Raw genomic sequence first — 55,510 nt, 5'->3', positions numbered from 1 at the left:
GCCGTCGCCGAGCGAATACGCCATGAGAAACGGCGTACCGGCCGAATCGGCGGAGGGCTCGCTGGCCCACGGAATCACCGTGAGAGTTCCCAGCGGAGAGGCGCTGCGCGCCGAGGAAACGACGTTGGAAGTGGTCATGAATCGGATGCTAGTGCTCCAACCACCCTTTCCCCGCCCCGTTTTCACTCGAACGGCCGACATTCACGCCGCTGGCATTTCCGGCGCAACGAACCCGGGTTTTCATCGTTGTGCCCTGAGGGCTCCCCCGACCCCGAGGAGATCACCCATGATCGTCCCGCGCCGCGTCGCACTGCGGTCCCTCTTCGCGCTGGCCGTCACCGCTTTCACGGGGGCCGCCCTCGGCCGCGTCACGAGCCGCCCACCCTCCGGAGCACCCGCGGAGAACGCGCGCGACCCGCACGCCTTCGACGAGATGTACGGGGGCCGCCGCATCCTCGGCTTCTCCGGCCCCGAGGGCGATCCGGTGGCCCTCGTCGACGGCCGGCCGCTGCATCTGATGCGCTGCGCCGACGGCGGTTACGTCACCCCCATCGACCACTACGAGTCCTGCCCGACGCCGCTGGCGGCCGTCCGCGCGGCCGTGGACGAGCTGGGCACCGCCCGGCTCTCCCCGCTCGCCGCCGCCCATGGCGTCCACACCGACCCGACGGGAGGGAGCCCGCGTGGTGTACACGCGTAAGAACCAGCGCGACCTGACCGGCGCCGAGCGCCGGAAGTTCGTCGCCGCCGTCCTGGAGCTCAAGCGCACGGGCGCGTACGACCGCTTCGTCCGCACCCATATCGACCACTACTCGGCCGACGGGGAGGGCCGGCTCCGGGTCGCCCACATGACACCCAGCTTCCTGCCCTGGCACCGCAAGTTCCTGCTGGAGTTCGAGACGGCCCTGCGCCGGATCGACCCGACGGTCTCCGTCCCGTACTGGGACTGGACCCGCGACAACAGCCCGGCGTCCTCTCTCTGGGGCGAGGACTTCCTGGGCGGCAACGGCCGCCGGACGGACCTCCAGGTGATGACCGGCCCCTTCGCGCACTCCGCCGGACGCTGGGCCATCACCCAGTCGATGACCGAGGAACGTTTCCTGACCAGGGACTTCGGCCGCCCCCGCGACCCGATCACCCTGCCCACGCAGGCCCAGCTCGACGAGGTGATGCGGGAGCGGGTGTACGACGTGACGCCCTGGAACTCGACGAGCGCCTCCGGCTTCCGCAACCGCCTGGAGGGCTGGGCGCCGGGCCGGGGCAATGAACGGTTCCGCATCCACAACCGGGTGCACCGCTGGGTCGGCGGTCTGATGCTCGGCGGCGGCTCCGTGAACGACCCGGTGTTCTGGCTGCACCACTCGTTCGTCGACCTCGTCTGGTCGCGCTGGCAGCAGCGCAACCCGGGGGCCGCGTACCTCCCCGCGGAGCCGCCGCCGCTCGGGGACGCGCAGTACCGCAAGGTCGTCGCCCGGCACGAGCCGATGGCGCCCTGGGGTGTGACGCCGACGTCGATGTTCGACCACAGCCGGATCTACCGGTACGTCTGAGGGACCCGCTGGAGGCGCACCGGGCCCCCGTAACGCACGTGTCCCCCCGACCCGGCTGGGTCGGGGGGACACGTGCGTTACGGGGGATCAGCCGCCGTAGCCGCCGTCACCGTTGTCGTGGCCGTCGGCGTTGATGCAGGTGTTGCCGAACGCCGGGTTCAGCAGACCGATGACGTTGACGGTGTTGCCGCAGAGGTTGACCGGGACGTGGACCGGGACCTGGACGACGTTGCCGGAGGCGACACCGGGAGAGTGGGCGGCGACGGCCTCGGCGCCCGAGTCGGCGACGGCCAGGCCGGCTCCGCTGAGGGCAACGGCACCCGTGCCGGCGAGAACAGCGGCAGCCTTCGCGATGCGAGACATCAAGAACTCCTTGGACGTGGAAAGCGACCGCAGGAATCACGGCCGTCATTCCCGTTCAACGCCGCACCACGGGCCGGGTCACGGGCATTGGGCCGAACGGGAAGAAGGAAAACCGAAGAATGGCCCGCGAGCCGAGAACCGTCCGCCGCCGGATACGGCGGGACGGCCTCGGTCCGCGGGCCGCGGCCATGCGACAAGCCTCCTCTTGCAACGAACGAAAGCCCTTACGGTGGCGGGGAAGAATCGTGTCTTCACCCGCCGGGCCGCGGATCGCACAGAAGAACGAAAAAAGGGGGAACAGCCTTTTGCCCCCGCGCCTCGCCGGACCTCCACGGGCCTCGCAGGGCCTCAACGGGTCTCGACGGGGCTCGCAGGGCCTCGACGCGTCAGCGCGCCTCGGGTGCCAGACCGAGCTGGGAGTCCAGCGCGCCGCTCAGCATCGGGGCCAGCAGACCGACCCGGGGCTTCGCGAGGTCCGGAAGGCCCGCGAGACCATTGCCCTCGGGTGCGACCACCGGGTTGCCGACGACGGCGCCCGGGGTGGCCGCCGCCATCTCCGAGTGCGGGGTGGCGAAGAGCGCACGGCCGGGCTCGCTGTCCTTCAGGACCTCGGGCAGCGGGGCTTCCACCACCGTCGCGGGGAGGGTGCCGGTGAGCGGGACGCTGGGCAGCGCCAGGTCGGGCAGCGAGCCGAGGCCCTTCTGGAAGCCGGTGGGTGCGCCGGGCATGGGGACGGGTACGCCGGTGGCCACCGTGGGGGCGTCCATCGGGAGCACCGGGTCGAGCCCCTGGAGGGGGACGATCACCGGCGCCTCGACGGCCGAGGCCGGGGCGGCCAGGGCGGCGGAGGCGATTGCGGTCATGAGGAGTCCCATGCCGGCGTGAGAGCGCAGAGTCATGTTCTGACAACGAGACCTTCGGGCGAACGTCGCCGGAACTCCCCCATGTGCAGCAACGGGCGAGGCCCTCACCGGTGAAGGTGAGGGCCCCGGTTGACGCTCGGCCGGTGGACGGCGTCAGTGGCGGCGGGCGATCCGGCCACCGCGGAGGTACACGACGGTGCCGCCCACGATCAGTGCGGCACTGATCGCGGCCGCGCCCATGAGCGCGGTCTCGCTGCCCGTGTCGGGGAGCTCGGGCGGGGAGGTGGGCGGCCTGGTCGTCGGGTGCGTCGTGGGCTCCTCGCAACCGGGCTCCGGCTCCTCACCCGGCGGGGGCTCCTCGCACTCACCCGGGTGGGTCGGCGGATGCGTCGTCGGCGGGTGGGTCGGGGGGTGCGTGGTGGGAGGCGTCGTCGGGGGATGCGTGGTCGGCGGCGCCGTCGTGGGAGGCGTGGTCGGGGGGTGCGTCGTCGGCGGCGTCGTGGGAGGCGTCGTCGGCGGGTGGGTCGGGGGATGCGTGGTGGGAGGCGTCGTCGGCGGGTGGGTCGGCGGATGCGTCGTCGGCGGCGTGGTGGGGGGATGCGTCGTCGGCGGCGTGGTCGGCGGATGCGTGGGCGGGTGCGTGGGCGGGTGCGTCGTCGGCGGCGTCGTGGGAGGCGTCGTCGGCGGGTGCGTGGGCGGGTGGGTCGGCGGGTGCGTGGGCGGGTGCGTCGGCGGGTGCGTCGGCGGGTGCGTCGGCGGGTGCGTGGGTTCACCCGGATGAGTCGGCTCGCCGGGGTGCGTAGGTTCACCCGGCTCGTCGCCGTAGCCGCCGGGATCCTCCGACTGGTCGCAGAGGTCACCGACGGCCGCGGCGACGAGATCGCCGAGTTCCGTGCTCTTTCCGCAGACGTCCGCAGGGAGCGGGGCCTGGACATGACCGGCATTGCCGGGGCCCGGACCGTCGCCCGTACCGGCGTGGGAGTTCGCGGCCAGGGCGAATCCGCCGCTCAGCGACAGGATGCCGGTCGCTGCCGCCGCGGTGAGTACTTTCCTGCTGATGATGGACCGCATACCGCTCTTCCTCTGGAGAAAGGGAGAGGCCGGCGAGGATCCCCCCTCGCTCCGACCGGCCTGATCCACGCCGACGTTCGCGTGGGACTGGCCAGAGGGTATGGGTCGGCGAACCCCGTGCAACGGGGGCCACACGGCAGCTGATCAGAAAATCATTCGATCAGCCGACCGTGGGGAACGACGGCACCGAGGCCGCCGCAAGTGCCCGGAAAGGCAGGCTTGCTGATATGACGTCAGTCGAGTGACGCGCCAGGTCACCCACCGACCGGCAGGCCACCGGGGACCGGCAGGCCACCGAGGAGCGGAGCGCCCTTGGTGGTGTCGTTCAGCTGGGTGGCGGTGTCCGTGACGGTCTTGACCGGGGAGCCGTCCGTGGTGCTGCTGAGGACGTCCGACTTCAGCCCATTGGCGGCGATCGCTTCGAGGCCACCGTTCAGGCTGGTGGGGGTCAGCGCCTCCGTGGCCATGGCGGGCGCGGCAGCGCCGAGGGCCATCAGCGAACCGGCGACAACCGCGGCGACCTTGGTGGGCTTCATGGAGTGAATCCTTCCTCTGTACCTTCAAGTCACTTACCGCACAGGCGTCTTGGCCGAATCCCGCGCGCTTTGTTCTGCTTCTGTAACGAACGGCGTGCCGCACGGAAACTCCGGAAGGAAGGATTTCTCGACACTGCACCCGATCGATGCGGACCGGTGCTATTTGCCGATCGGGCACCGCCGCGGCCGGGCCGCACCCCGCCGCACACGCCTGTGCCGGCCCGGCGGGACGCCGGGCCGGCACGAGGGCCTGCGGGTGACTACCGGACCGGCAGCGGGGGCGTGACCGGGAGCTCGGGCACGTCGGCCGGCGGGTCGACGGGCAGCTCGGTCGGGTCCACCGGCAGCTCGGGCGCGGTGACCGGGAGCGTGGGCAGCGTGGGCAGTCCGGCCAGGTCGGGAGCGGGCAGGCCGCTGCCGAGGACCGTGGCGACGGCCAGGTTGACCAGCGAGGTCAGGGTCGCCGTGACCTGCGGTACGACTCCGGTGGCGTCGCCGGAGGTGACAGCGGCGAGCAGGGCGGCGACCGCCTTCTCGACCGTGGCGAGGGCGTCGTCGACGACGTCCGCCGGAGCGGCCGCCTTTCCGGCCCACGCGGCCTTCGCGTCGGCCGCGACGGGCAGGGTCACGGGCGGATTCACCGGCAGGGCCGGGGCTTCCACGGGTGGCGTCGCCGGAAGCTCGACGGGGGTCTCCGCGGCAGGCGGCGTGACGGGGAGCTCGGCCGCCGGCGGGGTGGCCGGGAGGTCCGTCGACGGGGGCGTGACCGGGAGGTCGGTCGACGGGGGCGTGACCGGGAGGTCGGTCGAGGGCGGCGTGACCGGCGTGTCCGGCAGCGGGGCCGGCGCGGTGGCCTTGGCCTCCTCGACTGCTGCCGCGATCTTGGCCTTGAGGGTCTCGGCGTCGGCCGCCGGGAGCTGACCGGAGTCGGCCTTGAGCGCGGCCGTGACGAGCTCGGTCACGGGAGTGGTCACCGAGCCGAGGTCTCCGAGCGCCTCGGCCTGGGTCAGCAGGGCGGCGGCACCGGGGAGGGGCGCGCGGGCGGCCCGTTCGGCCGCGGTGGACGGATGGCGTTCGTCGGCCATGGCGGGTCCCGCCGTGCCGAGGGTGATGACGGCGGATATCGCCAGGGCGGTGATGCGGCGTGTAGCCAGGGGACGCATATGTGTTCCTTTTCCTTATGCGTCGGACAACTTCCCTCTCACCGTGCCTGCGGGTATAGCCCTCCGCAACCGCAGAACTACTGAGCGCCACGCCTCCGTTCGAGTGAATCCGCCCCTCGAACATGCCACCCGAAGGGGCGTGCGCCGTTGCACCGACCGGCGCACGAGGATGCCGCCGAACGAGTACCGACCCCATGACGACAAGGAAAAAGCCGGTGCGCCCACCCCGTCGGGAGTGGGCGCACCGGCTTCGGAAGGACCGATCAGGCGTGCCGGATCAGGCGTTGACGCAGGTGTTGCCGAAGGTCGGGTTCAGCGCGCCGATGACGCTGACGGTGTTGCCGCAGAGGTTGACCGGGATGTGCACCGGGACCTGCACGAGGTTGCCGGAGAGGACGCCGGGGGACTTCACGGCCGCGCCCTCGGCGCCGGCGTCGGCGGTGGCGGCACCGGCGGCACCGGCGACCGCGGCGGCGGCACCCACGGTCAGGACAACGGCCTTGGCGATACGGGACATGGGGAAGTGCTCCTCGATCGAAATTCAACGTGGACTGCGCGGACTGTTCGGCCCGGCTCTCTCAACAACGCCTCGGCTTTTCATCGGTTGCTCTCCCGAACGGGTGACGTTCAACCGATCTTTGGGCCATAGGAGGGCCATTGGAGGGACTGGGCGTGGAATGGCGCAACACGCTCAACGAGGAACCTGCCCCGTGGATACGGGAGTTAGCGTTTCCAGGCATCTAATGCTTACTATCGCCCCGCATCGGGGTTATAACGTTCCCGAACGTTGCTTCCGGGCCCGCCGCGCGTTCACCCATTTCGTGCGGACGACACCTTCCCCTCTCCCGGCCTTCGCGGGTCTTCCCCTCCTTCTCTCATCAAAGCGGAGAACCTGTATGCGGAATTCAGCGGTTCTTGCTGTGCGTCGCAGCGTGTTGTGCGCCCTGTCGTGTGCGGCGCTGTCCGCCGCGCTGCCGGCCGCCTCCGCCACGGCCCCCCGGCCCGGGGAGGCGAGCCGCGTCCCGTTCGCCGCGCGCTACCAGGCCGTGCAGCACGGTGGGGTCGTGCGCGCGGCCAACTCCTCGGCGAAGGGCGCGAAGGGCACCGAGTCGGTCAACGACGACGCCACGATCGCCTACGTCGACGTGGACAGCGACCCCAACACGTACAACTCCAGCCGTGCCGAACTCGCCGTTCCCGCGGGCGCCCGGGTCAGCTGGGCCCGCCTCTACTGGGGCGGCAACCTGCGGGTGGGCGAGCAGAAGCCGCCCGAGGACAACGGCCGGGTCCTGATCGCCGAGCCCGGCGGCGCCTACAAGGCGCTGCTCGCGGACACCCTGATCGGCCACCGCACGGCCGGCGGCGCCGACGCCTTCCAGGCCTCCGCCGATGTCACCGAGCTGGTCCGTTCCTCCCGCTCGGGGCAGTGGACGGTCGCTCAGGTCAACGTCGCCATGGGCCGGTCGGCGGTCGGCGGCTGGGGCGGCTGGACGCTCGTCGCCGCGTACGAGAAGGCGTCCGAACCGCTCCGCAGGATCGGTGTCTGGGACGGATTCGAAACGGTCGGACCACGCTCCGGCGAGCTTCGCGTACCGCTCGACGCAAACCGTTACGGCAAGGCCGCGAACGGCAGTCTCGGGGTGATCGCCTATGACGGCGACCGGGGTACTTCCGGTGATTACCTGGCGGTGGAAACGGGTCGCGCGAAGAGCGTCCGGCTCTCCGATTCCGCCAATTCCGCGGACGACGTGATGAACTCCAGCATCACCGAATTCGGCACCGGTCGTACGGTCCGCTCACCCGATGGTACGAACACTCTCGGGTACGACTCCGACGTCTTCGATCTGCGGGGGGCACTGCGCGATGGGGCCGACCGTGTCCACGTCCGGTCGGGGAGCCGGAAGGACACCGTCTGGCTCGGTGCGCTCTTCTTCCAGGCGGACGTCCGGCGCTGACGTGCTGCCTCCACGAGACACGGACCCCGGGTCCGTCACCGTCCTGCACGCGGTCCAGCCCGGTGACGGCGGGGTCGCCCGAGTCGTCATCGACCTCGTCCGCGCCCAGCTGGCCGCCGGCCTGCGGGTCGCGGTCGCCTGCCCACCGGACACCGTCCTCGCCGCCGCCGTGCGCGCCGAGGGGGCCGACACCCATGCCTGGCGGGCCGGCCGGAACCCCGGGCCGCAGCTCGTCCGCGAGACCCGCGGCCTCGCCCGGGTGATCCGTGCCGTCCGCCCCGGACTCGTCCACGCGCACAGCGCGAAGGCCGGGCTGTGCGCCCGACTCGCCCTGCGGGGACGGATTCCGACGGTGTATCAGCCGCACGCCTGGTCCTTCGAGGCGGTCGAGGGAACGACCGCCGCGCTGGCCCGGCGCTGGGAGCGGTTCGGCGCCCGCTGGGCCGACCGGATCCTCTGCGTCAGCGAGGCCGAGCGGCGTACCGGCGAGGCCGCCGGGGTCACGGCGGACTGGTCCGTCGTCCACAACGGTGTGGACGCGGCCCGGTTCGCGACCGGGGGACCGCCCGGCAACCCCGCGCCCACCGTCGTCTGCGTGGGCCGGCTCTGCCGCCAGAAGGGGCAGGACGTGCTGCTCGCCGCCTGGCCCGCCGTCCTCGCGGAGGTGCCCACGGCCCGTCTCGTCCTGGTCGGCGACGGCCCCGACGGCGACCGGCTGCGCGCCGCCGCCGGCCCCTCGGTGCGGTTCACCGGGGCCGTCGACGACACCGTCCCCTGGTACCGGGCCGCCGACGTGGTCGTCCTGCCGTCCCGCTGGGAGGGCATGGCGCTCGCGCCCCTGGAGGCCATGGCCGCCGGCCGGCCGGTCGTCGTCAGCGATGTCGACGGGGCCCGCGAGAGCCTGCCACCCGCCCATGAACCCCTGTGCCTGGTCCCGCCCGAGGACCCGGCCGCGCTCGCCACCGCTCTCGGCCGCCTCCTCGGCAGGCGGGAGCTCCGGCACCGCCTGGGCCGCGAGGCCCACGAGCACGTACTCAGCAGATTCGATGTCCGGCGCACCGGCGCGGCCGTCGCGGATGTCTACCGCGAACTGGCCGGAGTGCGAGGCACCGAGCACAGAGAGCCGATTGCGCAGTGACCACCGAAAGCACCAGCGTCCCTCCCTCACCGGGCCCCTGGCCCACGGCAGGCCGGTCCTTCGGCCTCGCCTCCCTCGCCCCGCGCCGCGACAGGACCGACCGGCTCGCCCTCCCGTACCGCCCCGCGCGGTCGCGGTCCGGCGTGCTGCCGCTCGTCGCGGTCGACGTCCTGGCCGTCCTGGCCGCCGCCACGCCGCTGAGCACGGCGCATCACGACGCCCGGCTGCTGCTACCGGTCGTGGCGCTCATCCTCGTCCTCAACGGGCACGCCGGGCTCCATCGCCCGGCCCCGCACACCCGGGCCCTCGACGAACTGCCCGCGCTCGCCTCCCGCGCCGGCGTCGCCTGGTGTCTGGCGGCGGCCGCGGTGGCCGCGTACTCCCCGGACCTGGCGATCGGACCGCTGCGGCTCTGCGCCGCGTACGCCACGCACGTCGGCGTCGTGCTCCTGGTCCGCGCGCTGCTGCTCACCCGGCGGCGCCGGATCGCCCGCGCCCATCCCCGGTCGGCGCTGGTCGTCGGCGGGGCGGGGGCCGCGCGCCGGTTCGCCGCCGCGGCCGCCCAGCATCCCGAGTACGGGGTGCGGCCGGTCGGCATCGTCGGCGTGCCCGAGCAGGGCCGTACGCCCCGGCCGGGCGGCGAGACCGGGCTTCCGGTGCTCACCACGACCGAGGAGATCCACCGGGCCGTCATCCAGAACACCGTGCGCGACGCGGTGTTCCTCGACGACGACCCCGGGCTCGTGACCCTGTTCCAGCACTACGGCTGCACGACCTGGCGGGTCGGCGGACGGCACCAGGACGGGCCGATGGGCGCGCACATGTGGGGGTACGCCTGGCAGCGCGTCGCCCCGCCGGTCGAGCGGCGCGCTCTGCCCGCCAAGCGCGCACTCGACATCGCGCTCGCCGCGCCCGCGCTGGCGCTCGCGCTGCCGGTGCTGCTGCTCTGCGCGCTCGCCGTGCGGCTCTCGGACGGTCCCGGGGTGCTGTTCCGGCAGGAGCGGGTGGGCCGGCACGGGCGGCACTTCACGCTGCTCAAGTTCCGTACACTCCGCCCCTCCGACGACACCGAGTCGGCGACCCGCTGGAACGTGGCGGGCGACCGGCGGATGAGCGCGGCCGGGAACTTCCTGCGGAAGAGCTCGCTCGACGAGCTGCCGCAGCTGTGGAACGTGCTGCGCGGCGACATGAGCCTGGTCGGGCCGCGGCCCGAACGCCCGTACTTCGTCACCCAGTTCAGCAAGATCCATGCCGGATACGCGGCCCGGCACCGGATGCCCGTGGGGCTGACCGGTCTGGCTCAGGTGCACGGACTGCGCGGCGACACCTCGATCGAGGACCGCTGCCGCTTCGACAACCACTACATCGACCACTGGTCGCTCTGGCAGGACGTCTGCATCCTGCTGCGCACGGCGGCCGGACTCGTCCGACCCACGGGGAGCTGAGGATGGCCACGGCCGTGACGGTGCCGGCGCTCGCCCCGGACGACGTACGGGACTGGGCGCGCAGGGCCGGGGCGCTCTCCCCGGTCCTCGCCGTGATCGCGCTGCTGCTCGTCCCGGGCGGCGGCGGCGCGCAGGGCGGCACCGGCGGTACGGGGACGGTCGCCGACGCGGCCTCCGGGCTGCTCGTCCTGATCTGTCTCGTCCGGGTGCTGCGCGGCGGCGCCCGGCCGCTGACCCGGACGGCGGCCGTCGTCCTGGGTCTGCCGGTCCTCGGGATCTGTCTCGCGGCGATCACCTCGAACGACCCGGCGGCGAGCCTGCCGGGCGTCGCCCGGTACGTACAGATCTTCGTGCTCGTCCCGGCCGCCGTGCTCCTGATGATCCGTGACCGGCGGGACTTCGCCGTGGTCGCCTGGGGTCTGGTCGGGCTCGCGCTGCTCCAGGGCGCGGTCGGCGTCGCCCAGTACCTGACCGGCACCGGTGCCTCGTACATGGGTGAGGACATCCGGGCCGTCGGCACCTTCGGGCCGACCGATGTGATGGGCATGGCGACCGTCGTGTCGTACGGGCTGGTCGTCGTCACCGGGATCGCGCTCGGCAGCGGCCCCGGCCGGACCCGGACGGCCGCGCTCGTCTGCGCCGGACTGCTGTTCGTGCCGCTGGTGCTGTCGTTCAGCCGGGGCGCGTGGATCGCGACCGTGCTGGCCTGCGGGATCCAGCTGCTGCTGTCGGGGCCCCGGCGGGCCGCGCGCGTGGCGCTCGCCGCCGGCGCGCTCGGGGTGGTCCTGGTCGGCGGGCTCGGCATCGGCTCGGCGATGGTGAAGGAGCGGGTCGCCAGCATCACGCAGGTGGCGGCCGCGCCGGACCAGTCGGTGACGGACCGGTACACGATGTGGGCGGCGGCCGGGCGGATGTGGGCCTCGGAGCCGGTCACCGGCGTCGGTCTCAAGGGCTTCCCGCAGTACCGCGACTCGAACGCCTCCCTCGCCCTGTCCTCCGGCAGCGACACGGCCGGCGCGGGCGCCGCCTTCGCGCGCCAGCCGCTGCTGTCCCCGCACAACATGTACCTCCTGGTCCTCAGCGAGCAGGGCCTGTTCGGGCTGCTCGCCCTCGCGGGCAGCTGGGTGGTGCTGCTCGTCGGCGCGCTGCGGCGGCGCCGCCTCGGCGCGGACTGCGCGCTCGTCGCGACGGGCCTGCTCGGGTGGCAGCTCATCGACTTCTTCTACGCGGACATCGGCGGCCCCTCGACGGTCCTGATGTCGGTCGTGCTGGGCCTCGCGGCCTGGTGGGCCCTCGCGGAGGTCCGGCGTGCGTGACCCGTGGGCCGGGGAACCGGAGCCCACGGACACCCCGCGGGCCGGTGAACCACGCCCCACGGGCGGACCGCCCTGCGGCACCCCGCTGACCGATCCCTGGCCGACCGCGCCTCCGGGCCCCACGGACTCCCCGTGGCCCTCGGAGGCCGTCGTGCTGCCGGGGACGGGAACCGTCCTTCCACCCACCCCCCGCGCCGCCGCCCCCCTCGCCGTTCCTCCCCGCACCCCCTCCCCCCGGCCCACCGGCCGCCGCGCCCACGCGCGCGGCCGGACGGCCAGGACCGGCGCGCCCGAGGGCCGGGGATTCCTCGCGAAGGCCGCCGCCGTGACCGCCGGGCTCACCGCGGTCGGGGCGCTGCTCGGGCTCGTACGGGACCAGATCCTGGCCGGGTACTTCGGGGCCGGCGCCGAGACGGACGCGTTCCTGGTGGCGTGGACGGTGCCGGAGTTCGCCTCGACGCTGCTGATCGAGGACGCCATGGCGCTGATCCTGGTGCCCGCCTTCTCCCGCGCCCTGGCCCGCCGTTCGAGCGGCCTGTTCGGCGATCCCGTGCGCGCCCTCGTGCGCGGCACCCTCCCCCGGCTCACCCTCGCCGCCGGTGTCGTCGCCGCGGTCCTGGTCGCCGCCGCCCCGCTGATCGTCGGCGTGCTCGCGCCCGGACTGCCCGACCCCGGGCTCGCGATCGACTGCACGCGGCTGACCGGGACCTGCGTCCTGACCTTCGCCCTGGTCGGCTACTGCTCGGCGGCGCTCCGCGCGCACGGTTCGTTCCTCCCCCCAGCCACCATCTACGTGGCGTACAACGCCGGCATCATCGGCACCATCCTGCTGCTCCGCGAGCCCTGGGGGGTGCGCTCGGCCGCGGCCGGGGTCGCCGTCGGCGGGCTCCTGATGGTCCTCGTCCAGGCCCCCTCACTCATCCGGGAGCTGCGCGCCCGCCCCGTACCCCTGCGGGAGCCCGAGGCGCTCACGCCGCCCTCCACCGGTGAGGGCCGCATCCTGGTCCTCGGCCTGATCGCGCCCGTCGTCGCGTTCTCGCTGTCCCGCCAGTCCCAGACGCTGATCGAACGCTTCCTCGCCTCACCGCTGCCGGCCGGCGCCATCTCGCATCTGAACTACGCGCAGAAGGTCGCGCAGATGCCGATGATCCTCTCCCTGATGCTGTGCACGGTCAGCTTCCCCGTGGTCGCCCGCGCCCTCGCGGCGGGCGAGACGGAGGCGGCCCGCCGCCGCGTCGAGCGGGACCTGCTGCTCGCCGCCGTCGTCGTCCTCGTCGGCGCCTCGACGGTGATCGCGGCCGCGCCGCGGATCGTCGAGCTGCTCTTCGAGCGCGGCGAGTTCACCCGTACCGACACCGTCGCCACCGCCGCCGTCATGCGGGTCTACGCACTCGGGCTGCTCGGCCAGACGATGGTGGGCGCCCTGGTCCGCTGCTACTTCTCCGCCGCGCGCCCGCTCTGGTACCCGGCCGCCGCGATGGCCGCCGGGCTCGTCACCACCGCCGCCGCCGGTGTCCCCGGCGCCCACTACTGGGGCGCCGTCGGCATCGCCGCCGCCAACGCCCTCGGCATCACCCTGACCGCGGTCCTGCTGCTGCGCGGCGCGCACCGGCAGGCCGTACCGGTCCACGTCGACCGGCTCGGCGAGGGGCTGCTCCGGCTCGCCACCGCGGGCGCGTGGGCCACCGGCGCCGGCTGGCTGTGCTCGCTGGCCATCGGCCCCGCCGCCCTCGCGGTCGCGGTGGCGGGCCTGGTCGTGGCCGGCGTCTTCCTGATCTTCATCGCCTGCGCCTCCAAGGCGCCCGAGATTCCGCCCCTGCCCCGCTCCGCCTCCCGGAGGACCCCCCATGCCCGCCGCCACCGCGCTGAGCCGTCTGCTGCCGAAGCCGCCCCTGTGGATGAAGCCGCCCCCGTGGGTGGCGATGTACCACTCGATCACGGACCCCGCTGACGATCCGTACCGGGTGACCGTCTCCCCCGTGCGCTTCGCCCGGCAGCTGCACTGGCTGGGCGACCGTGGACTGCGCGGGGTGTCGGTCCGGGAGCTGCTCGCCGCCACCGCGGAGGGGCGCGCCAAGGGGCTCGTGGGCCTGACCTTCGACGACGGCTACGCGGACTTCCTCGACTCGGCGCTGCCGCTGCTCCGCCGGCACGGCTTCACCGCGACGGTGTACGTCCTGCCGGGGCGGTTCGGCGGCGAGAACACCTGGGACGCGGAGGGTCCGCGCAAGCCGCTGCTCACCGAGGACGGCATCCGGCGGATCGCCGAGTCCGGCATGGAGATCGGCTCGCACGGGCTCACGCACGTCGCGCTCACCGAGGCCGACGACACGGAGCTCGCCGCCCAGACCCGGCAGAGCCGCGCGCTCCTGGAGGAGCTGACCGGCACCACCGTCGAGGGCTTCTGCTACCCGTACGGGAAGGTCGACCCGCGCGTGATCCACGCCGTGCGCAGGGCGGGCTACCGCTACGGGTGCGCGATCGACCCGGGCCCGCACACCGGCACGTACGCCCTGCCCCGGGTCCACATCGGCGAGGACGACACCTCGTGGCGGCTCACCGCCAAGCGCCTCCTGCACCCGCTGCGCCGCCGTCACCCGGCCGACCTGATCCCCGCCCGGTACGGCCCCGCCGTGGTCGGTGCGTCATGAAGGTCCTGCACATCATCACCGGGCTCGGCATCGGCGGCGCCGAGCAGCAGCTGCGGCTCCTGCTCCGCCATCTGCCGGTGCGGAGCGGTGTGGTCACGCTCACCAACCCCGGCGCCGTCGCCGCCGGCATCGAGTCCGACGGCACCCCCGTCACCCATCTGGGCATGGTGGGCAACCGTGACATCGGCGCGCTCCCCCGCCTCGCCCGGATCGTCCGGCAGGGCCGCTACGACCTCGTCCACACCCACCTCTACCGGGCCTGCGTGTACGGCAGGACGGCGGCCCGGCTCGCCGGCGTGCGACGCGTCATCGCCACCGAACACTCCCTCGGCGAGACCCAGATCGAAGGCCGGCCGCTGTCGGCGGGCACCCGCGCGCTGTACCTCGCGTCCGAGCGGCTCGGCACCTCCACGGTCGCCGTCTCCCCCAGCGTCGCCCGCCGGCTCGCCGACTGGGGGGTGCCGCCGGACCGCATCCGGATCGTCCCCAACGGCATCGAGACCGACCGCTTCGCCTTCGACGCCCGCGCCCGCCGCCACGCCCGAGACGTCCTCGGGCTCCCCGAGGACGCCTATGTCGTCGGCGGGGTGGGGCGGCTCACGCCCGGGAAGCGGTTCGAGCGGCTCGTCCGGGCCGTGGCGTCGATCCCGGACGTCCGGCTGCTCCTCGTCGGCGAGGGCGAGCAGCGCGCGGAACTCCTCCGGGTGGCCCGCGAGTGCGGCGCCGCAGACCGGGTCCTGCTCGCCGGGGCCTGCGAGGACCCGCCGAGCACCGACCGGCCCGGGCCCTCGCTGCCCGGACTCCTCGCCGCCATGGACGTCTTCGTGTCCACCTCTCCCGACGAGACCTTCGGGCTCGCCGTCGTCGAGGCCCTCGCCTCCGGACTGCCCGTCCTGTACGTGGCCTGCCCGGCCGTCGAGGACCTGGCATCGCAGGCGGCACCGGGCGCCCGCCGGATCGGCGAGTCCGTCCCCGAACTGACCTCCGCCCTGCGCGGCATCCGCGACGCCCGGCCGGCCCGTTTCCCGCTGCCGGCCGCCGCCCGCCGCTACGACATCGCGCACAGCGCACAGCAGTTGATGTCCCTCTACGACCAGGCCGTCCACGGCACCCCCTCCCCCGCGAAGTGAGAGAGCCCGTCCCATGAACACCACCCCACGCCGCACCTTCCTCCCCGCCGGTCTGCGCACACCGGGCCGCTGGGCGGTCCTGCCCGCCGCCGTCCTCGCCGGAGCCGTCCTCGGCGGCGGTTACGGAGCCCTCAAGACCCCGCAGTACGCGGCGACGAGCTACGTCATCGTCGTACCGGCCGAGAAGTCCGACCCGGCCGCCGCGCTCGGCTTCGCCCAGGCCTACGGGCGGGTCGCCACCGACATCGCGGTGACCGGCGACGCCCAGGTGTGGGCGGGGGTCAGCGCCGACACCCTGCGCAGGAGCGTGCAGGCCGCGACCTCCCCGGACGCGCCGATGATCTCCATCACCGCCAAGGCCGAGAAGCCGGCGAAGGCCGTCTCCATGGCCGACGGCGTGGCCCGCGCGCTCGTCCTCAACAGCACCCACGTCGCGGGCAGCACGGGCGTGAAGGTCGTGCAGTTCTCCCGAGCGACCAAGCCGGTCGCACCCGTCTCGCCCTCCGCGCCGCTCTCCGCGCTCGTCGGCGGCTGTGCGGGCGGGCTCCTCGGCGGCCTCGCCCTCCTGGTCCGGCCGAAGCGCGCCGCCGCGCGCGGCGAGGCCCGGCACTCCCGGCAGGCGGCGGCCACGTCCGCAGCCGTGCCCGCTCCGGCCGCAGCCGCGCACCAGCCGGAGGCGGTGTGAGTCCGAGAGCGACGGGCGCCGGACCGGCCCTGCGGACGGAGGTCTGCCGTGACGAGGAGGGCTTCGGGCGGCTGGCGGCCGAGTGGACGGCGCTGTACGGACGCTGTTCCACCGCCACCCCCTTCCAGTCCCACGCCTGGCTGCACTCCTGGTGGCTCTCGTACGGCAGGCCCGGTGCGCTGCGGCTGGTGCTCGTACGGCGGGAGGACGGAGAGCTCGTCGCCGCCGCGCCCCTGATGCGCGCCCGGGGCCCGCTGCCCGTCCTCACCCAGCTCGGCGGCTCGATCACCGACTTCACGGACGTGCTCCTCGACGACGGCTGCCCCGAGGCGGCGCCCGCGCTGGCCGGGGCGCTCGCCCGGACCGCCCGGGGCGCGGTGATCGACCTGCGGGAGGTACGGCCGGGGGCGGCCAGCGAACGGGTCCTCGTCCACTGGCGGGGTCCACGCCGGCGAATGCCCGACTCGCTGTGCCTGGAGCTGCCCGCCGTCCCCATGGAGGGGCTCCTCGCCCGCATCCCGTCCGGGAAGGCCCAGCGGGTCCGCGCCAAGCTGCGCAAGCTCGACGCCCTCGGCATCGACACGCACGTGGTCACCGGGTCCGAGGTGCCCGCCGCCCTCGACCGGCTCCTGAGGCTCCATCAGCTCCAGTGGCAGGGGCGGGGCGTCACCGCCGAGCACACCAGCGAGCGGTTCGCCCAGCACCTCACCCGGGCCGTGCGGCCGATGGTGGAGCGCGGGGACGCGATGGTGACCGAGTTCCGGCTGGCCGGGGACGTGGTGGCCGCCGACCTGACCCTGATGTCGCCGCGGCTCGCCGGCGGCTATCTGTACGGCGCCGACCCGGCCCTGCGGGCCCGCAAGGTCGACGTCGCGACGATGCTGCTCCGGCACGGCGCCGGGGAGACGAGCGCGGGCGGCCGGGCCACGCTGAGCATGCTGCGGGGCACCGAGGCGTACAAGCACCACTGGCGGCCCGAGACCGTCGGCAACCAGCGGCTCATGCTCACCGGACGGGGTACGGCCCCGCTGCTCTGGCTCCGCGCGGCCGCCGCCGGCGCGCGCCGCTGGGCGGCCCGGCAGGCGCGGGAGCGCGCCTGGGTGGGCCGTGCGCTCGGCCGGCTCACCGGACGCACGCCGAACGACGGCGGCGGATGAGCTCCGCCGCCGCCGCGGGGGGGGGTCAGAAGGGCCAGACGCCCTTCAGCGCGTCCTTCCAGTCGAGGTCGACCTCGTCCTTCCAGGAGTCCTTGGGGACACAGACCGGCCCACCGATCCAGCTCTCGACCCATGAACCGAGGTTCACGGTCCAGCAGGCGGGCTTGGGCTCGGGTTGCGGCTCGGGCTTGGGTTCCGGCTTCGGCTCGGGCTTCGGTTCCGGCTTGGGTTCCGGCTTCGGCTCGGGCTTGGGCTCGGGCTTGGGTTCCGGCTTCGGCTCAGGCTTCGGCTCAGGCTTGGGCTCGGGCTTCGGTTCCGGCTTGGGTTCCGGCTTCGGCTCGGGCTTCGGTTCCGGCTTCGGCTCAGGCTTGGGTTCCGGCTTCGGCTCAGGCTTCGGTTCCGGCTTCGGCTCGGGCTTCGGTTCCGGCTTCGGTTCCGGCTTCGGCTCGGGCTTCGGTTCCGGCTTCGGCTCGGGCTTCGGCTCGGGAATCGTCGGGTCCACGGGGTCCGTGGGACCCGTGGGATCGGTCGGGCCCGTGGGATCGGTCGGCTCCACGGGGTCCGTCGGGTCCACGGGGTCCGTCGGCCACGTCGGGTCCACCGGATCCGTCGGGTCCACCGGGTCCGTGGGATCCGTCGGCTGGGTCGGGAGTTCCGGCTCGGTGCCGTACATCATCTGACGGAACATCTGCGACGACCGCGGATTGTCGTCGCACTGCCAGACGCCGTGCGGGCAGTAATCGGTGATCGTGTGATACAGCGGCTTGTGCTGCTTCATCCAGTCCAGCATGCGCCGCATGTATTCGGGGTTGTCGCCGTTGCGGAAGAGCCCCCATTCGGGATAGGAGATCTGCTTTCCGTGCTCGGCGGCGAAGTCGATCTGCTTCTGCAGTCCGTACGGTTCGCTGACGTGCTGCTCGAAACTCGAACCCGGAGGCTGGTCGTACGAATCCATCCCGATGATGTCGACGACGTCGTCGCCCGGGTAGCACTCGGTCCACGGAACGGCGTCACGGCCGCGGCTCGGGTTGAAGTCGAAGCGGAACTCCTGGCCGGGGACGGAACGCATCGCGGTGACGATCCGGTTCCAGTACTTCTTCCACGCGGTCGGGTCGGGCGCACAGCGGTGGGTGTACGTCGTCCCGTTCATCTCCCAGCCGAGGACGACGACCGTGTCGGCCGCCCGCAGCCGGACGAGCCGCTCGGCGAGGGCCGTGAAGTGGTGGTCGTAGTAGCCGGCGGCGCCGAGCTGGAGCTGGCGGCGGACCTCGGCGTCGGAGACGCCGGCCTCGTTGCGCTCCAGCATGGGGACGTTGAGGACGAACAGGCGGTCTGCCTTCTCGTTGCGCCAGTCCGCCCAGGCGTCGAGGAAGCCGGGCGGACCCTCGATGTTCTTCCAGAGGTCGCCGGGGAGGTAGGTGTGGCCGACGCGGAGTTCGCGTCCGCCGAGCCACTGCTCCAGCTGCTCGATGCGGGCGACCCCGAGCGCGCCCGAGTCGAGGAAGGCTCCCATGGCGCTGGAGAGAGTCGGTCCGGGGTCTTTCGTCGTTACTGGTTCGGAGGCGTGCGCGGGGGACGAGAGCACGACTGAGCCAGAGGCGAGGAGACCGGCGGTGAACACCCCCAGCCACACTCTCGATGATCGCCGATGTGTAGCCGCCATGGCCGCTCCTTCGCGTCGTACGCGTTTTGATGATCCGTCAATCCGATACTCCGAAAGTATTCCTAATGAGCCGACCGTGAACTCGGCTTCCCTCTGATCAGTAGTCCATTAGAGGATTTCATCGCCCAGTTGGGGCACCCGAGATGAAGGGCATGCCGTGCTGCGCCGTCAGAGTTTCGACACCAGCGTTCCCGCCGTCCTCGTACGGCTCGACCGGAATCCCTTCCATCACGGCACGCTCGGCGCCGCTCGTTCGCTCGGCAGAGCGGGAATTCCGGTCCACGCGGTCATCGAATCCCGTACCAGTCCTGTCGCCCGTTCCCGTTATCTCCGGTCTGCCCGCGCGAGTCCCGGGGAGACCTCCGACGCCGAGCTGGCGGCGCTCCTCCACCGGTACGCGGACGAGATCGAGGACGAGGCGGGCACGGCTCCCGACGGTTCGTCAACTTCCCTCCTCGTGCTCCCCCTGGACGACGTGAGCGCCCTCGGCCTGGCGCGCCGCCGTGCCGAGCTCTCACCGCGCTTCCTGCTCCCCGAGCAGACCGAGGAGCAGCTGCTGCGGGTCGCGGACAAGGCGGCGCTCGCCGAGACCTGTGCGTCCCTGGGCCTGCCCCATCCCCGTACCGAACTCCCCACCGGTTCCGACGAGGCCGCCGCGATGGCCTGGTCCCTCGGCCTGCCGGTGGTCGCCAAGTGGAGCCGTCCCTGGCTGCTTCCGGCCGGCTGCGGGCTGCGCAGCACCTCGATCGTGCGGTCCCTCGCCGAGGTGCGGGAGCTGTACGCCCGGACCCCGGAGGCCGGCAGCCGGCTGCTGCTCCAGGAACTCCTCCCGGCGGGCCGTGACCTGGACTGGTTCTTCCACGGGTACGTGGACGCGTACGGCGGCTGTACGACGGGGGCCACGGGCCGCAAGGAACGGTCCTGGCCGGACGGGGCCGGGCTCACCGCCGTGGGCCGCTGGACGGCGAACCCGGCCGTGGAGCGCACGGCCCGCGAGCTGTTCGACGCGCTCGGCTACCGGGGCGTGTGCGACCTGGACTTCCGGATGAACCGGTCGACGGGCGCGTACCACCTGCTCGACTTCAACCCCCGGCCCGGCGCGCAGTTCCGGCTGTTCGCCGACGCGGACGGTCTGGACGTGGTCCGGGCGCTCCATCTGGACCTCACCGGGCGTCCCGTACCCCCGCTCTCGGCCGCGTACGGCCGCCGGTTCGTGGTCGAGAACTACGCGGCGCTGTCGCTCCTCGCCTCCCCGCGCCGCCGTCCCGCCGCCGGGGCCGGAGCCGGGCCGGAGGACGTGTCACGGCGGACCGAGTACGCCTGGTGCGCGGCGGACGATCCGGCACCGGCGTTCGCGATGGGCCTCGCCTGGTTCGGCCACCTGCTGCGCAGGGCGGTGGCCTCGGCGCGCCGGTTCCTCCGGTCCCGGCGGGCGCGTCCGCCGCTGCCCCCGGCGGCTCCGCCGGCCCGCAGCTCCTCCCACCAGCTCACCCCACGATGAAGGCGGAAGGCACGATGTCGAAGTCGATGTACGACCTGGTGGTCGTCGGGGCCGGACCGTACGGTCTGTCCGTGGCCGCGCACGCGGCCGCCCACGGGCTCCACCTGCGGACCTTCGGCCGCTCGATGGAGTCCTGGCACACGATGCCCTCGGGCATGTTCCTGAAGTCTGAGCCCTGGGCCTCCCATCTGTCCGACCCGGAGCGGGCGTACGGGCTCGACGCCTACGCCGCCACGCGGGGTGTGCGCGCCACGCACGGGGTGCCGCTGCCGGTGGACTTCTTCGCCGCGTACGGCGACTGGTTCGCCCGGCGGGCGGTGCCCGCGCTCGACGAGCGGCTGATCGACTCGGTCGCGCCCGGCGCGGACGGCTTCGAGCTGCGTACCGAGGACGGCGAGGCGCTGCGGGCCAGGACGGTGGCGCTGGCGGTCGGCGTCCTGCCGTTCATGGAGATCCCGGGGCCGCTGCGGGGCCTGCCCCGGCGGTACGTCACCCACTCCAGCCACCACGGCGAGCTGGACCGCCTCGCCGGCCGGGACGTGACCGTCGTGGGAGCCGGGCAGGCCGCCCTGGAGACGGCCGCGCTCCTCGTCGAGGGCGGCGCCGCGACCGTACGGATCCTCGCCCGCGCGGACCGGCTGAACTGGAACACCCTGCCCCCGGCCCTCGACCGGGGCCTGTGGCCGCGCGTGCGCGCGCCGCACACGGGGCTCGGCTGCGGCTGGCGGAACAAGCTGTACGCGGACACGCCGGGGGTCTTCCGGCGGCTGCCGGCCGCGACCCGCGAGCGGATCTTCGACTCGGCGCTCGGCCCGGCGGGGGCCTGGTGGCTGCGCGAGCGGTTCGCGGCGGTCGGGGACGTACGCCTGGGGCAGCGGATCACCGCGGCGGCCGTGACGGGCGACGAGCGGCTGCGGCTCGACGTGACCGGGGCGGAGGGGACGGCGGTCCTGGAGACCGACCATGTCGTCGCGGCCACCGGGTTCACCCCGAGCCTGGACCGGGCGGGCGTGCTCTCCCCGGAGCTGCGCGGCGCGCTGCGGACGGTCGGCGCGTGCGGCGCCCCCGAGGTCGGTGGCCTCTTCGAGTCCTCATGGCCGGGTCTGTTCCTCTCCGGGCTGATCACCGCTCCTTCGTACGGTCCCTCGATGCGGTTCGTCTTCGGTGCGGAGTACACGGCGGGGCGTCTGGTGCGCGGGGTGCGGCAGCGGCTGCGGGCGGGTGCCCGGGGCGGGGCGGTGGGCCGGCCGCGTACGGGCGGGAAGGCGCCGGTCTCGGCATGAGGGAGGGCCGGCCCCGGGGAGCGGGCGCTCTCCGGGGGCCGGCCCCTGTGCCTGCGTGGCGCTGAGGACTCAGACGTTGGCGCAGGTGTTGAACGCGGCCGGGTTGAACAGGCCGATGACGTTCACGCTGTTGCCGCAGACGTTGATCGGCGCGTGGATCGGGATCTGGACGACGTTGCCGGAGAGGACGCCCGGCGAACCGACCGCGACACCCTCGGCGCCCGCGTCGGCGAAGGCGGGGGTCGCCGCACCCATGGCCATGATGATTCCGGCGACGACGGCAGCAGCCTTCTTACAGTTCATTTTCGTCTGCATCCTTTCGGTGGCGGAACAGTTTCACGCAACACAACGAACATGCCGCACAAAGGAAACCGCGAAAACGACGACTTTCGTTCTTTCACTCCATTGCGCGCACAGACGGGGCCGGAGGGAACGCGATCGTTCCCTCCGGCCCTGTCGTGCGCGAGACGGATCAGCCGTTGTAGGCGCCGTTCCCGGAGAGGACCGGGATGTCCTCCAGGATGTGCGACAGCGGCTCGTCACCCTTGGCCTGGGTGGAGTTCTCCGTGCACTGCTGGTTCTGCGGGGAGGAGAGGACGTTGATGTCCTGGACCGCGACCGGGACGAGGACGCCGACGACCGAGCCGACGTTGCCCTTGACCGGGGCGCCGAGGCAGAGCTTGTTCAGCGAGCCCTGGACGGCCGAGAACTGGGGGCTCATGTCGCCCACGGTCTTGGAGTTGCCGAACGACTGGCTCGCGGCGTTGCCGCTGAGCGAGGTGGTGCCGCCGTCGTCGGCGATGGCGAGCGCCGGGGAGGCCGCCGCAGCAGAAGCGCCGACAACAGAGGCCGTCACAGCCGCAGCCGTCATAATCTTCTTGATCACGGTGATTCCGTTCCTGTTCCCACCAATCGACGTGATTGATGCGACGGGATCAACTGCGCGCGGGGGCTGAGGTTCCGACGCTTCACCCGTTCGACTGACACCTCGTTTGGCGCTGTCGAGTGCGCTCCGCCAAGGGAGTGACACAGCGGAACCCTTGCGTCCACAGCCAGTTGATCAGGCCGCTCCCTGCACGGAGCCGGTTCTAGAAGGGAACTCCCGTGATCAAGAAGGTTATGGCCACTGCGGCCGCAGCCGTCTCCATCGTCGGCGCCACCGCCGCCGTCGCCTCTCCCGCGCTCGCCATCGCCAACGACGGAGGCACCACGTCGCTCAGCGGCAACGGCGCCCACCAGGAGTACGGCAACTCCGCCACGTACGGCCACATGAGCCCCCAGTTCGCGCTGGTTCAGGGCTCCCTGAACAAGCCGTGCATCGGCCTGCCGGCCAAGGTCAACGCCGGTTCGCTCATCGGGGCCATCCCGATCGCGGTCCAGGACATCAACGTCCTGTCCTCCCCGCAGAACCAGCAGTGCACCGAGAACTCCACCCAGGCCAAGGGCGACGAGGCACTGTCGCACATCCTGGACGACATCCCGGTCCTGTCGGGCAACGGCGTCGGCAACAACTGACGTTCCGCCTTCGCGCGACGACGTTCACACGTCAGGGGCCGCCCTCCGGGGCGGCCCCTTTCGCGTCTGCCTCGTCGCCGCAGGTGCCCTCGCTACCAGGTCGGCCAGACCGGGGTCGCCATCAGTCGTTCCCACTCGCGGTCGGGCATCCCCGGTACCGTCCGACCCGCCTGCACCCACTGGGTGACGAGTGAGGAATAGAGGGGGAACGGTGTGCGGTCGGGTGGGGGTGGGTCGCTCACATATCGGCTCTTCGGAATGAAGGCCATCCGTTCCCATTTCCCGGGATCCGGCGCCATCTTCGCTCCTTCCGCTGCGATTCCCGCATCATTCCACAGGCGCCGCAGGAGAGTGATTCGTCCTGTTCATGTCGCGTCGCGTATCTGTGTGCGAGAGTGATCGAATTACCGTGCGGGCATGAAATTCCCGCGATCACGGCGCCCCCGACGTCCGCTGCTCGTCGCGGCGGCGCTCGCCGCCCTCGCCGCCCTCGCTCCCGGCGCCCTCGCCGCCGCCCCCACCGATCTCCCCGCCCCCGAACGGGGTCTGAACCTCCTCGTGGTCGGAATCGACAGCCGCAAGGGTGTCACCGCGGAGGAGAAGGAACGTTTCCGGCTCGGCGGGAAGGAGTGCGACTGCACGGACGTGATGATGCTCGTGCACGTCTCGGCCGAGAACGACCGGGTCGACGTGGTGAGCCTGCCCCGCGACTCGCTCACCTCCTTCCCCGACCAGCATCGCGACCGGCGCACCGGAAAGCTGCACGCCGCCCACCAGGCGAAGATCAACGGCGCCTGGGCGGAGGGTGGCCCCGCCTTCGCGACGGAGATCGTCGAGTCGATGACGGGGCTGCCCGTCCACCGGTACCTGGAGATCGACTTCCGGCGCTTCATGGACACCGTGGACCGCGTCGACGGCGGCGTCCCCATCTGTACGGAGAAGCCCCTCAAGGACCCGTCCACCGGCATCGACCTGCAGCCCGGGACCAAGCCCGTCGGCGGCGGCGAGGCTCTCCAGTACGTGCGGTCGCGGAAGGCCGACGGCCAGATGGACTTCGGCCGCATCCAGAAGCAGCAGAAGTTCGTGGTGAACACCCTGGAGCGGCTCCGCGAGGGCATCCTCGACGACCCCGACCGGCTGAGGGACTTCGCGGAGACCCTGCGCGGGACGGGCGCGACGGCACGGGGGATCACCGCGGCCGAGCTGGTCAGGCTCGCCTGGCGGCTGCGGGACCTGCCCCCGGACCGTACGGAGTTCGCCACCGTGCCCGTACGCGGCTTCAACCCGGAGATCGCCGGCGTCGGGTCCACCCTCGGCTGGGACGAGGCAGGGGCGGCGGAGGTCTTCCGGCGGCTGCGCGAGGACCGGCCGCTGCCGGCGGCGGACGAGGTCGCGCCCAGCCAGATCTCCGTCGCCACCTACCGGCCGGCGCCCGGGGCTTCGCTCATCTGCCCGTAGTCCGTCCGGTGGACTTCGCGGAACCTCCGCACCGCTGACCAGTTGATCAGCACGGCTCGGCACTCAGCGAGCCACGATCCGAAAGGCCTGAACAATGAAGAAGCTGTTGGCTACGGCTGCTGTGGCCGCGTCGGTGCTCGGCGCGACGGCGGCGGGTGCCGGACAGGCGCTCGCCATCGCCGACGACGGTGGCACCACGTCGCTCAGCGGCAACGGCGCCCACCAGGAGTTCGGCAACTCCGCCACGCACGGCAACATGAGCCCGCAGTTCGCGCTCGTTCAGGGCTCCCTGAACAAGCCGTGCGTCGGCCTGCCGGCCAAGGTCAACGCCGGTTCGCTCATCGGCCTCATCCCGATCGCGGTCCAGGACGTCAACGTCCTGTCCTCCCCGCAGAACCAGCAGTGCACGGAGAACTCCACCCAGGCCAAGGGTGACGAGCCGCTGTCGCACATCCTCAGCGACATCCCCGTGCTGTCCGGCAACGGCGCCGGCAACAGCTGAGCGACGACGCCCGGCACGGCGCGGCCCCGCCGCCCCTCCTCGGAGGGGTCGCGGGGCCGTCCCCGTTCCGGAGGCCTCAGAACTTCCGGCGCAGTGCGTCCGGGTCGGTCACCGGCGCGTCACAGGTGAAGTGACGGCACACGTACGCGGCGGGACCACCGGACACCAGCGGACGGTCCCTCAGCAGCGGGAACTCCTCGCTGTCGGGGGCGCCGAAGGCGAGCACCGCGCCGGGGGCGGTCGCCAGGAGCGCGGTACGGCGCAGCTCCTGGAAGGCCTCGTCGCCGGGGGCGCCCACCACGGCGATCTCCCGGGGCCCGTCGAGGAGGGCCTCGGAGACGGCCAGGCCCCAGCCGATGAAGCGGGGCGCGCGCGGGCCGAGGGCCTTGACGACGCCGAGGGCGCCCTCGGCGGCGGCGCGGTGGGCGTCCGAGCCGGTGTGCGCGGCGTACGAGAGCAGCGCGCCGGCCGCGGCCGTCCAGCCCGACGGGGTGGCGTTGTCCGTGGGGTCCTGCGGGCGGCGGATCAGCGCCTCGGCGTCGTGGGCCGTGTCGTAGAGGGCGCCGCCCTCGGCGGTGAAGCGGTCGATGACGAGGTCCAGGAGGAAGCCGGCGAAGTCGAGCCAGGCGCCCTCGCCGGTGACGGCGGCGAGGGCGAGGAAGCCCTCGGCGACGTCGGCGTAGTCCTCCAGGACACCGTCGTTGGTGCCGGCCCGGCCGTCCTTGGAGGTACGGGTGAGGCGGGCGGACTCGTCCATGTGGACCCGGACGAGGAGGTCGGCGGCCTCGGTGGCGCGCTCGACGAGGTCGGGGCGGTCGAAGAGGGCGCCGGTCTCGGCGAGGGCGGCGATCGCGAGACCGTTCCAGGCGGCGACGACCTTGTCGTCGCGGCCCGGACGCTCGCGCTCCTCGCGGGCGGCGAGGAGCCGGGCGGCGATCGAGGCGATCCGGCCGGCGTCGGCGGTTCCGGCCTCCCGCGGAAGCTGGAGGACGGAGCTGCCGTGCTCGAAGGTGCCGTCCTCGGTGACGCCGTAGTGGGCGGCGGCGAGGGCGGCGTCCTCCGCGCCGAGGACCTCGGTGAGCTGCGCCGGGGTCCACACGTAGTAGGCGCCCTCGACGTGCCTGCCCGTTCCGTCGTCGCTGTCCGCGTCGAGCGCCGAGGCGAAACCGCCCTCGGGGGTGCGCAGTTCGCGGACCAGGAAGTCGGCGGTCTCCAGGGCGACCCGGCGGGCCAGGTCGCTGCCGGTGGCCTTCCACAGGTGGGCGTAGGCCCGGCAGAGCAGGGCGTTGTCGTACAGCATCTTCTCGAAGTGGGGCACGACCCAGGCCCGGTCGACGGCGTAGCGGGCGAAGCCGCCGCCGAGCTGGTCGTAGATGCCGCCGCGGGCCATCGCCTCGCAGGTGTCGGCGGCCATCTGGAGGGCGCCCTCGGAGCCCGTACGGGCGTGGTGGCGGAGCAGGAACTCCAGGGTCATGGACGGCGGGAACTTGGGGGCGCCGCCGAAGCCGCCGTGGGTCGCGTCGTACTCGCGGGTGAGTCCGAGGAGGGCCTGGGCGAGTTCCTCCTCGCCGGGGACGCCGTCGCCGCCGTACGCCAGGGAGCGGCCCGCGAGGTCCTTCACGATGCGCTCCGCGACCTCGCCGACCTCGTCGCGCCGGTCGGACCAGGCGCCCTTGACGCCCTCCAGGACCTCCGGGAAGGAGGGCATGCCGTGGCGGGGCTCGGGCGGGAAGTACGTACCGAAGTAGAAGGGGGCCGCGTCCGGGGTGAGGAAGACAGTCATGGGCCAGCCGCCCTGGCCGGTCGCGGCCTGGACGGCCTCCATGTAGACGGCGTCGACGTCGGGGCGCTCCTCGCGATCGACCTTGACGGCGACGAAGTTCTCGTTGACCAGGGCCGCGGTGGCATCGTCCTCGAAGGACTCGTGCGCCATGACATGGCACCAGTGGCAGGAGCTGTATCCGACGCTGAGCAGCACGGGGACGTCGCGGCGCCGGGCCTCGTCGAAGGCCTCGGCCGACCACGGCCACCAGTCGACCGGGTTGTCGGCGTGTTGAAGGAGGTACGGGGAGGTCTCATGGGCCAGTCGGTTCGCCATGGTGTCCATCCTGCCCTGCCGTCCCGGAGTCGCGCGGGACCCCTGCCCCCGGCGGACCGGGGGCCACTCCCGCGGGGCTCCGCTACACCCTGCCGAGGCGGGCGACGAGGGGCCGGAGGGACCAGCCTGTGCGACGCAGGCCCGCCCAGACGCAGCAGGCGGCCGCACCCAGGGCGATCAGGGCCGCGCCGGACGCGGACGGCATCCCGTTCATCACGAGGACGCCGGCCAGGACGACGACGAGTCCGTCGAACTGCCAGACGAAGACGCGGACGGCGGAGAGGTCGCCCAGCGGCGTGATGAGGGGAAGCAGCAGTTCTACGGGCAGGTTCATCTTCATCTCGCGCAGGAACCTGGCGCCCAGCACGAGCACCACCGACCCCGCCGTGAGCAGCACCGCGTCGGACGGTCCGCCGCCCTGGAGCGGCCACCGGGCCAGGACGGTGACGGCGCTCGCGAGCCCCACCGGGACCACCACGGCGACGACCGGCCAGGCCAGGGTGCGGGCGAGCAGGCCACCCCACCACTCGCCGAGAAGCGGGGCCAGGGTCAGCTCGTCGCGCAGTCCGCGCCAGCTCTCGCCGGTCCACCCGGACCCCAGGTACACGCCGACCGCGCCGGTCATCCAGGACAGGGTCGCGAGCCGGGCGTCCGGCTCGGCGACGCCGAGCGTCAGCAGGGCGCCGCCGGCCGGCAGGAACACCGCGGCCGCGAGCGCGCGGCCCCGGGTGCGGACCGCGCGGACAGCCCCCTGGGCGAGGTGGCCGCGCAGCCGCCCGTCGGGGCGCGTGAGGGCGGACGTGAGCCCGCGCGGCTGCGGTCGGTACAGGTCGAGCGCGTGGTGGAGCGTGCCGGTCCAGGCGAAGGTCTGGGCCTCGGCGGCACGTGCCGACTCACGGGCGAGCCGGGCGAGGTCGACCGTACGGACGGACCGGAAGGCGGACCGGCCGAGCAGGGCGGCCGCGGCCGCGAGGACACCGGTGACGAGCCACGGGCCGCTGCCGCCCAGGAGGGCGGACCGGCCGAGCAGGGCGGTGGCGGCCGCCACGACGGCCACGGCGGCGGCGAGCAGGACGTTCTCGCGCACCGTCCGGACCTGGCCCCACAGCCAGGCCACGGGGGCGACGGCGCCGACGCCCACCGCGACGGCCAGGCTCTGTGGCAGCAGCGCGCTTCCCGGCCGGTCGAACAGGTCGGTCGCGAGGAACGTCGCCGTGCAGACCGCCAGGAGCGTGCCGAGTCCCGCGTACCCGAGCCGGCGGCGGGCGATCGTGCCGAGGTAGTGCGTCGGGGACAGGTCCGTCGACATGAACACGTGCAGCAGGAACGGCTTGAGCACCAGCGGGCCCCAGAACCGGCCGGTGAGCTGGGCGCCCCAGAACACCGCCGCCGCGACCAGGCACGCCACGGGCGTCGCCGCTCCGGCGGACGGCAGGGAGACGAGCGCCTCCGTGGTTCTCACCAGGTAGACGACGGGCGCCACGTAGACGGCGCCGAGGATGACGCTGAGGTAGACGGTGTACGCCCAGTCCTGCACCGTGGCGCGGTCGCCGCGGTGGGCGTACCGGTGCCGTACGGCGTGGACGCGGTCCCTGGGGTCGGCCTCGACCGCGGTGATGCTGTCCGTGGTCATCCCAGCTCCATGAGGCCGTCGCAGGCGTCCACCATCGCGGCCTCATGGGTGGCGACCAGGAACGACGTGCCCTGCTCCGCGCGCTCGGCGAGCAGGGCGGCGACGAGGCCGACGCGATCGGTGTCGAGATGCCGCTCCGGTTCGTCGAGGAGGATGACGTCGGCGGGGCGGACCAGGGTCAGCGCGAGGTTGAAGAGCTGGAGCTGGCCGGAGGAGAGCTGGGAGGGGAAGCGGGTGCCCAGGGCGGTGAGCCCCAGTCGCCCGATGATCTCGTCGGCGCGTGCGGCGGTCTCCGTGCTGTTGCCGTACCAGGAGGCGGCAACCAGGGTCACCTGCTCGCGGAGCGTCATGTCACGGGCGACGGGGACCGGTTCGACGAGCGAGGCCATCAGGCGCCGGTGCCGGGGCCTGGCCATGTCGACGGTCTCGCCGCGGACGAGGACGGCGCCGTCCGTCAGCCTCCGGCTCCCCAGGAAGGCCCGCAGCAGGGTCGTCTTCCCGGAGCCGTTGCTTCCGGTGAGGCACCAGAACTCGCCGGGCATCACCTCGAACGTCGTCGGCGCGAGGAGGGTGGTCCCGTCCAGGACGACCGTGGCGCCCTCCGCGGCGATCGCCGGCACTTCGCTCACTGCCGCTCCAGAACGACCAGCATCTCCCGCGAGCGCGCGGTGTAGGGCTCTCCCGCGTACGACCCGTCGACGCCCGTCACCTCCAGACCCGCGATCCGCGCCATCAGCCGGATCTCCGCCAGCGTAGCCCAGGTGGCCTGCTCGTGGAACGCGGTGAGGGTCGTCGCGCCCTGGACCAGGAAGATGCTCAGGATCTGCTGGCCGGCGCGGTCCGCGGTCTGGGTCACCGTCACCATCCGGTCCCGGCCCAGCGGGTAGGTGACCGACCGCGCGTCGCCGCCCGCGCGCTGGAACTCGGCGGGGTCGGTGCAGTCCAGGAAGGCCGCGCCGCCCGGCTTCAGGTGCCGGGCGATGCCGCGCAGGAGCGCGATCTTCTCCTCCTGCTCCTGGGCGAGGAAGAAGGTGTTCCGCGACATCGTGACGACGTCGAACATCGAGTCGAACGTGAGGTCGCGGAAATCGCCCTCCACCACCTCGACGTCGCGGTCGAGGCGCTTCTTCTCCAGCATGTCCAGGGACGGCCGTGAGGCGTCGACCGCCACGACCCGCGCGCCGGCCTCGGCGAGCGCGAACGAGGACACGCCCGTGCCACACCCCAGGTCGAGGACGGTCCGCCCGTCCAGGGGACGGTGCGAGGACACCCAGGCGACGAGCCCGGCCCCCGGGGAGAGCATCGACGACACCAGGTCGTACGCCTCGATCGCCGTCTCGTCGTACACGCTCGGGTCACTCACCGGAACGCCCTTCCTTCCGCATCCTGTTGGCCACGGCGAGGGCACCCGGCAGGTTGAACCCCACCTCGGCCGTCTGCCGGTTGCTCGCGCGTACGCCGTTGACCCGCGGCGCGAACTCGACGTTCGGGCGGAGCTTGAGGGTCTGCACGTTGTTCTCGACGATCTCGTTGGACCCCGGGAACGTGTCCGCGATCACGAGGGGCGCGTCGGTCAGCTGGAGCATCATGAGGGCGGGCGAGTCCGCGCGCCCCTGCGCCAGGCGCATCACGGTGTCCAGCGTGGCGGGGAAGACCAGGAAGCACTCGGAGGCGCCGCTCTTCCCCGAGTTGACCTCGGGCGGCACGTCCGGGTCGTCCCAGGAGTCGACCCACACCTTCCCGTTGGCCAGGTGCCGGAGCGCCCGGACCGCCAGGAACCGCGACGCGGCGGGCGTCACCGACACGTTCACGACCAGTTCCGGCTGGAACTCCCGCAGCCAGTGGATCCACCACGGCACGAGCGCCGCGCTGATGGAGCCCGTGACATGGACGTGCAGCTCCGCGCCCTCGAACTTCTCCACGTTCACGCGGCGGCTCCCGCCGGGCGGCGCCCGGTGCCGAGGGGGATCCACTCGGAGGTGAGGATCGGCTTCATCCGCTGGTCCGCGGGCGCGCTGGGAAACACGTTCATCAGCAGGAACTGCAGCGCCCGGGCGTCGTCGGCCACCGCGGCCCGGCTCGCCGCGAGCACCAGGTCGTACGGCAGGCTCTGGGTGACCCACGAGAAGTCGGCCTGGTTCGCGCTCATGATGGAGAGCTGCTGCATGGCGTCGAAGAGCGCCTTGGGCCCGCGGCTCCGCGGGTTGTACAGCACCTGCGTCCACCCGTGCGGTACGACGGGGGTCACGTCGCGCCACGGCGTCGGGCCCTCGTCGGTGGTCTCCCGCACCAGCAGGTGCACGTTCTGCACACCCGGGTTCGGTGCGAAGAACCGCCAGCCGGGAATGGGCCAGCCGCCCGTGAAGGTGCGCATGTCCTGGTTGTACGAGTCGGGGGTGTTCTGCAGCACGGTCGCGACCAGGTGCGCGGCGAGCGCCCCGACCGCGACGGTGGCCGCCCCGCCCTTGATCCGGTCAGTAAGCATCCATGAACCTTCTGATAGCGCCCTCGACCTGTTCGGCGTGCGCCCGGTATCCGATGATCGACCGGTGCGCCGAGCCGCGCACCACCTCGAACTTCGCCCCGAGCTTCTCGGCCAGCACCGCCTGCTGCTCGGCGTACTCGTCGGAGGCGACGACCAGGACCGAGTCGACCGCGCCGAGACGGTCCACGGCGCCCTCGGTGCGGATGCGCCGGTACTCGCGGACCGAGTTGACGATGTTCCTGGGCGAGAACACGAACTGCACGTGGCTGTACTGGACGTCGGGCGTGTAGCCCGCCTGCCGCTCCACCGCGTTGGGAGCCCACTCGTAGATTCCGGTGAGCGCCGCGACGAGCGTGTAGACCTGCGCCTGGAGGAACCGGCCGAGCCGCCTGCGGTCCGTGCGGTCCTCGTCCAGCAGCACCGGGTCGGTGCCGTCGACGACGATCAGCTTGTCGACGCGGCCGGCGAAGGGACCCTCGCCCAGGTAGGAGGCCGCGCTCAGCGATCCGATCGAGTGGGTGGCCACCACGATCCGCCCCTCGGCCCCGACCTCGTCGAGCACGGCGGCGAGCAGGTCGCCGTTGGCCGCGCGGGACGTCGTGAGGCCGTATCCGGAGCGGTGGTAGCGGATGACCGTGTGGTGCTCGGCCAGGCTCTCAGCGACCCACTCCCACGATTCGAAGGACTGTCCGAGGCCGCACTCCAGGACGATCACGCCGCGGGAGGGGGTCCCCTCCGCGGGACGGTCCACCCGGTACTCGACGTCGCCGTCGCCGTGGCGGAGCCGCGCGGCGCCCTTGGGGCCGAGCCGCCGCTGCTCGGCGATCCGGCGCTTCTCGCGCGCGATCAACGCGCTCGTGAGGACGGCGCCGCCGGCGATGCCGAACACGGCCTTCTCGAAGGTCCGGGGTGCGCCTCGGGTGTCCAGGACGTAGCCGACGGCTCCGTGGGAGCCGAAGAACCCCCAGACGAAGCGCGGCAGTTCCATGGCCGTCGCCACGCCGACGTGGAAGGCCTTGACGGCGTGGAGCGCGTACGAGGCCTGCTCGCGCGGCAGCAGGTAGATGAGCGGGAAGGACGTCTCCCACACCACCGTTCCGACGGTCAGGGCCCGGCAGAGTCGCGGGTACTTGCGCAGGATCGCCGCGGCGGGCCCCCGGCCGTACGCCTCCGTCTGCAGGACTTCGAGCAGGGCGTCGCCCTGGACCCAGCTGCTGCCGAAGGCCTTGGAGATTCCCGAGACCGCGTAGCTCAGTCCGGCCTGGAGGTTGACCGCGCGCAGGAAGAGGTCGTCGGAGAGCCGCTGGTCGGGAATCAGCCCCGTGAGGGCCCGGTATTGCGTGATGACCGCCGTCATCTGGTCCGCGCCGTCCCGTCCGTACGGGGTGCGGATCTCGCTCAGCCGGTTGCACGTCCCGATGACCGCCGCGGCGGCGATCTGCGCCTTCCGGTTGCCGCGTGCGAGCGCCAGCCCGGCCGATGCGGCGAGGGTCACTCCCGCGAGCACGCGGGGAGTGCGCGGATGGTCGAGTACGCGGCCTATCCGGTGTCGTAATGTGCCTTGCGGATACTGCTGGGCCGACGCGCCTCTGAGATATCCGTCGTCTTCGAATTCTTCACGGAGAAAAAGGGTCTCCGCGGCCGCCAGGGCCTGCCCGATCGCTATCGGAAGAAATACGCGGTCGGCCGCTTCCTGAGCGCCTTTCGCATTCGAGGCGTACTGCCTCCGCCACTTCCATCTCACCGGATTGTCCGTCTCCCCCGTCGCATACCTGGCCGCCGTCGTGAGTCGTGCGGAACCGCGCGCCGGAGAGGCCCGGTGGTGACGGGCCTCTCCGGCGGCAGGCTCAGTCCCGCGTCAGCAGACCAGGCAGATCGTGCTGCCCTGGACCACGAACTGGGCGACGGTCGGCGTGGCCGGGGTGGCCATGGCCGGCGTCTCGCAGTCCGCGTGGAAGCCCGGGGCCGCCGCGCTGAGAACGGTGTTCGCAAAGTCCTGCGCCGCCAGAGCCTCAGCGGAATTCGTGCTCGTAAGAGTCATCTCAGATCGCACTTCACTAACCCTTCGTCGGTGGTCATGCGAGCGAATGGTCCAGGCGTATCGAACGTTGCCACCCCCGTCGCCCGCTCTGTGTGAACGCGCTGCACAACGTTTGCAACTAGACGTTGCGGACCGACCTTAGGCAGACCTCCAAGAGACCGTCAAGCGCAATTGACGGCCTCTTGCCGCATAACACAGGACCAGGAAAGCAACTGAAGTGACAGCTCTTTTCGGCCATCACTACGGATCCTTTATACGGGGCGACTCGGAAGATTGAGGGCGGTGATTTCGCCGGCCGCGAACGGTGTTTGAGGGCCGCCTCGCGGGGGCGCCCCGCCGCCCGGGGGCCGGGCGCGGAAGCCTCGGGTGCCGGGCCCCACGGAGCCCGGCCCGCTCGGCATCCGGCCAGTTCTCGCCCCACCACACCCCTCACCGTTCGGGATGCCGACCGTCCCGCCGCGGCCGGCCCTCCTTTGTCCGCTCTCGCGCCTTCGCGCCCCGCGCAGCACACTGGACGCGCACGGTCCGGGGTCTGACAGGGCCTCAGGGACGGGATGGGCGGGCACGCGCGGAGGGGGACGCACATGCGGGACAGCCATCGGGCCGAGGCTGAGCGGCTGTGGGAACGGGCGGTGGAGGAGGAGCTGCGGAGCTCCGGGAGCCGGGCGGGCGCGGAGACCCTGCTCGCCCGGGGCCGGGCCGCGCTGGACTCGATGGCGGCGGGTGCGGGCGAGGAGTACGCGGCGTACGTACGGGCCGTGGAGGAGGGGGAGACCGGCGCCCGGACCGCGGCGAACCGCTCCTCCGGCCCGGTGTTCGGCGGTCCCGCGCTCGTCGCCGGAGTCGCGGCCGTCGCCGCGGTCGGCGCGGACCTGGCGCTCGGTACGACGACGGGGACGGCGCTCGGCGCGGGCGCGGTGGTGGCGGTGGCGGGCGCGGCGGCGACGGTGCTGAGGGCGACGGCGGGACGGGCCGGGCAGGCCGTGCCGCCGACGGTGACGGCAGCGGAGCCGGCGCTGCCGGACGGCGCCGTCGAGGCGGCGCGGGTGCGCTGGCTGACGGCCCTGGAGGTACGGGGCATACGCCCGTTCCTGGAGCGGGAGCGGGTGGCGCCGGCCGACGGGAGCGGGGACGTACCTCCGGCGGAGGACCGGACCTCCCGGGACCGGCGGGCGGTGGCGTCGCGGCCCGAGCGGCTGCGCGGGGCCGATCGCAGCGCGGCGGCCCGGCAGCGGGCCGTACTGGAGCGGTCCTTCGGGCATCTGCCCGACCCCGGCGGGGACTTCGCGGGCCGGCGGGAGGAGCTGGCCCGGATCACCCGGTGGGTGCAGACGGGGCGCGCCTCGGCGGAGACCCGGCCGACGGTGGTCCTGCTGCACGGCGAGCCCGGGTCCGGGCGGACGGCTCTCGCGGTACGGGCGGCGCACGCGCTCCGCGACCAGTTCCGCGGGGCGTGCGTGGTGGACCTGCGGGGAGGAGCACGCGATGAGCGGCCCCTCGCGACCCGGGAGGCGCTGCTCCATCTGCTCAACCGGCTGGGCGCCCCGCGCGAGCGGCTCCTCTTCCGGGAGGGCGCCACGGCGGACCAACAGGTGGCGCGGCTGACGGAGTTGTACCAGCGGCAGCTGACCGGGGTGCCGGTGACGGTGATCCTGGACGACGCCGTGGACGCGGCCCAGGTGCGGGCGCTGCTGCCGGAGCGTTCCGAGAGCCTGGTCCTGGTGACCTGCCGGGAGCCGCTGGACCTGGGGGACGTGGCCGCGCACGTCCTGCCGGTGGCGGCGCTCGACGCGGCCGGGGCGGAGGAGCTGTTGCTGGCGGCGGGCGGGGAGCGGGATCCCGGTCCGTACGACGCGGAGGCGCTCGACCGGATCCGGGAGCTGTGCGGCGGTCTTCCGCTGGCGCTGCGGGCGGCGGGGTCCCTGCTGGGCCGGCGGTCCATGGACGATCTCGCGGAGGTGCTCGGCCGACCGGGCTGGGGCGACGCCCCGGTCGAACGCGCTCTGTGGGCACGGTACTTCGTCGATCTCGACGACGAGGCCCGGCGGCTGCTGCGGCGTCTTTCGCTCGCCGGACGTGCCTCCCTCGGCGCCGCGGCCGCCGCCGCGCTGCTCGACGGGAGCGGCGCCGACGGCGCCCGGCTGCTGCGCGAGCTGGCCGGCGCGGGGCTGCTCGCCCCGGTGCGCGGGGAGCGGTACCGGCTGCACGACGCGGTACGCGGCTTCGCGGCGCTCCGGCTCCTCGACGAGGAGGACGCGGCGGAGATCGCGGCGGCCCAGGAGCGGTTGATACGGAACTACGCGGAGCTCGCGGACGCGGTGATCCGGATGGTCGACGGCAAGATGTCGACCCGCGCCAACCGTTTCGACGGGCACGGCTTCGGGTCCCTGGAGGCGGCCCTGAGCTGGCTCGACGAGGAGTCCAGCTTCATCACGGCGGCCCTGCGGCACACGGACGGCGTCGACCAGCAGACCGTGCTCGATCTGCTGGGCGCGCTCTGCGACTACTGCCTGCTGCGCGGCGACCTCTACCGGCTCGGCGAGATCAACGAACTGGCCGAGGCCGTCGGGCAGGGCCAGCTGTCCCGCTCCGTGCAGTGGCGGACCGGCATCGCGGCCCGGCAGCTCGGCGAGCTCGACAAGGCGCGGACGACCCTGACGTCCGTGGTGTCGCTCTACCAGGAGGCCCACCAGGACCCGGGGGCGGCGCTCGCGCTCTGCTCGCTCGGCATCACCCTGCACCACCAGGGCCGGCTCACGGACGCGGCGGCCCGGCTGCGGGAGGCGCTCGCGCTCCAGGAACCGGAGGCGCTCGCCGCCGACCGGGGCTGGACGCTGCACGCGCTCGCGGCCGTGGAGCGGGACCGGGGGAACCTGGCGGAGGCGACGGCACTGCTCGACCGGTCGCTCGCGCTGCACCGGCAGCACGAGTCCCCGCACGGCCAGGCCTGGGCCCACTTCCAGCGGGGCCAGGTGCTGCTGCTGCGGGGGGACGTGCCGGGCGCGGAGGCCGGGCTGCGGGAGGCCCTCGACGGCTACGGGCGGATCCACGACGGTCGCGGCGAGGCCTGGGCGCTGACCCAGCTGGCCAGGGCGCGGCTCGCCGCCGGGGACGCCGAACCGGCCGTCGAGGGGCTGCGCGGGGCGCTCGCCCGGCACCGGGAGCAGGAGGACGCGCGCGGGGAGGCGTGGACGCTGTTCCATCTGGCCCACGCGCTGGAGGAGCGCGGGGACCGGGACGACGCGGTACGGGAGCTGGGCAGGGCGCGGACGATGTTCTCGCGGATGCGGGACGTGTACGGGCTGGCCAGCGCCCGGCATCATTCGGGGCGGGTCACCCGCGACCAGCTCGCGGCCCGCACCGGCGGTCTGCGCAATTCGGGCTTCGCCCGGCAGCTGCTCGTGGACGCGCGGGCGGACTTCCACCGGATCGGGGTGCCGCACGGGGAGGCCTGGACCTCGCTGGAGCTGGCGATCATCGACGCCGGCAACGCCCGGGTGCCGCAGGCGCTGGGGCTGTGCGACGAGGCCCGTGCGCTGTTCGGCACGTACGGCGATCTGCGGGGCGCGGACTGGGCCCGGTTCCTGCGCTGCACGCTGCTCCCGCACGCGGTCCCGGGGAGCCCGGAGCCGGGGACGGTCACGGCGCGCGAGGAGCTCGCGGCGCTGGTCGCGGACCGGCATCCGGCGCGCGACCCGCGGCTCGACGACTGCGCGGAGGCGTACGCGGTGGTCCTGGGCCGGGGCATCCACCCGTCGACGCCCTGGCAGGCCTGGGACCTGGGCATGGTGCCGAACCGGCACGCCCGGGAGGTCCTGGGGGTGCCGGCGGGGTAGCCGGGCCGTTCCAGACGGCACCCCCGGACGCGGTGAAGTACGGGCCCGGCGGCACGACGACGCCCCGGACGCGGCGGCACCGCCCCGGGGCACGACGACGCCCCAGGCCCCGTACCGCTGGGGCACGGGCCCGGGGGCGGGTCGGCTACTTGCCGGCGGGGCCGGCCGAGGAGGCCGGGGTCTCCACGGCGGCCGCCGGGTCGGGGGCCTCCTCGAAGGAGACCTTGCCCATGTGGCGGTTCATCGACTTCATCAGCTGCCAGACCGCGACGGCCAGCAGCGCGAAGACCACGAAGCCGAGGACGCCGGGGGTCACCTTGTTCTCGTCCAGCTCTTCGGCGGCGAAGGGGACAAGCTGGGTCAGTGCCAGGTGTGCGCTCATGTCAGGCATTGTCGCGGATGCCCGCGAAGAGATCTTCCTCGGGGAGGGAGGTGGGCACCAGCGCCTTGCTGAGCTCGTACTCCTCCGTCGGCCAGACCTCCTTCTGGATGTCCATCGGGACCCGGAACCAGCCGCCGTCGGGGTCGATCTGGGTGCGGTGGGCGATCAGGGCCTTGTCGCGGATCTCGAAGAAGTCCGAGCAGGGCACGAAGGTGGTCAGATTCCGCTCCTTGCCCGCGAACTCCTTCCAGCGCTCCAGCCACTCGCCGTACGGGGACTCCAGGCCGCGCGCCAGGAGCGCCTCGTGCAGGGCGACCGTGCGGGGGCGGTTGAAGCCCTGGTTGTAGTAGAGCTTCAGGGGCTGCCACACCGGGCCGAACTCGGCCTCCGGGAACTTCTCGGTGTCGGTCGCACCGTCGAAGGCCACCATCGTGATCTTGTGGGTCATGATGTGGTCGGGGTGCGGGTATCCGCCGTTCTCGTCGTAGGTCGTGACGACCTGCGGACGGAAGGAGCGGATCTTGCGGACCAGTTCCCCGGCCGCGTGGTCGACGTCCTCCAGGGCGAAGCAGCCCTCGGGGAGCGGCGGCAGCGGGTCGCCCTCGGGCAGGCCCGAGTCGACGAAGCCCAGCCATTCCTGGGAGACGCCGAGGATCTCGCGGGCCTCGTCCATCTCCTTGCGGCGCACCTCGTGGATGTTCGCCTCGACATAGGCGTCACCCTGGAGCTGGGGGTTCAGGACCGAGCCGCGCTCGCCGCCCGTGCACGTCACCACCATGACGTCCACCCCCTCGGACACGTACTTGGCCATCGTGGCCGCACCCTTGCTCGACTCGTCGTCGGGGTGGGCGTGAACGGCCATCAACCGCAGCTGCTCAGTCAAGACTCGATCCTCAGTGATTCGACGCGGAGCGTGGTCTCTATAGTGACGGAATCGGGGGAGTGAAAATTCCGCCACCCCCGGCTTCGAGAGGATCGATCATGAGCGCGGTGCGTGAGCAGCTGCCCGAGGGGCGTTACGGACGCTCCGCGGACGAGGCGGCCGACCGCAAGCTCAAGATCACGGGCGCCGTGCTCGGCGTCCTCTTCCTCGGCCTGATGGGCTGGTTCGGCTGGTACTACGTCGTCGACAGCAAGATCAGCGCCGAGATGATCAAGTTCGACGTGGTGAGCTCCACCGAGGTACAGGTGCACCTGGAGATCCGCAAGGACGAGGGCGTCAAGGGCGTCTGCACCCTGCGCTCCCGATCCGAGGACGGCGCCGAGGTGGCCCGCAAGGACGTCCGGGTCGATGACGCCGCGAGCCGGGTCGACCGCGTCTACTCGCTGCGCACGACCGCCCGCGCGACCAGTGCGGAGCTCATGGGGTGTACGGCTCGGTAGCGGTGGGTAGGGACCCGGTGTCGAGTCCCGGCGCGTCACCCCGGTGACCTGGGGTGACGCCATCTTGATGGTTATGTCCTCCCGCTTTTCGCCACTCATTGTTAGGCTCGTGGTTTCGCCCACCCGGGACAGCAGAGCTTTCCCGTGTAGGGCGATGCTTTGTATTCCCAGTACCTACGAGGAGCACCTGTGACCCAGACCAGCGACAACGTCACCTGGCTCACCCAGGAGGCGTACAACAAGCTCAAGGACGAGCTTGAGTACCTGTCTGGTCCCGCGCGCACGGAGATCACCATCAAGATCGCCGCCGCCCGCGAAGAGGGGGACCTGCGCGAGAACGGCGGGTACCACGCGGCCAAGGAGGAGCAGGGCAAGCAGGAGCTCCGCATCCGGCAGCTGACCCAGCTCCTCGAGCACGCCAAGGTCGGCGAGGCTCCGGCGGACGACGGCGTCGTCGAGCCGGGCATGGTCGTCACGATCGCCTTCGACGGCGACGAGAACGACACGATGACCTTCCTGCTCGCCTCCCGCGAGTACGCGAGCGACGACATCGAGACCTACTCGCCGCAGTCGCCGCTCGGTGTCGGTGTCAACGGCAAGAAGGCCGGTGACGACGCCGAGTACGAGCTGCCGAACGGCAAGAAGGCCACGGTCAAGATCCTCAGCGCGAAGCCGTACACCGGCTGACGCACCCGCGCTCCCTCGCAAGGGCCGGCCCCCACCGGGGGCCGGCCCTTGCGTGCTGCGTGCACATGCCCCGTGACGATGAGGCATGATGCGGCCTGACGTCGCGTCACAAGGGGGATGGCGAAGTGCTGGGACCGCTGCGTGAGGGCGCACCGCGCCTGATAGGACCGTACGAGGTGCTCGCCGGGCTCGGGGCGGGCGGGATGGGCGAGGTCTTCCTCGGCCGGGGCGGCTCCGGCGCGGACGGCACCTTCGTCGCCGTGAAGACCGTCCGCCGCGATGTCGCGGGTGACCCCGCCTTCCGGGACCGCTTCCGCCGGGAGATCCGGGTCGCCGCGCTCGTCGACAGCCCGTACGCCGCCGCCCCGCTCGGCGGCGACGCCGACGCCGAGGTGCCCTGGCTGGCCACCGCGTACGTCCCCGGGCCCAGCCTCTCGCAGGCCGTCCGGCGCGGCGGCGCCCTGCCCGTGGACACCGTCCGCGCGCTCGGCACCGGCGTCGCGCGGGCCCTCGCCGATCTCCACCGGGCCGGGGTCCTGCACCGGGACCTCAAGCCCGGCAACGTCATGCTCTCCGTCGACGGGCCCCGTCTCATCGACTTCGGCATCGCCCGCAGCAGCACGGCCACCACGATGACCGCCACCGGGCTGATGGTCGGCACCCCTTCCTTCATGTCGCCCGAGCACGTGGCCGGCGCCCGGCGGGTGACCACCGCCTCCGACGTCTTCTGCCTCGGCTCGCTGCTCTGCTACGCGGCCACCGGCGAGGACCCCTTCGGCGACGGACCGCTCGCCGCCGTCCTGTACCGGGTCTCCCAGGCCGAGGCCGACCTCGCCCGGGTCCCGGCGGAGCTGCGCGACGTCGTCGCCGCCTGCCTGGCCCTGGACCCGGCGGACCGGCCGACGCCGGAGGCGCTCGCGGAGCTCCTCGGCGGGGGCACCCCCAAGGTCTTCCCGTGGCCCGGGCCGGTGCGGGACCACATCGGCGAGTACGGGACGGAGCTCGCCCAGCTCGTCGCCTCCGGCGGACCACTCCTGGAGGCCGCCCCGGCCGCCCCGGCGGACGGCTCCGGGAACCCGGCGGCGGACCCCGCGGCACCCGGGCTGCACTCCGCGGCGACCCAGGCCCCGGTCTCCGCGCCGGCCGGCGCCGCCGGGACCGGCGCGAGCGACGCGACCGGCGCACCCGGCCGTCGGCGCCGGGGCCGGCTGGTCGCGGCCGCCGTGGCCCTGGCGGTCGTGGCCGGTGGCGTCGGCACGTACCTGCTGTGGCCGCAGGACGGGCCGGGGAAGCCGCAGCCCCCGAAGGCGGCACCGCCCGCCGCGCCGGTGGCGCCCCGGATCCCGGGCGTCGACGGCCGGGGCCTCGCCGACTCCTCCGGTGTCGTCCCGCAGAACGCCGCCCAGCGGCCGGCCGGCTGGAAGCCCTGGCAGGCGAAGCTGGGCGCCCCGGCACTCGGCTGCTCGGCCGGTGAGAAGGTGCTGGTCTGCCGGACCACGAACGGGCGCTACGAGGCGCTGGACCCGGCCAACGGCGAGCAGCTGTGGGACGTCCCGGCCGCCAAGGACACCCCCGACGAGACCTACGTCAGCGGCAAGGGGTTCCCTTTCACGGCCGGAAGCGCCACGGCTCCCACGGTCCACGACGGCAGCGCGGTCCTCGTCGCCGACGGCTCCCTCCAGGTCCGGGACGCGCGCACGGGGGCGGTCCGCTGGCAGAAGCCGGCCGTGGGACCGCAGGGCCTCTGGGCCACCCGGCCCGTCGTCGCCGACGGGATCGTCTTCGCGGCGACGAACGTGGCGGAGGACGCCCTGAACGTGCGGGCCGCGCTGACGGCGTTCTCCCTGGCCGACGGGCACGAGCTGTGGTCGAAGGAGCTCACCAACGGCGAGACCTCCTTCGCCGAGCGCCGGGCGTACGAACCCGTCGCCTACGCCGGGGGCGTCGTCTACGCCCTCAGCCAGGGTGGACTCGTGTCGTACGACGGCCGGAACGGCACCCAGCTCGGGCAGGTCGAACCCGACGCCAAGGACTGCTGGGACATCAAGGTGCTCGGCGCGTCGGCGTACTGCGCCGGAGCCGGGTCGGGCAGCGACACCGACACGGCCCTGCACCTGCTCGACGCCCGCACACTCGCCCCGAAGGCGTCGCTGCCCGGCGCCCTCGCCACGGCGGCCCCCGCGGCGATCGGCCCGCGGGCCGTGGTGACCTTCGACGGCGGCCTGCGGATCCTCGACCCGCGCACCGGCGGGACACTCGCCTCGTTCCCGGCCGAGCGGGCTCCGTCCGGCCTGGCCCAGAGCTGGTCGTCGCCGCTGCTCGCCGGCGACCAGGTCGTGTACGCCGACTACTCCGCCCTCCACACCGTGCGGCTCGGCGCCGACGGCAAGCCGGGAGCCCTGAAGGTCACGCCGGTGCCGGGCGCCCCCGGTCCGCGCGCCGAGGAGGAGTACTACGACCCGAGCTTCGGCGACATCGTCGCCAAGCAGATCCGGGAGCCGGAGGTGCTGCCGGTGGGCGGCATCGCGTACGTCGTCTTCGACAAGGGCGCGGTCGCCTCCGTCGCCCTGCCCGGCGAGAAGGAGTAGTCCCGTGCTGGAAGCCCTGCCCCCGGGCCGGCCCCCGCAGCTCGTCGGCCCCTACCGGCTGCTCGCCCGGCTCGGCGCGGGCGGCATGGGCGAGGTGCATCTCGCCTGCCGGGCGGACGCGCCGACGGCCGATCCGTACCGGATGGTCGCGGTGAAGACCGTACGGAGCGACCTGGAGGTCGACGGGGACTTCCGGACCCGGTTCCGGCGGGAGATCGCGGCGGCCCGGACGGTCGACGGGCCGGGAGTGGCACGGCTCGTGGACGCGGACGCCGACGCGCCCTCGCCGTGGCTGGCGACGGAGTACGTGCCGGGTCCCTCGCTCGCGGAGGCCGTCGTACGGTCCGGGGCGTTGCCCCTGGCGGCGGTACGGGCCTTGGGGATCGCCCTGGCCACCGCCCTGTCCGGGGTCCACGGGGTGAAGGTGCTGCACCGCGACCTCAAGCCGGCGAACGTCCTGCTCGGCACGGCCGGGCCCAAGCTGATCGACTTCGGTATCGCGCAGGCCTTCGAGGCCACGGCGCTGACCTCGACCGGTCTGGTCGTGGGCTCCCCCGGGTTCATGTCGCCGGAGCACCTGGCGGGCAGCCGCGCGGTGGTGCCCGCGTCGGACGTGTTCTGTCTGGGCGCGGTCCTCGCGTTCGCCGCGAGCGGCCGAGGGCCCTTCCAGGACGACGAGATGGCCGCGGTGGTCTACCGGATCATCCGGGCGGACGCCGACCTGACCGGCGTGCCGGAGGAGCTGCGGCCGGTGGTCGAGCGCTGTCTGCGGCTCGACCCGGCCGAGCGGCCGACGGCGGCGGAGGTGGTGTCGCTCCTCGGTGGCGGGACGGCCCCCGAGGTCTTCCCCTGGCCGGGCGGGGTGCTCTCGCTGCTCGCCGAGTACGGGGAGGCCGCGCGGACGGCCGGTGAGGCGGCGGCCTCGGGCGCGGGCGTGGCGGACCTGCCGACGCTCGGGCCGGTGGTGCCGTACTCCCCCACGGCCGTCCCGAACCGTCCCGTGACACCGCCGGCGCCCCCCGCGGAGCCGCGTCGGCGCCGCTGGGGCGCGGTCGTGGCCGGTGCGGTGGCCGTCGCCGTCGCGGCGACGGCCGGCGTGGTCCTGGTGAACCGGGACGGCGGGGACGGCGGCGGGACGGCGGGGCCCTCGGTCTCGAACGGCTCCTCCCCCGGTGCGACCGGTACGGGGAACGCCGGCCCGGCGACCCTGAGCCAGGTCGTCCTGCCGTACGGCGGGAAGGGCCGTACCAACGACTTCGGCGCGGCGGCGACGGACCGGGGGCACCGCCCGGCGGGCTGGTCGCCCTGGATGGTGCGGACGGAGGCGACCGACGGCGCGTGCTCCCTCTCCCCGAAGGTGCTGGTCTGCGCGGGCTCCGGCGGCGCGCTCGTGGGGCTGAGCGCGGCGGACGGCCATGTGCTGTGGTCGGTCCAGGCGCGCACCAACGCCGAGGGGCTGCGGTCCACACCGCAGTACCCGGCGGTCGTCGGCGACCGGGTGTACGTCGCGGAGGCCTCGGGGACCGTCGCGTACGGCCTTCGGGACGGCCGGAAGGAGGGCACCCTCCCCGGCCCCGGCGCCGGGTGGGCGGTGAAGGGCTCCGACCTGGCCGACGGCGTCCTCCACACCGCCTACGTGAACACGGCGTCCACCGAGGGTGACGGCGGGTCGGGCGGAGGCCTCGTGACGGCGGTGAGGCTCGGCGGGAGCGGGAAGGACGTGGGCAGCGTGCTGTGGCGGGAACCGCTCGACGGCTTCCCCGAGCAGCCGGTGGCGGCGGGCGGTCGGGTGTACGTCCCCGTCGGGACCGTGCCGGTGGCGCTCGACGCGCGGACCGGGAAGACGACGGCGCGCGGGGCGGAGGGCTGCCAGGAGGTCACCGTGCACGAGAAGAGCGGCAGCGTGCTCTGCTCGGGCACCCCGGACGGCTCGGTGGCGGTGCTCGACGCCGGGTCGCTGAAGCGGCAGCGGTCCTTCGGCGCGGGGGTGACGGCGGGCCCCGCCGTGAACGCGGACGGCCTGGTGGCGGTGACGAACGGGCAGACCGTGACCACCTACGACCTGCGGAGCGGCAAGGAGGGCTGGTCGATGACGCCGATGATGACCGAGGGCGACCCGCAGCGGATCTACTTCGCCGGCGACCGGGTGATCACGGTGGGGAAGGGAGAGGTGGTCTCCGTCGCCGCGGCCGCCCCCTCCGGCGAGGAGCACTTCGAGGCCAACCTCCCGGACGACTTCGACGCGCAGGCCACCGGAGACGCGCTGGTCGCCGGAGGGGCGGTCTTCCTCGCCCTTCCCGACGGCCTCGTCGTCTCCGGGTACCTGCCCTGACGGCTCCGGGTGCGCGGAGCGCTCAGCCGTTCGCGCGCCGGTACTTGCGGACGGACAGGGTCCGGAAGATGGCGACGATCAGGACGGAGTAGATCAGCGACGCCCACACCGGGTACTGCATCGGCCAGGCGTCGGACGGTGACAGGCCCGGATCGCCGAAGAGCTTGCGGCAGGCCTGGACGGTCGCGCTGAACGGGTTCCACTCCGCGACGGGCTGGAGCCAGCCCGGCAGATTGCTGGAGTCCACGAAGGCGTTCGAGATGAAGGTCACCGGGAAGAGCCAGATCAGGCCGCCCGACGTCGCGGCCTCCGGGGTGCGGACCGAGAGGCCGATCAGGGCACCGATCCAGGTGAAGGCATAGCCGAGGAGGAGGAGCAGGGCGAACCCGGCCATGACCTTCCCGAAGTTGGTCGGCGCCGCGTAACCGGGCCGCCAGCCGATGATCAGCGCGACGATCGCGAGCACGAAGAGCGTCAGCGCGGTCTGCACGAGGTCGGCCAGGGTGCGGCCGGTGAGGACCGCGCCCCGGGCCATGGGCAGGGACCGGAACCGGTCGATGAGGCCCTTGTGCATGTCGTCGGCGATGCCCGCGCCCGCACCCGCCGTGGCGAAGGTGACGGTCTGCGCGAAGATGCCGGCCATCAGGAAGTTCTTGTAGACGTCCGGGTCGGTGCTGCCGCCGACGCTCATCGAGCCGCCGAAGACGTACGTGAAGAGGATCACGAACATCACCGGCTGGATCAGGCCGAACAGGATCATCTCGGGAATCCGGGACATCCTGATCAGGTTCCTGCGGGCGATCACCAGGGAGTCGTTCATGGTGCTCACTCGGCCGCCTCCTTCACGCGCTTGCCCTCACGGCCGCCCGGCCGGGACCCTCCGTCCGGCCCGCCGTTCTCCTCCGCCTCCCGCTCGGCCACATGGCCGGTGAGGGAGAGGAAGACGTCGTCGAGGGTGGGACGGCGCAGTCCGATGTCGTCGATCTCCACACCCACCGCGTCCAGGTCGCGGATGACCTCGGCGAGCAGCTTCGCGCCTCCGGCGACGGGCACCGTGAGCTTGCGGGTGTGCTCCTCCACGGACACCTCGCCGTGGCCGATGCCCTCGATGCCGTAGCGCGCGAGGACCCCCCGGGCGTCCGCGATCATCCCCGACTCGTGCACGACGACCTCGACGCGCTCGCCGCCCGTCTGGGCCTTGAGCTGGTCGGACGTGCCGCGCGCGATGACCTTGCCGCGGTCGACCACGCAGATGTCGTGGGCGAGGTGGTCGGCCTCCTCCAGGTACTGCGTGGTGAGCAGCAGGGTCGTACCGCCCGCGACGAGCTCCTTGATGACCTCCCACAGGCCCTGCCGGTTGCGCGGGTCGAGGCCGGTGGTCGGCTCGTCCATGAACATGACCGGCGGGGACACGACGAGGGCGGCCGCGAGGTCGAGGCGGCGGCGCATCCCTCCGGAGTACGTCTTCGCGGTGCGGTCGGCGGCGTCGGCGAGGTTGAAGCGCTCCAGGAGCTCGTCGGCCCGCACCTTCGCGTCCTTCGCCCTCATCTGGTAGAGCTGCCCGACCATCTGAAGGTTCTCGCGGCCGGTGAGGTACTCGTCGACGGCCGCGAACTGGCCGGAGAGACCGATCCTGCGGCGCACCTCGTCGGGGTCCTTGAGGACGTCGATCCCGGCGACGACGGCCCGGCCGCTGTCGGGCTGGAGGAGGGTGGTCAGCACGCGCACGGCGGTCGTCTTCCCCGCGCCGTTCGGGCCGAGCAGACCCAGGACGGTGCCCTCGGGGACGTCGAGGTCCACGCCGTCCAGAGCTCGTACGTCACCGAAGGTCTTCACCAGACCCTCGGCGTAGATCGCGCCTGGCATGTGGGTACTCCCAGGGAGATACGGACGTTGAATTCGGGCGTTTCCCACCGATCCTAGGTTCGCCCGAGCCGCCCCGCCCAGTGAATTTGTGACCTGGGACACATGATCATGCGACGGGCGGGGGCGGGCCGGGGCTCAGCCCAGCACCGTGTACCCCGCGTCCCTCAGCGCGTCCGCCACCTCGCGGCAGTGCTCAGGCCCCTTCGTCTCCAGGTGCAGCTCGACCTCCGCCTCGGTCAGCCCGAGCCGCGGATCGGTCCGCACATGGCTGACGTCCAGGACGTTCGCGTCGGCGACCGTGAGCACCGCGAGCAGCGTCGCCAGGGCCCCCGGCCGGTCCGTGACCCGCAGCCGCAGGCTCAGATAGCGGCCCCCGGCGGCCATCCCGTGCCGCAGGATGCGCTGGAGCAGCAGCGGGTCGACGTTCCCGCCGGACAGCACCGCCACCACCGGCCCCTCGACCGACCTCGGGTCGCTGAGCAGAGCCGCGACCGGGCTCGCGCCGGCCGGCTCCACGACCAGCTTCGCCCGCTCCAGACAGAGCAGCAGCGCCGAGGAGAGCGCGTCCTCGGAGACCGTACGGACCTCGTCGACGTACTCCTGGATCAGCGCGAACGGCACGTCGCCCGGCCGTCCCACCTTGATCCCGTCCGCCATCGTCACCGGCGACTCGACCACCACGGGATGCCCGGCGGCCAGCGAGGGCGGATAGGCGGCGGCGCCCTCCGCCTGCACACCGATCACCTTCACGTCCGGGCGCACCGACTTCACCGCGAGCCCGATGCCCGCGGCGAGACCGCCGCCGCCGACACCCACCAGGATCGTCCGGACCTCCGGGCACTGCTCCAGGATCTCCAGGCCCACCGTGCCCTGCCCGACGATGATGTCGGGATGGTCGAAGGGGTGGATGAAGACGGCCCCGGTCTCCCGCGCGTACCGCTCCGCCGCCGCCAGCGTCTCGTCCACGACATGACCGTGCAGCCGGACGTCGGCGCCGTACTCCCGGGTCGCCGCGACCTTCGGCAGCGGGGCCCCGACCGGCATGAAGACGGTCGCGCGCACACCGAGCAGGTTCGAGGCGAGCGCCACACCCTGCGCGTGATTGCCCGCCGACGCGGCGACGACCCCCGCCGCCCGCTCCTCGGGCCGCAGCCCGGCGATCCGCACGTACGCCCCGCGCAGCTTGAACGAACCCGTCCGCTGGAGGTTCTCGCACTTCAGATGGACGGGCGCTCCCACCAGCGACGACAGATGGCGGCTGCCCTCCATCGCGGTCATCCGGGCCACCCCCGACAGCATCTTCTGCGCCCCCCGTACGTCGTCGAGCATCAGCCGGTGCAAGGGGTCTGGCGTACGGAAGCTCATGACAGCAAGTCTCGCAGCTCACGGCCCTGGTGGCCGCCCGGCGACCGGGTCCTCAAGCGGGTTTGCGCAGCCCCGGTACGGACCTCCCCGGGGCCGCGTACTCTGTCCCCCACCAACCGACCACCCCCGCACGAGAGAGACCCACAGCCATGCCCACATCTCAGGACATGACGACTGAGCTCGACCCCGGTCTCCTCGATGCCCTCCAGCACCAGGTGGCCGTCTTCGCCCGCCGCGCGGAGCAGACGCGCCTCGGTGGCACCGGGCAGCTCCGCAACTCGATGGACCGCGCCGCCTACCTGCTCCTCAACCGCCTCGACCAGGAAGGCCCGATGGGCGTGAAGGCCCTCGCGGCCGGCATGGGCATCGACTCGTCCACGGTCACCCGCCAGGTCGCCCCGCTCGTCGACACCGGGCTGGTGAAGCGCACCTCGCACCCCGAGGACGGGCGCGCGGTCGTGCTCCAGCTGTCGCCGCGCGGGCTCGCCCGCCTGGAGGAGGTCCGCTCCTCGCGCCGCCAGCTGATGGTGGAGGTCACGGAGGGCTGGACGCCGGACGAGCGGGAGTCCTTCTGCACCCTGCTCACCCGCTTCAACACCGCCCTGTCCGCACGGCAGTCGGCGCACTCGGGCGGACCCGTGACAGAGTCCGCGGCCACGTCGGCCCCCGCGCCGGCGGCCCCGGAGGGGACCGCGTCCACGACCGGCGCACCGGTCGAGGGGCCGAGCGAGTCCGCGCAGACCTCTTGACCCCACCCCCGCGCTGTCCTCAGATGAGGACGTGGCAGAGCAGCGGAACGGACCCCGCGCCGAACGCGCCCACCGCACCCGGGAGTTCGACGCGTTCGTGGCCGGGGCGGCGGGCCGGCTGCTGCACACCGCGACTCTGCTCACCGCCGAGACCCGCACCCGCAACCCGTACGCCCGGGCCCTGCTGACCGCCGCCCTGGCGCACACCTACGCGGCGTGGGAGCGGCTGCGGGACGAGGATCCGTACGAACTCACCCGGCGCGACCTCGCCGCCCGCTTCGCACGCACCGCCTGGCGGCATCACGGTGGCCGGGGCGGAGTGCTCTCCGCCCTCCACCCCCAGGAACGGCTCGTCGTCGTCCTCAGGCTGTACGAGGGGGTGGCCGAGGAGCAGGTCGCGGCACTGCTCGGGCTGCCGGAGACCCGCGTCAGAGCCGTCCACGCCCGGGCGGTGGCCACCCTCAGGGCGGCCAGGGGCGGTACGGGAAAGCCCGCCGGGAGGACCGCCGCGTGAGCCGCTACGAGGACAAGGAGGCGGCGGTCCGGCGACTGCTCGACACCCCTCACCCGCCGGTCCCCGGCGACCTCGCCGGGGAGGCCGCCGAGCGCGGCTCCCGCCTGCTCCGGCGGAACCGGGCCCTTCGACGGGTGGCGTGGACGCTCTTCGCGCTCGCCGTGCTCGCCTTCGTGCTGTGGGCGTCGGCGGCACAGCCCTGGGAGGTCCCGGCGGCGGAGACCACACCGCCGTTCGACGGCGGGTGAGGACGGTCCTAGCCTGGAAGGAGGGGCCTGTCCGCAGGCCCGTCAGGAGGTCGTCATGGCCAGGAAAGCAACCGACTGCCGGGACACCCCGAGTGTCTCCGGTTGCTCGCTCTACATGTCGGGCGAGGAGGAGGAACTCGAACGGGCAGCCGTCCAGCACGTGGTCGCCGTCCACGAGCACACGGACAGTCCCGAACTCCGCGCCGAGATCCGGGCCTCGATGAAGGAGCCCTTGCCCGGCACCTGAACGAGCGGCGCTCCGCACGACGGGCCGGGCGGGCGCTCCGTAGGACACCGCCGTACGACACTCCGTACGGCAGGAGCACCCGCCCGCCCCGTACCGGCGACTAGCCCAGCGCCTGCCGCAGGTCGGCGAGCAGGTCGTCGACGTTCTCGATGCCCACCGAGAGGCGGACGAGGTCGGCGGGGACCTCCAGGGCGGAACCCGCGACGCTCGCGTGGGTCATCCGGCCCGGGTGCTCGATGAGGGACTCGACGCCGCCGAGGGACTCACCGAGGGTGAAGAGCTGCGCGCGGTTGCAGACCTCGACGGCCGCCTCCTCGCCGCCCTCCACGCGGAACGAGATCATGCCTCCGAAGGAACGCATCTGCTTGGCGGCGACCTCGTGCCCCGGGTGCTCCGGGAGCCCCGGGTAGAGGACCTGGGTGACCTTCGGGTGCTGGGTCAGCATCTCGACGATCTTCTCGGCGTTCTCGCTGTGCCGGTCCATGCGGACCGCGAGGGTCTTGATGCCGCGCAGCACGATCCACGAGTCGAAGGGACCGGCGACCGCGCCCATCGCGTTCTGGTGGTACGCGAGTTCCTCGCCGAGCGCCTCGTCGGCCGTCACCAGCGCACCGCCGACGACGTCGGAGTGGCCGCCCATGTACTTGGTGAGGGAGTGCACGACGACGTCCGCGCCGAGCGCGAGCGGCTGCTGGAGGTAGGGCGAGGCGAAGGTGTTGTCGACGACGAGCTTCACGCCGGCCTGGCGGGCGACGCCCGCGATCGCCTCGATGTCGGTGATGCCGAGGAGCGGGTTCGACGGGGTCTCGACCCAGATCAGCTTCGTACGGTCGTTGACGGCGCCGCGCACCGCCTCGACGTCCGAGGTGTTCGCCACGGAGAAGTCGACGCCCCAGCGCTGCACGACCTTGGCGAAGAGCCGGAACGTGCCGCCGTAGGCGTCGTTGGGGATGACCACGTGGTCGCCGGGCGCGAGGAGCGTGCGCAGCAGGCAGTCCTCAGCGGCCAGACCGGAGGCGAAGGCGAGCCCGCGCCGGCCGCCCTCCAGGGCCGCCAGGTTCTCCTCAAGGGCCGTACGGGTGGGGTTGGCGCTGCGGCTGTACTCGTAACCGCCGCGCAGCCCGCCCACGCCGTCCTGCTTGTAGGTGGACACCTGGTAGATGGGCGGGACGACCGCGCCGGTCAGCGGGTCCGCGGTGTTGCCCGCGTGGATCGCGCGGGTCTCGAAGCTCTGGTGAGAGTGCTGGTCGCTCATGTGTCAGGAGCGTAGTCCCGAGCGGGCCCCGGCGCCGCGATCGTCTCACCGTGCGTCCTGGACAATGGACACATGGAGATTCTCTGGTTCCTGATCGCGCTGGGCCTGTTGTTCGGCGTCCTCGGCCCCTACCTGCTGCGCCGCCGCGGTGGCGGGATCCGTCAGGTCGCTCCGGGCGCCCCGGACGCGGCGGATCCGGAGGCGTACGGATTCGTGCGTCAGGAGGACCAGGACGTACGGCTCCCGGGCGCGGACGACGAGCTCCTGCACGTCCTCGACGTCGTCCAGGCCACCCAGGACTGGCGGGCCGCGTCGCGGCTGCTCGCCGCCACCGACAAGGAGGGCGAGGTGCGCTGGCAGCGCGTCCAGGCCTTCGCGGGCGCCGCGTCCCTGGAACTCCAGGAGCGGCCGGGCGTCGGCGGGGCGTGGCTGCGGACCTGGCGGGCGGAGGCCCCGAAGGACGCGGGCGGCGCCGCGGTGCACGGCGAGTTCCTGGTGCAGCAGGCCTGGCGCTCCTCGGCGGCCGGGACCGACGACTTCCGGATCATCCTGGAGGAGGCGCGGAAGGTCACCGACGAGGCGGCGCTGCTCGCTCCGGGGGACCCGGTCCCGTACATCACGCAGCTGGCCGTGGCCCGCGGTCTCGGGTACAGCCACGAGGAGTTCGACCAGGTGTGGGCGCGGGTCATCGACCGGGCCCCGCAGCACATGGGCGCCCATCTCGCGGCGCTGCACTACTGGTGCGAGAAGTGGCACGGCTCCCGCCAGGAGGCCGACCACTTCGCGACGACGGCCGCGGCGCGCGCCCCGCGGGGTTCGCTGCTCGCGGCGCTCCCGCTGTTCGCGGTGTACGAGCACGTGCCGGACGTGGTGCTCGTGCAGGACTTCTTCCGTACGGCCGTGGTGTCGAAGGCGATGGACGGGGCGCTGTACGCGGTGCACTCGGCCCGGTCCGACGACCCGATGCTGGCGCACGTCCGTCATCTGCTCGTCTGGTTCCTGGTGCGCGGCGAGCGCTGGGCCGAGGCCATGCACCAGCTGGTGAAGGTCGACGGGCACGTGGGCGCGGTGCCGTGGACGCTGAGCGGTGACCCGGCGGCGGAGTTCACGGTCTTCCGGAACCTGGCGGTGGCGGGGTACGAGGCGAACGGCGGCAGCCCGGCGACACTGCCGCGCTGACGGCACGGCGGGCGGTCGCGGCGGACGGCACTCCCGCACCCGGTCTCCCCGGCGGGCGGGGAGGGACCCTCCGAGGACTCCTCGGGGAATCCCTCCCCGCCCGCCGGCGTTGTGACCACTGCCGACCGTCGAGGAGAGATGCAGCATGTTCCTGTCCCGCACCCCCGTCCTCCCCACTCCCGAGCAGGCCCTGCGCGGCCGCCCCGAGCCGGAGTTCGCCGTTCCCGAGCGCCACACGGTCCTCGGCAACCCGCTCCTCGGCCCGTACCCGGAGGGCCTGGAGGTCGCCGACTTCGCCCTCGGCTGTTTCTGGGGCGCCGAGCGGAAGTTCTGGCAGACCGACGGCGTCTGGACGACTCTCGTCGGCTACCAGGGCGGCTACACGCCGAACCCGGCCTACGAGGAGGTCTGCTCGGGCCTGACCGGTCACACCGAGGCCGTCCGGGTCGTCTTCGACCCGTCGAAGGTCTCGTACGAGTCCCTCCTGAAGCTTTTCTGGGAGTCCCACGACCCGACCCAGGGCTTCCGCCAGGGCAACGACGTGGGCACCCAGTACCGCTCGGCCGTCTACACCCACTCCCCCGCCCAGGCGGCGGCCGTCGACGCCTCCCGCGAGGCCTACCAGAAGGTCCTGACGGGCTCCGGCTACGGCACGATCAGCACCGAGATCCTCCCGGCGGAGGGCCGCACCTTCTATCCCGCGGAGGGATACCACCAGCAGTACCTGGACAAGAACCCGGCGGGCTACTGCGGCATCGGCGGAACGGGCGTCTCCTGCCCGATCGGTGTCGCGAAGGCCGACGGCTGACGAGGGGCACGGGCTTCGTCGGGTGAGTTTCGGGACCTACGCCCGGCGGGTGCGCGACGAGCGGTCGCCGCCCGCCCGGCGGCACCGGGCACTGCGGTGTGCCGTCTCGGAGTACGGACCCCTCGGCTTCCACGCGACCTGGGCCTATCTCGCCGCGACGGCCGTGCCCGCGCCGGATCTCCGGCGGGACACGGCCGCCCTGCTGCGCGCGCTCGGCGTCCTTGAGGCGAGCCGCGCGGCGAGGATCGAGGAGATCGCGGTCTTCGCGGCCCGCCGCCGCGTGGAGAAGGCGGCGGGCGTCCGTGTACCCCTGAGCGGGGATCCCCTGGCGCCGCCGTGGCGGCCCCGCTGGCCCGGTGCGACCGGGCCCTCGCGTCTGGGGCTCGTCGCCGCCGTGGCGAACCGCCGTACGGCGTTCCTGGAAGTCCCCCGCCCCGATCCGTCGCTGCTCCCCGACGGCCTCGGGCCCCGCCTCGCGGACCTGCACGGCCGTCTCGACGCCTGCGCGGCGGCCTATCTCACCGCCCTCGGACGGGTCGACGCTCCGTCCCGCGAGGAGCCGGGCGACATCGTCGCCGGCATCCACCGGCACCTCACCCCTGGCCACGCGCCACCGAACGTGCCCCTCCTGCGGTGGCTGCGCTTCGCCGAGCTCCTCGACTACGCCGTAAAAGCCACGGCGGTCCCGCACTCCCGGTAGCTACACTCGCGGGCATGGGTGCGTTCTACTTCTTTCTCTGATTCCGGCCGCGGACACGGTCCGACCCGCTGATCCGGCGCCCTCGGGGCGCGGCAGTGGTGGTCCCGGTGTCCCCTCCCGGCCCGAACGCCCCCCAGTACCCAGGGAAAGATCCCATGCGCGACCGCGCCCAGCTGACCCTCAAAGACGTCTCGAAGTCCTACGGGGACCGCTCCGTCCTCGACCAGCTCACGCTCACCGTCCGCCCCGGCGAGAAGGCCGCCGTCATCGGTGAGAACGGCTCCGGCAAATCGACCCTGCTCCGGCTCCTGGCCGGGGCCGAGGCGCCCGACACCGGGGACGTGACCGTCCGCTTCCCCGGCGGCGTCGCGCGTCTCGCCCAGACGCTCGCCGAGACCCTCGGCCTCGGACCCGAGCACACCGTGCGGGACGCCGTCGACGCGGCGCTCGCCGAACTCCGCTCCATGGAAAGGGAGATGCGGGCCGCCGAGGAGAGACTCGGCGCCGCGACACCCGAGGAGCTCCTCGCGTACGGGGAACTCGCCGCCCGCTACGAGGAGCGGGGCGGCTACCAGGCCGACGCCCGCGTGGAGGCCGCGCTGCACGCGCTCGGCCTCGGCCTCGTCCCGTACGAGCGCCGCGTCGGCACGCTCTCCGGCGGCGAGCAGTCGCGGCTCGCCCTCGCCTGCGTGCTCTCCTCGGGCGCCGAGCTGCTGCTTCTCGACGAACCGACGAACCACCTCGACCGGGCCGCCGCCGGCTGGCTGGAGGAACGGCTGCGCACCCACCGCGGCACGGTGGTCGCGGTCACCCACGACCGGGCGTTCCTGGAGGGCATGGCGACCACGATCCTGGAGGTCGACCGGGACACCCGCACGGTGACCCGGTACGGCGACGGGTGGTCCGGCTACCGCGCGGCGAAGGCCGCGGCCCGCCGCCGCCGGGCGCAGGAGCACGAGGAGTGGCGGGAGGAGCTGGCCCGTACCGAGGAGCTGGTGGCGACGGCCGGGCAGCGGCTCGCCGGCTCGGGGAAGGACCCCCGGCAGGGCTTCGGCAAGCACCGCCGCTCGCACGAGAACAAGCTGTCGGGCCAGGTCAGGGCGGCCCGGGTCAGGCTGGAGCAGCTGCGGAGGCACCCGGTCCCGGCGCCACCGGAACCCCTGCGCTTCACCGCCCGGATCGCGACGGCGGCCCCCGACGCCGAAGGAAGCCCCGGTGACGGGCCGCTCGCCGAGCTCGTCGGCGTCGTCGTCGGCGAGCGGCTGCGGATCGACAAGCTGCGGATCTCGGCCGGGGACCGGCTGCTCGTCTCCGGGCCCAACGGCGCCGGCAAGACGACCCTGCTCCGGGTCCTCGCCGGGGACCTGCGTCCCGACAGCGGGACGGTCGGCCGCTCGGGCCGGGTCGGCCGGCTGCGCCAGGAGCTGCCCGCCGTACCGTCCCCGAAGCCGCTGCTCACGGAGTACGCGGCGGGGCGCCCGGGCCTGCCCGAGGAGTACGCGGCGGAGCTGCTCGCCCTCGGGCTCTTCCGGGAGGAGGACCTGTCCGTGCCGGTGGCGCGGCTCTCGGTGGGCCAGCAGCGCCGTCTGGAGCTGGCCCGGCTGGTGACCCGGCCGGTCGATCTGCTGGTCCTGGACGAGCCGACCAACCATGTGGCGCTGTCCCTGGTGGAGGACCTGGAGGCGGCCCTTGCGGCCTTCCCGGGCGCGGTGGTCGCGGTCTCCCACGACGAACGCTTCCGGGCGGGCTTCGGGGGCCGGCGGCTGGAGCTCCGGTCAGGCAGGGTCGCCTGACGCGGCCCGCAGGGCCGCGGCCGTCGCCGCCGGGTCGTACCCGTCGGCGACGCCCTCGACCAGGAGGATGTCGCCTGCCATGTGGCGGGTGCGGAGCGGTATCAGGGCCTGGTAGGCGGCGGAGTCGTACCAGGCTCGGGCGTTCTCGTACGACGGGAAGCCGATGATGACGACGGCGCCCGGCCAGTCGCCCTCGCGGACCTCACGCGCGGGTGCGCCGTGGACGAGGAAGCGGCCGCCGAAGGGGTCCAGGGTGCCCTGGATGCGCTCCATGTAGGTGAAGACCTCCTCGTCGAGGACGGGCTTCGGGTGCAGGTTTCCGATGGCGTATGCGGTCATGACGCAAGGGTGCCGGGGCATGCCGTACGGGGTCGAT

General features: G+C 73.2%; 54 protein-coding genes (1 of these 54 running past the window's edge). 29 read left to right on the top strand and 25 right to left on the bottom strand.

The window, feature by feature from the left end; genetic code table 11:
- Window positions 1-138, bottom strand: partial view of a DUF5949 family protein gene (locus tag ACIP8Z_RS20440; protein ID WP_402085239.1) — the start only. Its footprint begins 366 nt before the window's first position; the window shows 138 of its 504 coding nt (coding positions 1-138); it begins with the start codon at window positions 136-138; its stop codon lies off the left edge, out of view.
- Between the two features lie 148 nt (window positions 139-286).
- On the opposite strand from ACIP8Z_RS20440, the gene ACIP8Z_RS20435 reads away from it, so the two are divergent.
- Complete coding sequence (locus ACIP8Z_RS20435; RefSeq protein ID WP_402085237.1) at window positions 287-700, top strand: tyrosinase family oxidase copper chaperone; 414 nt, start codon at window positions 287-289, stop codon at window positions 698-700.
- Complete coding sequence (locus tag ACIP8Z_RS20430) at window positions 684-1,550, top strand: tyrosinase family protein (protein ID WP_402085234.1); 867 nt, start codon at window positions 684-686, stop codon at window positions 1,548-1,550. The genes ACIP8Z_RS20435 and ACIP8Z_RS20430 overlap by 17 nt, the downstream gene beginning before the upstream one ends.
- Before the next feature lie 87 nt (window positions 1,551-1,637).
- Here the strand turns inward: ACIP8Z_RS20430 and ACIP8Z_RS20425 are convergent, their stop codons facing one another.
- The 6 genes from ACIP8Z_RS20425 to ACIP8Z_RS20400 form a co-directional block, all read right to left on the bottom strand.
- Window positions 1,638-1,913: a chaplin gene (locus tag ACIP8Z_RS20425; RefSeq protein ID WP_030324043.1), complete on the bottom strand. Its 276-nt coding sequence runs from the start codon at window positions 1,911-1,913 to the stop codon at window positions 1,638-1,640.
- 386 nt (window positions 1,914-2,299) lie between these two features.
- Window positions 2,300-2,776, bottom strand: a complete 477-nt coding sequence (locus tag ACIP8Z_RS20420) for a hypothetical protein (RefSeq protein WP_402085231.1) — start codon at window positions 2,774-2,776, stop codon at window positions 2,300-2,302.
- 153 nt (window positions 2,777-2,929) lie between these two features.
- Complete coding sequence (locus ACIP8Z_RS20415; RefSeq protein WP_402085229.1) at window positions 2,930-3,847, bottom strand: hypothetical protein; 918 nt, start codon at window positions 3,845-3,847, stop codon at window positions 2,930-2,932.
- 254 nt (window positions 3,848-4,101) lie between these two features.
- On the bottom strand, window positions 4,102-4,383 hold the full coding sequence (locus tag ACIP8Z_RS20410) for a hypothetical protein (RefSeq protein WP_318208931.1): 282 nt from the start codon (window positions 4,381-4,383) through the stop codon (window positions 4,102-4,104).
- Window positions 4,384-4,643: 260 nt separating this feature from the next.
- Window positions 4,644-5,546, bottom strand: coding sequence for a hypothetical protein (locus tag ACIP8Z_RS20405; RefSeq protein WP_402085226.1), 903 nt, complete (start codon window positions 5,544-5,546; stop codon window positions 4,644-4,646).
- Between the two features lie 277 nt (window positions 5,547-5,823).
- Entirely contained in the window at window positions 5,824-6,063 is a 240-nt protein-coding gene (locus tag ACIP8Z_RS20400) for a chaplin (RefSeq protein WP_319310255.1), read from the bottom strand.
- 403 nt (window positions 6,064-6,466) lie between these two features.
- Between ACIP8Z_RS20400 and ACIP8Z_RS20395 the strand changes: the two genes are divergently transcribed.
- From ACIP8Z_RS20395 to ACIP8Z_RS20355, 9 genes are read left to right on the top strand one after another with little or no spacing between them, the layout of a single operon-like run.
- Window positions 6,467-7,501 carry a DUF3344 domain-containing protein gene (locus ACIP8Z_RS20395; RefSeq protein WP_402085223.1) on the top strand — a complete coding sequence of 345 codons (1,035 nt, stop codon included), beginning with the start codon at window positions 6,467-6,469 and terminating at the stop codon, window positions 7,499-7,501.
- A 1-nt stretch (window position 7,502) separates the two neighbouring features.
- Window positions 7,503-8,639 (top strand): glycosyltransferase, encoded by a 1,137-nt coding sequence (locus ACIP8Z_RS20390; protein ID WP_402085221.1) that lies wholly within the window; start codon window positions 7,503-7,505, stop codon window positions 8,637-8,639.
- Window positions 8,636-10,084 carry a sugar transferase gene (locus ACIP8Z_RS20385; protein ID WP_402085219.1) on the top strand — a complete coding sequence of 483 codons (1,449 nt, stop codon included), beginning with the start codon at window positions 8,636-8,638 and terminating at the stop codon, window positions 10,082-10,084. The genes ACIP8Z_RS20390 and ACIP8Z_RS20385 overlap by 4 nt, the downstream gene beginning before the upstream one ends.
- Window positions 10,085-10,086: 2 nt before the next feature.
- A complete protein-coding gene (locus ACIP8Z_RS20380) occupies window positions 10,087-11,400 on the top strand; it encodes an O-antigen ligase family protein (RefSeq protein WP_402085216.1) in 1,314 nt (437 codons plus the stop codon).
- Window positions 11,393-13,351 (top strand): lipid II flippase MurJ, encoded by a 1,959-nt coding sequence (locus tag ACIP8Z_RS20375; RefSeq protein ID WP_402085213.1) that lies wholly within the window; start codon window positions 11,393-11,395, stop codon window positions 13,349-13,351. The genes ACIP8Z_RS20380 and ACIP8Z_RS20375 overlap by 8 nt, the downstream gene beginning before the upstream one ends.
- Window positions 13,248-14,051 carry a polysaccharide deacetylase family protein gene (locus ACIP8Z_RS20370; RefSeq protein ID WP_402085211.1) on the top strand — a complete coding sequence of 268 codons (804 nt, stop codon included), beginning with the start codon at window positions 13,248-13,250 and terminating at the stop codon, window positions 14,049-14,051. Before ACIP8Z_RS20375 ends, ACIP8Z_RS20370 begins: the two co-directional genes overlap by 104 nt.
- Window positions 14,048-15,181: a glycosyltransferase gene (locus ACIP8Z_RS20365; protein WP_402085209.1), complete on the top strand. Its 1,134-nt coding sequence runs from the start codon at window positions 14,048-14,050 to the stop codon at window positions 15,179-15,181. Before ACIP8Z_RS20370 ends, ACIP8Z_RS20365 begins: the two co-directional genes overlap by 4 nt.
- A gap of 13 nt (window positions 15,182-15,194) precedes the next feature.
- Window positions 15,195-15,866, top strand: coding sequence for a lipopolysaccharide biosynthesis protein (locus ACIP8Z_RS20360; RefSeq protein WP_402085206.1), 672 nt, complete (start codon window positions 15,195-15,197; stop codon window positions 15,864-15,866).
- Entirely contained in the window at window positions 15,863-17,023 is a 1,161-nt protein-coding gene (locus tag ACIP8Z_RS20355; RefSeq protein WP_402085204.1) for a GNAT family N-acetyltransferase, read from the top strand. The genes ACIP8Z_RS20360 and ACIP8Z_RS20355 overlap by 4 nt, the downstream gene beginning before the upstream one ends.
- A gap of 25 nt (window positions 17,024-17,048) precedes the next feature.
- Here ACIP8Z_RS20355 and ACIP8Z_RS20350 read toward each other — a convergent pair whose 3' ends face one another.
- Window positions 17,049-18,686, bottom strand: coding sequence for a glycosyl hydrolase (locus tag ACIP8Z_RS20350; RefSeq protein ID WP_402085202.1), 1,638 nt, complete (start codon window positions 18,684-18,686; stop codon window positions 17,049-17,051).
- Window positions 18,687-18,843: 157 nt separating this feature from the next.
- On the opposite strand from ACIP8Z_RS20350, the gene ACIP8Z_RS20345 reads away from it, so the two are divergent.
- Both ACIP8Z_RS20345 and ACIP8Z_RS20340 read left to right on the top strand, forming a co-directional pair.
- Window positions 18,844-20,187 (top strand): ATP-grasp domain-containing protein, encoded by a 1,344-nt coding sequence (locus ACIP8Z_RS20345; RefSeq protein ID WP_402085199.1) that lies wholly within the window; start codon window positions 18,844-18,846, stop codon window positions 20,185-20,187.
- Between the two features lie 26 nt (window positions 20,188-20,213).
- Complete coding sequence (locus tag ACIP8Z_RS20340; protein WP_402085336.1) at window positions 20,214-21,470, top strand: FAD-dependent oxidoreductase; 1,257 nt, start codon at window positions 20,214-20,216, stop codon at window positions 21,468-21,470.
- A gap of 69 nt (window positions 21,471-21,539) precedes the next feature.
- On the opposite strand, the gene ACIP8Z_RS20335 is transcribed toward ACIP8Z_RS20340, so the two are convergent.
- Window positions 21,540-21,773 carry a chaplin gene (locus ACIP8Z_RS20335; RefSeq protein WP_402085196.1) on the bottom strand — a complete coding sequence of 78 codons (234 nt, stop codon included), beginning with the start codon at window positions 21,771-21,773 and terminating at the stop codon, window positions 21,540-21,542.
- A gap of 169 nt (window positions 21,774-21,942) precedes the next feature.
- Window positions 21,943-22,356: a rodlin gene (locus ACIP8Z_RS20330; protein WP_402085193.1), complete on the bottom strand. Its 414-nt coding sequence runs from the start codon at window positions 22,354-22,356 to the stop codon at window positions 21,943-21,945.
- A gap of 218 nt (window positions 22,357-22,574) precedes the next feature.
- Between ACIP8Z_RS20330 and ACIP8Z_RS20325 the strand changes: the two genes are divergently transcribed.
- The 3 genes from ACIP8Z_RS20325 (at window position 22,575) to ACIP8Z_RS20315 (ending at window position 24,945) form a co-directional block, all read left to right on the top strand.
- The gene (locus tag ACIP8Z_RS20325) at window positions 22,575-22,985 is read left to right on the top strand and encodes a rodlin (RefSeq protein ID WP_383871367.1); all 411 of its coding nucleotides are present in this window, start codon (window positions 22,575-22,577) and stop codon (window positions 22,983-22,985) included.
- 417 nt (window positions 22,986-23,402) lie between these two features.
- Window positions 23,403-24,443, top strand: coding sequence for an LCP family protein (locus ACIP8Z_RS20320; protein ID WP_402085189.1), 1,041 nt, complete (start codon window positions 23,403-23,405; stop codon window positions 24,441-24,443).
- A gap of 94 nt (window positions 24,444-24,537) precedes the next feature.
- Window positions 24,538-24,945 (top strand): rodlin, encoded by a 408-nt coding sequence (locus ACIP8Z_RS20315; protein WP_030324004.1) that lies wholly within the window; start codon window positions 24,538-24,540, stop codon window positions 24,943-24,945.
- A gap of 76 nt (window positions 24,946-25,021) precedes the next feature.
- On the opposite strand, the gene ACIP8Z_RS20310 is transcribed toward ACIP8Z_RS20315, so the two are convergent.
- The 8 genes from ACIP8Z_RS20310 to ACIP8Z_RS20275 all read right to left on the bottom strand — a co-directional run bounded on the left by ACIP8Z_RS20310 (window position 25,022) and on the right by ACIP8Z_RS20275 (window position 33,202).
- Window positions 25,022-27,043 carry a thioredoxin domain-containing protein gene (locus ACIP8Z_RS20310; protein WP_402085187.1) on the bottom strand — a complete coding sequence of 674 codons (2,022 nt, stop codon included), beginning with the start codon at window positions 27,041-27,043 and terminating at the stop codon, window positions 25,022-25,024.
- An 82-nt stretch (window positions 27,044-27,125) separates the two neighbouring features.
- Window positions 27,126-28,676 (bottom strand): hypothetical protein, encoded by a 1,551-nt coding sequence (locus ACIP8Z_RS20305; RefSeq protein ID WP_402085184.1) that lies wholly within the window; start codon window positions 28,674-28,676, stop codon window positions 27,126-27,128.
- Window positions 28,673-29,305, bottom strand: coding sequence for an ATP-binding cassette domain-containing protein (locus ACIP8Z_RS20300; RefSeq protein ID WP_402085182.1), 633 nt, complete (start codon window positions 29,303-29,305; stop codon window positions 28,673-28,675). Before ACIP8Z_RS20300 ends, ACIP8Z_RS20305 begins: the two co-directional genes overlap by 4 nt.
- Window positions 29,302-30,039 carry a class I SAM-dependent methyltransferase gene (locus tag ACIP8Z_RS20295; RefSeq protein WP_402085179.1) on the bottom strand — a complete coding sequence of 246 codons (738 nt, stop codon included), beginning with the start codon at window positions 30,037-30,039 and terminating at the stop codon, window positions 29,302-29,304. The genes ACIP8Z_RS20300 and ACIP8Z_RS20295 overlap by 4 nt, the downstream gene beginning before the upstream one ends.
- Entirely contained in the window at window positions 30,032-30,604 is a 573-nt protein-coding gene (locus tag ACIP8Z_RS20290; protein ID WP_402085177.1) for a CypD family RiPP peptide-cysteine decarboxylase, read from the bottom strand. The genes ACIP8Z_RS20295 and ACIP8Z_RS20290 overlap by 8 nt, the downstream gene beginning before the upstream one ends.
- The gene (locus ACIP8Z_RS20285; protein WP_402085175.1) at window positions 30,601-31,161 is read right to left on the bottom strand and encodes a hypothetical protein; all 561 of its coding nucleotides are present in this window, start codon (window positions 31,159-31,161) and stop codon (window positions 30,601-30,603) included. Before ACIP8Z_RS20285 ends, ACIP8Z_RS20290 begins: the two co-directional genes overlap by 4 nt.
- Window positions 31,151-32,668 (bottom strand): alpha/beta fold hydrolase, encoded by a 1,518-nt coding sequence (locus tag ACIP8Z_RS20280; RefSeq protein WP_402085173.1) that lies wholly within the window; start codon window positions 32,666-32,668, stop codon window positions 31,151-31,153. Before ACIP8Z_RS20280 ends, ACIP8Z_RS20285 begins: the two co-directional genes overlap by 11 nt.
- Before the next feature lie 351 nt (window positions 32,669-33,019).
- Window positions 33,020-33,202: a cypemycin family RiPP gene (locus ACIP8Z_RS20275; protein ID WP_402085171.1), complete on the bottom strand. Its 183-nt coding sequence runs from the start codon at window positions 33,200-33,202 to the stop codon at window positions 33,020-33,022.
- Between the two features lie 584 nt (window positions 33,203-33,786).
- Between ACIP8Z_RS20275 and ACIP8Z_RS20270 the strand changes: the two genes are divergently transcribed.
- Entirely contained in the window at window positions 33,787-37,038 is a 3,252-nt protein-coding gene (locus ACIP8Z_RS20270; protein WP_402085169.1) for a tetratricopeptide repeat protein, read from the top strand.
- 145 nt (window positions 37,039-37,183) lie between these two features.
- On the opposite strand, the gene ACIP8Z_RS20265 is transcribed toward ACIP8Z_RS20270, so the two are convergent.
- Window positions 37,184-37,429 (bottom strand): hypothetical protein, encoded by a 246-nt coding sequence (locus ACIP8Z_RS20265; protein WP_402085167.1) that lies wholly within the window; start codon window positions 37,427-37,429, stop codon window positions 37,184-37,186.
- Window positions 37,422-38,303: a mycothiol conjugate amidase Mca gene (gene mca / locus ACIP8Z_RS20260; protein WP_402085164.1), complete on the bottom strand. Its 882-nt coding sequence runs from the start codon at window positions 38,301-38,303 to the stop codon at window positions 37,422-37,424. Before mca ends, ACIP8Z_RS20265 begins: the two co-directional genes overlap by 8 nt.
- 98 nt (window positions 38,304-38,401) lie before the next feature.
- Between mca and ACIP8Z_RS20255 the strand changes: the two genes are divergently transcribed.
- From ACIP8Z_RS20255 to ACIP8Z_RS20240, 4 genes are all read left to right on the top strand, one after another.
- A complete protein-coding gene (locus ACIP8Z_RS20255) occupies window positions 38,402-38,803 on the top strand; it encodes a DUF4307 domain-containing protein (protein ID WP_383588464.1) in 402 nt (133 codons plus the stop codon).
- Window positions 38,804-38,992: 189 nt separating this feature from the next.
- Entirely contained in the window at window positions 38,993-39,490 is a 498-nt protein-coding gene (gene greA, locus ACIP8Z_RS20250; protein ID WP_266968734.1) for a transcription elongation factor GreA, read from the top strand.
- A 125-nt stretch (window positions 39,491-39,615) separates the two neighbouring features.
- Window positions 39,616-42,078 carry a protein kinase gene (locus ACIP8Z_RS20245; RefSeq protein WP_402085160.1) on the top strand — a complete coding sequence of 821 codons (2,463 nt, stop codon included), beginning with the start codon at window positions 39,616-39,618 and terminating at the stop codon, window positions 42,076-42,078.
- Between the two features lie 4 nt (window positions 42,079-42,082).
- Complete coding sequence (locus tag ACIP8Z_RS20240) at window positions 42,083-44,410, top strand: protein kinase (protein WP_402085157.1); 2,328 nt, start codon at window positions 42,083-42,085, stop codon at window positions 44,408-44,410.
- Window positions 44,411-44,432: 22 nt separating this feature from the next.
- On the opposite strand, the gene ACIP8Z_RS20235 is transcribed toward ACIP8Z_RS20240, so the two are convergent.
- From ACIP8Z_RS20235 to ilvA, 3 genes are all read right to left on the bottom strand, one after another.
- Entirely contained in the window at window positions 44,433-45,230 is a 798-nt protein-coding gene (locus tag ACIP8Z_RS20235; RefSeq protein ID WP_266973726.1) for an ABC transporter permease, read from the bottom strand.
- Between the two features lie 5 nt (window positions 45,231-45,235).
- On the bottom strand, window positions 45,236-46,276 hold the full coding sequence (locus ACIP8Z_RS20230) for an ATP-binding cassette domain-containing protein (RefSeq protein ID WP_402085154.1): 1,041 nt from the start codon (window positions 46,274-46,276) through the stop codon (window positions 45,236-45,238).
- Between the two features lie 135 nt (window positions 46,277-46,411).
- A complete protein-coding gene (gene ilvA, locus ACIP8Z_RS20225) occupies window positions 46,412-47,641 on the bottom strand; it encodes a threonine ammonia-lyase (protein WP_402085151.1) in 1,230 nt (409 codons plus the stop codon).
- A gap of 149 nt (window positions 47,642-47,790) precedes the next feature.
- On the opposite strand from ilvA, the gene ACIP8Z_RS20220 reads away from it, so the two are divergent.
- Genes ACIP8Z_RS20220 through ACIP8Z_RS20205 form a run of 4 tightly spaced genes read left to right on the top strand, consistent with a single transcriptional unit; the run spans window position 47,791 to window position 49,399 of the window.
- A complete protein-coding gene (locus tag ACIP8Z_RS20220) occupies window positions 47,791-48,390 on the top strand; it encodes a MarR family winged helix-turn-helix transcriptional regulator (protein ID WP_402085149.1) in 600 nt (199 codons plus the stop codon).
- Window positions 48,391-48,421: 31 nt separating this feature from the next.
- Window positions 48,422-48,904 carry a sigma factor-like helix-turn-helix DNA-binding protein gene (locus tag ACIP8Z_RS20215; protein ID WP_402085146.1) on the top strand — a complete coding sequence of 161 codons (483 nt, stop codon included), beginning with the start codon at window positions 48,422-48,424 and terminating at the stop codon, window positions 48,902-48,904.
- Window positions 48,901-49,152: a hypothetical protein gene (locus ACIP8Z_RS20210; protein ID WP_402085143.1), complete on the top strand. Its 252-nt coding sequence runs from the start codon at window positions 48,901-48,903 to the stop codon at window positions 49,150-49,152. The genes ACIP8Z_RS20215 and ACIP8Z_RS20210 overlap by 4 nt, the downstream gene beginning before the upstream one ends.
- A 55-nt stretch (window positions 49,153-49,207) precedes the next feature.
- On the top strand, window positions 49,208-49,399 hold the full coding sequence (locus ACIP8Z_RS20205) for a DUF1059 domain-containing protein (protein ID WP_319310316.1): 192 nt from the start codon (window positions 49,208-49,210) through the stop codon (window positions 49,397-49,399).
- 100 nt (window positions 49,400-49,499) lie between these two features.
- Here ACIP8Z_RS20205 and ACIP8Z_RS20200 read toward each other — a convergent pair whose 3' ends face one another.
- On the bottom strand, window positions 49,500-50,654 hold the full coding sequence (locus tag ACIP8Z_RS20200) for a cystathionine gamma-synthase (RefSeq protein ID WP_402085141.1): 1,155 nt from the start codon (window positions 50,652-50,654) through the stop codon (window positions 49,500-49,502).
- A 72-nt stretch (window positions 50,655-50,726) separates the two neighbouring features.
- On the opposite strand from ACIP8Z_RS20200, the gene ACIP8Z_RS20195 reads away from it, so the two are divergent.
- The 4 genes from ACIP8Z_RS20195 (at window position 50,727) to abc-f (ending at window position 55,134) form a co-directional block, all read left to right on the top strand.
- Window positions 50,727-51,833, top strand: a complete 1,107-nt coding sequence (locus ACIP8Z_RS20195; RefSeq protein ID WP_402085138.1) for a hypothetical protein — start codon at window positions 50,727-50,729, stop codon at window positions 51,831-51,833.
- 145 nt (window positions 51,834-51,978) lie between these two features.
- Window positions 51,979-52,641, top strand: a complete 663-nt coding sequence (gene msrA, locus ACIP8Z_RS20190) for a peptide-methionine (S)-S-oxide reductase MsrA (protein WP_402085136.1) — start codon at window positions 51,979-51,981, stop codon at window positions 52,639-52,641.
- 22 nt (window positions 52,642-52,663) lie between these two features.
- On the top strand, window positions 52,664-53,341 hold the full coding sequence (locus ACIP8Z_RS20185; protein WP_402085133.1) for a hypothetical protein: 678 nt from the start codon (window positions 52,664-52,666) through the stop codon (window positions 53,339-53,341).
- A gap of 155 nt (window positions 53,342-53,496) precedes the next feature.
- On the top strand, window positions 53,497-55,134 hold the full coding sequence (abc-f, locus tag ACIP8Z_RS20180; protein ID WP_402085131.1) for a ribosomal protection-like ABC-F family protein: 1,638 nt from the start codon (window positions 53,497-53,499) through the stop codon (window positions 55,132-55,134).
- Here abc-f and ACIP8Z_RS20175 read toward each other — a convergent pair.
- Window positions 55,117-55,473 (bottom strand): DUF1330 domain-containing protein, encoded by a 357-nt coding sequence (locus ACIP8Z_RS20175; RefSeq protein WP_402085129.1) that lies wholly within the window; start codon window positions 55,471-55,473, stop codon window positions 55,117-55,119. The genes abc-f and ACIP8Z_RS20175 overlap by 18 nt on opposite strands.
- Between the last annotated feature and the right edge of the window lie 37 nt (window positions 55,474-55,510).

Origin of the sequence: Streptomyces sp. NPDC088553, assembly GCF_044752965.1 — a bacterium.
In the GTDB taxonomy this organism is placed as follows: domain Bacteria; phylum Actinomycetota; class Actinomycetes; order Streptomycetales; family Streptomycetaceae; genus Streptomyces.
The sequence above is the reverse complement of the archived record's forward strand: the minus strand, read 5'-3'. Positions and strand labels throughout refer to the sequence as shown.

What these genes read in the sequence shown, in the direction of transcription:
- ACIP8Z_RS20435 (WP_402085237.1), top strand. Translation starts at nt 287, where the DNA reads ATGATCGTCCCGCGCCGCGTCGCACTGCGGTCCCTCTTCGCGCTGGCC.
- ACIP8Z_RS20425 (WP_030324043.1), bottom strand. Translation starts at nt 1,913, where the DNA reads ATGTCTCGCATCGCGAAGGCTGCCGCTGTTCTCGCCGGCACGGGTGCC.
- ACIP8Z_RS20420 (WP_402085231.1), bottom strand. Translation starts at nt 2,776, where the DNA reads ATGACCGCAATCGCCTCCGCCGCCCTGGCCGCCCCGGCCTCGGCCGTC.
- ACIP8Z_RS20415 (WP_402085229.1), bottom strand. Translation starts at nt 3,847, where the DNA reads ATGCGGTCCATCATCAGCAGGAAAGTACTCACCGCGGCGGCAGCGACC.
- ACIP8Z_RS20410 (WP_318208931.1), bottom strand. Translation starts at nt 4,383, where the DNA reads ATGAAGCCCACCAAGGTCGCCGCGGTTGTCGCCGGTTCGCTGATGGCC.
- ACIP8Z_RS20405 (WP_402085226.1), bottom strand. Translation starts at nt 5,546, where the DNA reads ATGCGTCCCCTGGCTACACGCCGCATCACCGCCCTGGCGATATCCGCC.
- ACIP8Z_RS20400 (WP_319310255.1), bottom strand. Translation starts at nt 6,063, where the DNA reads ATGTCCCGTATCGCCAAGGCCGTTGTCCTGACCGTGGGTGCCGCCGCC.
- ACIP8Z_RS20380 (WP_402085216.1), top strand. Translation starts at nt 10,087, where the DNA reads ATGGCCACGGCCGTGACGGTGCCGGCGCTCGCCCCGGACGACGTACGG.
- ACIP8Z_RS20370 (WP_402085211.1), top strand. Translation starts at nt 13,248, where the DNA reads ATGCCCGCCGCCACCGCGCTGAGCCGTCTGCTGCCGAAGCCGCCCCTG.
- ACIP8Z_RS20365 (WP_402085209.1), top strand. Translation starts at nt 14,048, where the DNA reads ATGAAGGTCCTGCACATCATCACCGGGCTCGGCATCGGCGGCGCCGAG.
- ACIP8Z_RS20360 (WP_402085206.1), top strand. Translation starts at nt 15,195, where the DNA reads ATGAACACCACCCCACGCCGCACCTTCCTCCCCGCCGGTCTGCGCACA.
- ACIP8Z_RS20350 (WP_402085202.1), bottom strand. Translation starts at nt 18,686, where the DNA reads ATGGCGGCTACACATCGGCGATCATCGAGAGTGTGGCTGGGGGTGTTC.
- ACIP8Z_RS20340 (WP_402085336.1), top strand. Translation starts at nt 20,214, where the DNA reads ATGTACGACCTGGTGGTCGTCGGGGCCGGACCGTACGGTCTGTCCGTG.
- ACIP8Z_RS20335 (WP_402085196.1), bottom strand. Translation starts at nt 21,773, where the DNA reads ATGAACTGTAAGAAGGCTGCTGCCGTCGTCGCCGGAATCATCATGGCC.
- ACIP8Z_RS20320 (WP_402085189.1), top strand. Translation starts at nt 23,403, where the DNA reads ATGAAATTCCCGCGATCACGGCGCCCCCGACGTCCGCTGCTCGTCGCG.
- ACIP8Z_RS20315 (WP_030324004.1), top strand. Translation starts at nt 24,538, where the DNA reads ATGAAGAAGCTGTTGGCTACGGCTGCTGTGGCCGCGTCGGTGCTCGGC.
- ACIP8Z_RS20310 (WP_402085187.1), bottom strand. Translation starts at nt 27,043, where the DNA reads ATGGCGAACCGACTGGCCCATGAGACCTCCCCGTACCTCCTTCAACAC.
- ACIP8Z_RS20305 (WP_402085184.1), bottom strand. Translation starts at nt 28,676, where the DNA reads ATGACCACGGACAGCATCACCGCGGTCGAGGCCGACCCCAGGGACCGC.
- ACIP8Z_RS20285 (WP_402085175.1), bottom strand. Translation starts at nt 31,161, where the DNA reads ATGCTTACTGACCGGATCAAGGGCGGGGCGGCCACCGTCGCGGTCGGG.
- ACIP8Z_RS20275 (WP_402085171.1), bottom strand. Translation starts at nt 33,202, where the DNA reads ATGACTCTTACGAGCACGAATTCCGCTGAGGCTCTGGCGGCGCAGGAC.
- ACIP8Z_RS20270 (WP_402085169.1), top strand. Translation starts at nt 33,787, where the DNA reads ATGCGGGACAGCCATCGGGCCGAGGCTGAGCGGCTGTGGGAACGGGCG.
- ACIP8Z_RS20265 (WP_402085167.1), bottom strand. Translation starts at nt 37,429, where the DNA reads ATGCCTGACATGAGCGCACACCTGGCACTGACCCAGCTTGTCCCCTTC.
- ACIP8Z_RS20255 (WP_383588464.1), top strand. Translation starts at nt 38,402, where the DNA reads ATGAGCGCGGTGCGTGAGCAGCTGCCCGAGGGGCGTTACGGACGCTCC.
- ACIP8Z_RS20235 (WP_266973726.1), bottom strand. Translation starts at nt 45,230, where the DNA reads ATGAACGACTCCCTGGTGATCGCCCGCAGGAACCTGATCAGGATGTCC.
- ACIP8Z_RS20230 (WP_402085154.1), bottom strand. Translation starts at nt 46,276, where the DNA reads ATGCCAGGCGCGATCTACGCCGAGGGTCTGGTGAAGACCTTCGGTGAC.
- ilvA (WP_402085151.1), bottom strand. Translation starts at nt 47,641, where the DNA reads ATGAGCTTCCGTACGCCAGACCCCTTGCACCGGCTGATGCTCGACGAC.
- ACIP8Z_RS20220 (WP_402085149.1), top strand. Translation starts at nt 47,791, where the DNA reads ATGCCCACATCTCAGGACATGACGACTGAGCTCGACCCCGGTCTCCTC.
- ACIP8Z_RS20205 (WP_319310316.1), top strand. Translation starts at nt 49,208, where the DNA reads ATGGCCAGGAAAGCAACCGACTGCCGGGACACCCCGAGTGTCTCCGGT.
- ACIP8Z_RS20200 (WP_402085141.1), bottom strand. Translation starts at nt 50,654, where the DNA reads ATGAGCGACCAGCACTCTCACCAGAGCTTCGAGACCCGCGCGATCCAC.
- ACIP8Z_RS20195 (WP_402085138.1), top strand. Translation starts at nt 50,727, where the DNA reads ATGGAGATTCTCTGGTTCCTGATCGCGCTGGGCCTGTTGTTCGGCGTC.
- msrA (WP_402085136.1), top strand. Translation starts at nt 51,979, where the DNA reads ATGTTCCTGTCCCGCACCCCCGTCCTCCCCACTCCCGAGCAGGCCCTG.
- abc-f (WP_402085131.1), top strand. Translation starts at nt 53,497, where the DNA reads ATGCGCGACCGCGCCCAGCTGACCCTCAAAGACGTCTCGAAGTCCTAC.
- ACIP8Z_RS20175 (WP_402085129.1), bottom strand. Translation starts at nt 55,473, where the DNA reads ATGACCGCATACGCCATCGGAAACCTGCACCCGAAGCCCGTCCTCGAC.